Here is a 57,671-nt window from a genome sequence, read left to right on the forward strand (position 1 = left end):
CCACCAACTAGCTAATCCAACGCGGGTCCATCCTATACCACCGGAGTTTTTCACACCGGGCCATGCGGCCCTGTGCGCTTATGCGGTATTAGCAGTCATTTCTGACTGTTATCCCCCTGTATAAGGCAGGTTACCCACGCGTTACTCACCCGTCCGCCACTAGAAACCAGCTAAATCTGCCGAAGCTTCATTAAAAGGTTTCCCGTTCGACTTGCATGTGTTAAGCACGCCGCCAGCGTTCATCCTGAGCCAGGATCAAACTCTCTGATAAAATGTTTGATTCCGGTCAGACAACACTTGGCTATCTTCCCGTTTTACTGTTATAAAAAGTTCATTCTTTCGAATCTATTCATTAAGAATTTTCGAGAATCGTATGTGTTTCACTGTTTAGTTATCAAGGTTCTTTGTTTCTCACTGCCTTTCGACAGCTCGTTCACTTTATCATATTCATCAATGTATGTCAAGCACTTTTTTCAAGTTTTTTTGAGACATTTTCTTATGATCTGTCGCTCGTTCAAGCGACTTGTCTACTCTATCACATCATCAATTCCCTGTCAACAACTTTTTTCGTTTTTTCAAAACTTTTTAAATTGTGTGTTCAAAAGAATCAATTCTTTGTGACAGCTCAGTTAGAATATCACGTTCCAACCGGGCTGTCAACACTTTTTTCAAGTTTTTTCCAGAAACCTTCTCCAGTCTCGCCAAAACGTTGTCCCGGTCAGTTCTGCTCTTTCCTGTAAAGAATATAAGAATAAAGCACAGGCACTGTTATCGTCACTGTAATAATAACTCCCAGAGCTGCTGTTGATTTGAAATATCCATTGATGCACATTGCAATTCCTGCGACAATAAATACCCACGCTCCAAACCGATGTGTACGGTTCCAGTTGTCTGAATCATTCAGTGTCCACGGAAACCTCAGTCCAATACTGTGATTCTGTTTTACTTTAGGAAGATAGTTTCCAAGAACAATAAATACAATCCCAACCAGCACATTCATCTGCATTCCGATATCAAACTTTTTCCCAAAGACAGTTCCATAAATGCAGACAGCAACAGCAACAGAAATCACAGGAATGATCCACAGGATAATTCGGATCATCTTGTCACTGATATTCTTTTTCTTCGGATCAATTGCCGTAACCAGCAGGCAGAACCATTCCATCCCAAGAAGAAACGCCGGAAGCCCAAATACTGCAACCGGCCTGGAACTCCATCCATCCGGAGTATTACCTGCCCCGCTGAAATGTGTTGGTATCTCCTGCGGAAGCTGATTCCAGAAAAGGACTCCAAAAAGAATCGGGCTCAGTGTCACGATTCCGGTCAGAATCAGTGTCCATTTATACTTCTTTATCATACTCATCATTGTCGTTTCCCCCTTTCAGATCCTTCAGCCAGAGAAGGATCTCATCCACAACAGATGTATTAAGCTCATAGTAAACAAAGTTCTTTACTTTCGTCTCCCAGACCAGGTCCGCTTTCTTCAAAATATTCAGATGATAGGAGATCGTTGCCCCGGTCATATCAAAATGACCTCCAATCTCACCGGCCGACATCCTGCCATTTTTGAGAAGCTGTAAAATTTCTCTCCTGACCGGATCAGACAGTGCCTTGAACGTATCTGCAAAAGCCATCCTCTGCCCTCTTTCGAAAACTATTTAGAAATATTTCTAAATACAATATATGTCTTCTTCGCTCTTTTGTCAACAGGTATTTAGAATTTTATCTAAATACTTATCTGACAAAAACTTTTCCAGTCCCGGTTTCTCATTTTACAATGCAAAAAGACCACCAGAGTTTCCTCCGATGGTCTTTCACATTTTCATATATCCATTTATGCATACATATATTTCTGCAGTGCATGTATGATCTTAGGTTCAACGTTTTTACGCTATTTTCTGCTCAAATATCTGTCATTTCGCGGTATTCTTTTGGCGTGACACCATATCTGCTTTTGAACTGGCGGTTAAAATTTGAAAGATTGGTAAAACCGGCCTCCTGAGAGATACTCAGAATCTTATCATTCGATTTTTTCAGCGCTTCTGCTGCCACTGCCAGTCTCCGTTCATTTACATACGAAATAAAGCTCAGACCCGTCATTTTTTTGAACCACCGCATAAAGTGGCTGTCACTCCAGCCACAGAACTCTGCGATCTCTCTGACTGTAAGGTTTTCACTGATATTTTTTTCAATTTCCTGTAGAACCACCTTCAAACGTTCTCTGTCCGGCGAAGACACCTCTTTGACACATGGATATTTTCTTATAAGAAGAAAGAGCATTTGAAGAACCGCTGCTTTTACTCCCAGTTCATAGCCTTTTTCTCTGGATTCGCACAGATCTTCCATCTGGCTTAAACATTGTTTCAGTTCTTCGTAATCTTCTTCCTCTTTGTGCACACAGACAGGAGGAAGCAGTTTTCCCGCCGCAAGAGGCACGAGAAATTCTCCTGCACACAGATCCGCTGCTCCGGCTCCCAGGAAATCCATCTCAAAAATAATATTTTCATATTCCATCGAAAATCCTTTTGCCTTGCGAAGTGCATGGAGTGTTCCCGGAGGCACCACAAAAATATCACCCGGTTTTCCCAGAAACAACGTAGTTTCTATCTGAATTTCTCCAGCTCCTTTTTTGACATAGATCAGCTCCATATCTTTGTGCCAGTGAAGAGAAACTGACGGAAAATCCAACGGGATCGTACATGGATAGATATTAAAAGGAAACAGTCTGCTCCCATGCTGTTTCTTCTCCTGGTATTTCTGCGTGTTTTCTTTTTCCATAATGTATTTTTCTCCTCTGATGATAGGATAGTATCAGTATTTGCAAGATTTTTACAAGAAACGACAAACTATATGTGATATAAATATAACCATAACATGGTACAAGATGTTTTCTGACAACCACTAAAAGCTTCTAAAGCAATGTATCTATGAAAGGAGTGGCTCACATGAGTGAAACCATGACAAACAAACTTATCGAACTTTGCGGCAAAGATATCAGAACCGCTTCCAACGCGGAACTTTATCACGCACTTCTGAAACTGGTCGATGAAAAAAGCCAGGAACAGGTTCAGAACGTAACCGGAAGAAAGCTTTATTATATTTCAGCAGAATTCCTGATTGGAAAACTGCTGTCCAATAACCTTATCAATCTCGGCCTTTATGATGATGTAAAGGAAGCTCTTAAAGAAGCCGGTAAGTCTCTGGCTGATATTGAAGAGCAGGAGCCGGAACCAAGCCTTGGAAACGGCGGTCTCGGACGACTGGCCGCATGTTTTCTCGACAGCCTTGCTACCTTGAATCTGCCAGGAGACGGTGTGGGACTCCGTTATCACTGTGGTCTTTTCCGCCAGAATTTCAAAAATAACGTCCAGAACGAGACTCCTGATTTCTGGCTGACTGACAGCTGCGCTGCCAAAGCTACAGATACGGTCTTCCCAGTGTCTCTGGCGGGAAAAGAATATTCTGCAAGACTTTATAAACTTCCGGTCACAGGATATGAAGGCCGTACCAACACCCTGAACCTCTTTGACCTTGACAGTGTTGATGAATCTGTGATCGGTGATGGAATCTCCTTTGACAAAAAGGATATCGCCAGAAACCTGACCCTTTTCCTTTATCCGGATGATTCTGATGAGGACGGTCGTCTGCTCCGTATCTATCAGCAGTATTTCATGGTTTCTGCCGGCGCACAGCTTGTCCTTGAGGAATGTGCCGCAAGAGGCTGCAATTACCATAACCTTGCCGACTATGCTGCGATCCAGATCAATGATACACACCCAAGCATGGTGATCCCGGAACTGATCCGTCTCCTGATGCTCCATGACATTGATTTTGAGGAGGCTGTACAGATCGTTACCGACACCTGCGCTTACACAAACCACACGATCCTTGCAGAAGCCCTGGAAAAATGGCCGAGACATTATCTGGACACCGTTGTTCCACAGCTCATGCCGATCATCGAGAAACTGGACGCCCTGGCAAAAAGCCGCACGGAGGATGGCTCCCTTGCGATCATCGACCAGAATCAGGTCGTTCATATGGCACATATGGATATCCATTTCTCACATTCTACAAATGGTGTCGCAACCCTGCACACACAGATCCTCAAAGAAAGCGAACTGGCAGGATTCTACCATCTGTATCCTGAGAAATTCAACAATAAGACAAACGGCATCACCTTCCGCCGCTGGCTTCTGAAATGCAACCCATCTCTGACCAACGAGATCGAAAGCCTGATCGGAAACGGATTCAAAAAAGATGCTTCCGAGCTGAAAAAACTTCTTGCTTATACGAATGATCAGAATGTCCTCAGGAAACTTTCTGAGATCAAAAAGCAGAATAAGGAAGCACTTGCCGCATGGCTCCTTCACAAACAGGGTATAAAAGTCAACACAGATGCCATGTTCACCATCCAGTCCAAGCGGCTTCATGAGTACAAGCGCCAGCAGTTAAATCTTCTGTTCCTGATCCATCAGTATCTGGAGATCAAAGCCGGCCATATACCAAGCGTTCCGCTGGTCAGCATCTTCGGTGCCAAGGCAGCTCCTGCGTACATTATCGCCAAAGACATCATCCACGGACTGCTCACACTTTCTCAGGTGATCGAGAATGACCCGGAAGTTTCCAAATGGATGCAGCTCGTCTTTGTAGAAAACTACAACGTCTCTGCTGCTGAAATGATGATCCCTGCCTGCGATCTCTCTGAGCAGATCAGCCTTGCTTCCAAAGAGGCATCCGGAACAGGAAACATGAAATTCATGCTGAACGGTGCCCTGACTCTCGGAACCATGGACGGTGCAAACGTGGAGATCTCCGAAGCAGTCGGAAACGACAACATCTATATCTTTGGTCAGAGCAGCAAACAGGTCATCCACCGCTATGCAGTCGGTGATTACTGTGCAAAAGACTGGTACGAGGCAGACCCGAACCTTCGTCGTGCGATTGACTTCCTCACCAGCGAAAAAATGCTCTCCTTCGGCGATGAGGAACATTTGAAACGTCTCCAGAATGAACTGATCTGGAAAGACTGGTTCCAGACTCTTCCGGATTTCAACGCCTATGTGGTACGTAAACAGCAGGCAATGGCTGACTACGCCGCAGATCAGGAAAACTGGAGCCGCAGAACTCTGATCAATATCGCACAGGCCGGATTCTTCTCTTCTGACAGGACTATTAAAGAATATGATAATGATATCTGGCATCTTGGGAAATAAAAAAACACCAAAACTTAATCTTTAGCAAAAGCAGAGAGGAAATCCTGAAACTTCCTCTCTGCTTTTTTATTCTCCTGGATTAGACTTTCGGAGCTGTTCTGTCAGCTCTTCACCACCCTGTTCATACCATTCTTTTACAAACTCGTCAAAATAATCAACTGGCTGTACGCCCATGATGATCTGGATAAAACTGTCTTTTTCTAACTGCTGAAGTGATTTCGGGATCTCGCCGTCACTGTCATCCAGATACCGCTTCGCAGTCGTCCGGTAATTTCCCTCGATCAGCCGCCCGACTGCTGCAAGTCTGGACTCGTATGCCGCCCAGTCCTCTGCTGTCTCTGATCTTCCCTGGATAAATTTTTCTGCTGCATCATAGTAGGATTTCTCGATCGCACTTAAATCTGTTTCTTTTCGCATGCCACTCATCACGCTCTGGATATCCTTGGTGATCTGGAACGTCGCCTCATTATAATCAATGTTGATGACCAGCGGTCTTGCCGTCGGATCGACATTCAGGGCAAAATATGCATTCACCTCGTCTGCATCCTGCGCTCCATATCTGGTGTAGTCAAACAGCACACTGATGATCTTCATCACGATCTCCGGATGCTCATAACCCTTACGTACAACAACATATTTATTATCGCGGAAGCTATCATACACATTCTGCCAGTCTGCTTCCTGCAGATAATATGGCTGCCAGTCCGCTTCCGGGTCTGTCTCATAGACATCCATCAGAGGATTGTTCGGCGTCCACCAGAGTCCAAAAAAAGCTCCGCAGTTTCCATTTACCACCAGATCTCTGAGATTGTTCTGCGCACGAAGGGCAAAGTTCTGATCCAGTACACCACGTTCGTAGAGTTCATGCAGATAGCTGAGGGCGTTTTTTGTTTCTTCTGTCAGAGAGCCATAAACGATCTCTCCATTCTGGTTGATCCACCTCTGCGGGCTTGCATGGAATTTATCAAAAACAGGATCGACAGAATAACTGGAACTGGTACTTCCCACCAGATCAGTGTCACAGACAAGGCCGATCGGGTCTTCTCCGTCTTCTGTTCCCATCCGGTTTTCTGTAAATGCCTCCACGATATCAAATGCATCTTCCAGCGTTTTGGGTTCTTCTAGCCCCAGTTCTTCGATCCAGTCCTTGCGCAGCCACATCAGACGCGGTCCATGGTCTGTGACAGTCTCCGGGATCGCCATCAGTTTTCCGTTAAATCTCACAGAATCCAGAAGGTCGCTTCCGTAGCTCTCAAACATTTCTTTGATTCGTTTGGAAGTGCAATTTTCGTAAACCTCACTCAAATCTGCCACCAGATCATTATCGACCAGTTCTTTGAGTGTTTCTCTGTCCGACACCACCAGAACATCCGGGAGCGTCTGGTCTTTGACCAGGATATTTACAAATTCATCGTAACGGTCTTCTCTCTCCATGTAGACGTTTTTGTTCTGGATGTTCAGCATCTTTCGGAGATAACGGGTGTAGGCATTGTCTTCGTAAGTATTTCCATCCGGGAGGTTCGAATTGTTTGTACCGCTCATCTGTCCCAGAGTATAGGTCACAAGCTCCGGATATGCTCCATAAGGTGTCTGCGCGGCTGTTTCCCAGGTACCGGTGCGGACAGTTTCTTTTGCGGAAGCTGTGTTTTCTGTTTCTGTCGATGTTTCACTCTTATCTGTCTCTCTGGAGACACTGCTGCATCCGCTTAACATCATGCTTACGATACATCCCAGGATCACGGGCAGTTTCCATTTAGTCTTCATGTTTCTTGCCCTCCTTCGGGAATCTCATCACAACATTTGTTCCCTCACCGGGTGCGCTGAAGATCCGGATCCCGTATCCCTCCCCGTAGAGCAGTCGGATACGGTCATTGACATTCTTAAGCCCATACCCCTTCGCCTGATAAGCGACAAGTGTCTCTGCTTTTTCCTGTTCCATTCCCATTCCGTTGTCACGGACGGTAATCACGACATCATCTCCTACGCCTTTGAACGACAGGGAAATCTTTTTGTCTCCCTCTTCTTTTTCGTCAATGCCGTGTTCGATCGCGTTTTCTACAACTGGCTGGAGAAGAAGTTTCGGCATTTTTTCATTCTTGATCTCCGGGTCTGTCTCCCATTCTACGGTGAAGTTGTTGTCATGCATGGTAAGCTGGATCTCCAGATATGCCTCCATATTCCGGATACAGTTTTTGACCGTGACCATGTCCTCGCCTTTACTGAGTGCCGTCCTGTAAAACGTCGACAATGCAAGTGTAACCTTGCTGATATCCATCTGATTGCTCCGGATCGCCATCCAGTTCATCATGGAAAGGGTGTTATAGAGAAAATGCGGGTTGATCTGCGCCTGCAGTGCCTTCAGTTCGTATTCCTTCAATGCGATCTTGTTGACATAGACCTCATCGATCAGACGGTTGATCTCATCCATCATGCTGTGGAAACTGTTGATCAGGATTCCTACTTCATCCTCAGAATCACTGCTTACGGTAACTTCCCTGCTTCCGTGGTTTACCCGGTCCATATTTCTGGTAAGCTCTTCGATCTTACGTGTAAACAGTCGGGAAAAAGCCATCCCCAGAAACAGGATGATCAGACCACATGCCGCGATCAGGGGGATTTCTTCCAGAAGAAGCCTGCGGACAGAACCGGAGATCGCTTTCTGGCTTTTGTAGAGATAAAAAGTCCAGCTGTTTTCTTCGCTTTCTGCACTGGTATATGCACAGGTTTCACTGAGTTTCTTGATAGCGGTACCTGCTTTGTCTGTTTTCTGGATACCTGTTCCTTCCAGGCTGCTTCTGTTGTAAAGGACTGTGCCATTTTCATCCGCGATCATTCCTCCATTCTCATCCGTGAGGATATTGGTCAGCGGCTGAAAGATCTTGTCATAATCCAGCGAAATGCAGATTGCGGCATCCAGTTTCTGTCCACTATAGATCATACGGACAGCGGTAACTTCTTTGCGGTCTGCATCTACCATCCACTGAATCCGCACATCGTTCTTGAGTTCACTGCTCCACCACTCTTCCTGCATTTTGGCAAGCGGGACCAGGGTATACTCGTGTTCTACCTGAATGCTCTCGGCAAAAAGCTGAATGCGGTTGATCGCATCGTGATAGGATTTCGGCACGGACAGAAGAGGATCTGCGATCTCGGTGTATTTCTCATATGCCGTGTAATTATCGATGTTTTTTTCCTTGATGATCTCCTCAATATCCGGCGAATAAGTAAGATAATTCAAAAGACTGCTGTAAACGGCAGTCTGACTGTCAATACTCTCCTTCGTCTGGTCGATGATCGACTGCATATCCTCCAGATCACTGCTTCGAACCATCGTACTCTGTCTGCTGTGGGCATAAAGGGCAAGAACTGTCATCGGCACCAAGGCAGTCACGACCAGAAGAATCGTCAGCTTGTGCCGGTATTTCATGTTTTTGATCCATTTACGAAGTCTGTTCATCCTCTCCTGTTCCTTTCCGGTAAGATTCCGGGCTGCTTCCATAATATTCCCGGAAACTCCGGCAGAAATAGGAAACGTTGGCGAATCCTACTTTTTCACTGATCTGTGCTACCTTCATGTTGGTACTGCAGAGAAGTTCTTTGGCTTTTTTCATACGGAAGACACGGATGTAGCGATTGAGGTTCATGCCGGTCTCTTTTTTGAAGATAAAGCTTAAGTAGCCGGAAGACAGATATACTTTTTCCGCCAGCATTTCCAGATTCAGGTCTTCTTCATAATGCTGATAGATATAATTCTTGACGGCAGTCACTTCATTCCTTGAACTGTTCATGGAACGCTCCAGAAAAGCCTCGTACTCTTTGATATTGTCCTCTGTCACAGAAAGGATCTCCATAATATTCCTGCAGTTATAGAGGCGTTCGATCTCGTGTTCCAGTTTGTGCTCACCGGAAAACTGGTTTTCCTGAAAAAGCTCCTGGATCACGTTAGAAAATACAAATTTGATATACATCGCAGAATACTGGGTGTTATCATGGTATTTTTCCTTAAGGCATTCAAAATGTCTCCAGAGCTGTTCTATATCCTTGCGGGTGATATCCTCGGAAATCGCCTGCATAAGCTGAGAATCCTGCACTTCTCCGATTGCCATGCCAAGCACTTCATCCTCATTGGTAAACACATGCTTGTCCGGATGATAGAATTTCTCCTCCATCTGCTGTTCCAGCTGCTCCAGAACAGATGGAAGACTTTCACATCCGTCAAACTTCCTGCTCACGGCAAGATAAAACCGCTCCATGTACTCACGTTTCAGGAAATTATAGATATGATTTGCCACAAGCTGATAATCGCAGTACACATCCTGGAACAGAATGAGTGACTGTCTTGCATTCAGGTTCATGTAGAAAAACATCCTGTGGAGTTCTTTCTGCAGTTCCTGTTCCAGATTTTCTTCTGCTGTATCAAAAAGTGCCACATCTGACTCGATCAGGATCGCGCAGTGCCAGCTGTTCCACTTGTCCAGATCAATGAGTTCGCCGGCTTTTTGCAGGATCTCTTTTTTGCCGGAGTAGAGATAGCTCTGGAGAAAATACTGCTGAAGGAAGTTTTTCTCTTTGATCTCGCGGCTTTCTTTTTTTCTTCGTTTGCTGATCTCGCTCTCTGCGCGCTCCAACACTTTGTGGAAATCATCCGGATTTACCGGTTTGAGGATGTATTCGGTCACACCGTAGCGGATCGCCTCCTGCGCAAAGGTGAAGTCGCTGAAGCCGCTGAATATGATGATCTGGAGGTTGGGATTTTCTTCTTTGGCTTTCTTTGAAAGCTCCAGGCCGGTCATGTGCGGCATCTTGATATCTGTCAGAAGAAGCTGGATATCCTCGGAGCGCAGAACCTGTAGCGCCTGTTTGCCGTTGGCCGCTTCAAAGACAGTACGCTCTCCTTCCTCTCTGGAAAGCAGATATTTCAGCCCCTCTCGTTCGATTTTTTCGTCATCTACAATTAAAACGTTTGTCATGCATTCTCCTGTCTGTGTCTTATATTTATCTTTTTCATTATACCACAAAGTCCCCGGAAAGAATATTTCTTCCCGGAGACTGAATTTTCGTTATGTAATTATCAGCCTTTGACTGCGCCGGCTACAACACCTTCGATAATGTGTTTCTGGCATACCAGATAGACAACAATGATCGGAATGATATCGATCATGATACTTGCCATCATCGGTCCCATCTGCACATGTCCGAAGCTTCCGCGGAAATACTGGACTGCCATCGGAATGGTACGGTATTTCTTGATATCCAGTACCAGTGTCGGCAGAAGATAGTCATTCCATACCCACATCAGTTCCAGGATCGCGGTAGAGATAATTGTTGGTTTCAGGATCGGGATCAGAACCTTGAAGTATACCTGAAGAGGAGTACATCCATCGATCAGAGCCGCTTCCTCAATTTCAAGCGGGATACCCTTTACAAATCCTGTAAACATAAAGACCGCCAGACCTGCACCAAATCCAAGATAGATAATACAAATGTTGTATGGATTGTTCAGATGTAAGGTGTCGGCTGTTTTTGCCAGTGTGAACATAACCATCTGGAACGGTACTACCATACTGAATACACAGAGGTAATAGAAAACCTTGGATAATGTTCCGTTTACACGAACAATGTACCAGGCTGCCATAGAGCAGCACAGCATGATCAGAACAACGGACATCACTGAGATCACAAGACTGTACCAGAAGGATTTGAGGAAATCCATCTGTGTAACACTTGCCACAAAGTTTGCAACACCATTCCATGTCTCAGCTGTAGGAAGACTGAATACACCTGAAGTTGTAATCGCAACTTCTTTCTTTAAAGAGTTGACTAAGATCAGTACGATCGGATACATCCAGAGGATGCAGATCAGCGTCAAAATAATTGACGCAACCGGATTTTTTTTCTTATTTTCCATTACTGCTGCACCTCCTTAGATGATGTTGCACGAAGCTGTATCAGTGCGATCGCTACAACCAGCAGGAAGAATACAACTGCTTTTGCCTGGCCGATACCCTTCCACTGAGCGCCGCTTCTTGCATAAAATGTATCATAAATATTCAAAGCCAGTAACTGTGACTGTTTACCCGGATCTCCTCCTGTAAGAGAAAGGTTCTGGTCAAACATCTTGAATCCGTTTGTCAGAGTCAGGAAAGTACAGATTGTAACAGACGGCATGATCATCGGGATCTTGATCTTGAACAGGATCTGTCTGTTTGTCGCACCGTCGATCTGTGCTGCTTCGACCAGATCAGGAGAAACGTTGTTCAGACCTGCTATGTAGATGATCATCATATATCCGATCTGCTGCCACATCAGAAGAATCAGCATACCGATGAATCCGTTTCTTGCAGAAAGTGAAAGCAAAGGCTGTCCCCATTTGGAGAGCAGTCCGTTTAACAGCGTCTGCCAGATATATCCAAGTACGATACCACCGATCAGGTTCGGCATAAAGAATACGGTACGGAATGCATTGGTTCCTCTGTATCCCTTGGTGAGTACCAGTGCGATGGAAAATGCCAGCACATTGATCAGAATACTGGAAACAAAAGCAAACACAACAGTCAGCCAGAATGAATGACTGAAGGTGTTATCCAGTAAGATCTTGGAATAGTTCGAAAATCCGACAAAGGTTACATCATTTACGGTTGTAAATTTACAAAATGAAAGATAAATGCCCCAGATAAAAGGCCAAAGGAAACCGATAACAAATGCCGCAAAAGTCGGCAGTACAAAAATCGGCCACCATTTTTTGATCGTTCTTCCTACCATTATAATTCTCCTCTTTCCCTCTCATAGAACCCACAGGAGGAGGCAAGAACCTCGCCTCCTCTTGATGATTGATCACATATTATTTTGATTACTCGGAGAGAGCTTTCTCTGTAGCCCATCCGTCAACGAATGCACTTACAACATCATCCCATGAACCTGTGCCTGCTGCATATGCGGTAAGAGCTGTTCCAAGTCCGTTTTTCCACTCTTCAGACGGCATTGTTGTGAAGTTCCATGAAACAGGTGTTTTTCCAGCTTCTGTGTATTCAGCATCCTGTTTTACAAATACGTTTGTAGACTCCTGTGCTGTTTTGAAAGGAAGTGTGAATCCCATATCGTTTGCCATGGATTTTGTTCCTGTTTCAGATGTTACACACCAGTTCATGAAGTCCAGAGTTGCCTGAACGTCTTCATCAGATGCATTCTTGTTTACACACCAGTAGTTCTCTGTACCTGTTGCAAGTCCCTCGTTCTCATCATCTACACCAAAGTAGATCGGGATCATTGCAAGCTCGTCATCTCCGTATGTCTTGGACAGTTCTGCATATTCCCAGGTACCATTCTGATAGAATACTGCTTCGCCGTTTACAAATTCGTTTCTGGAGTCATCTGCTGTTTTTGCAGAGAGTTCAGCTCCGTCACAGGTAGAATCTGTGATGTACAGGTCAAACAGGTTCTTGTAGTTGTCAAGATATGTTCCTTTGATTGCCTCTGTATCATCGATTCCGTCTTCTTTGTACTCATAGTAGATCGGAAGGTTTGCAAGATGTGTTTTGAATCTCCAGTCAGAGGATCCGTCCATACCTGCAGATGTGAAAGCACCTTTGATTCCAAGCTCGTCCTTTCTTGCCTGAATATCATCTGCTACTTTCTTCAGATCATCGTAGCTCTTGATATCATCCAGAGAATATCCTGCTTTTTCAAGTAAGGTTTTGTTTGTGATCAGGCCATAGGATTCGATTACATATGCGATACCATCTACAGCATCTCCGTCTTTGAGCTCGTAAGTATCAGAGGTAAGTCCTTTTGTGATCTCTGCATCTGTCAGATCATAGCAGTAATCTTTCCAGTTCTTAAGTCCAACCGGTCCGTTTACCTGGAACAGTGTCGGAGCATCGCTCTTTGCCATTTCAGACTGAAGTGTTGTCTCATACTGTCCGGATGCTGCTGTTACAACTGTTACTTCTGTTCCTGTTTCTTCAGTGTAAGCTTTTGCCAGGTTCTGCCAAGCTTCATCTGCTTCTGGTTTGAAGTTCAGATAGTAAACCTTTCCACCGTCTGCTGCCATAACCGGTACGGACGGGATCATGGTTGCTGCTGTTAATGCTGCCATTGCCATTGCTGTGAGTTTTTTCATTTTCATAGTACTTGTCTCTCCTTTTTTTGTAGATTTTGTTCTCTTTCAACCTGTCTTTATTATAGATTTGTTAGTATTTTTATACTATGATAAAAAATCAAGAAATATGTTGTTTTTTCAAGATATAAAAATATAAAAAAATTGATGTACATTTTACAATTCATGCACATCAACTTCATCTTTTTGTTGAATTTCATTCAACACCCATCTTCCGTCTTCACGTATAAATGTCCAGTATTCATAAAACGACTCCGGAATCTTTTTTCCACGAACAACCTCTAATGTATCTGTATTGATATAATATCCAATCATTCTTCCATGAATCAGATAAACAATACTGGCATCTTCTTCACCTTCATCATCCCACACAGATACCGGAGTCACACTCAGGAGCTGAACTCGTTTCTGTATTGGCTTTTCATGTTTAACTTTCATCCATTCAAGTTTTGTAGTCCAACTTTGGGCAAGACTTTTACTCAGATACTTTTCTGCATAAGATGGATCCAGGAGCCTCCAGCATTCCTGAATAACAAAATATGCATTCTCCACATATTTTTGCATTTCTTTTGCATTCCAGTCTTCGCCCGGCTTTTCGAATTTCTTCATTTTTTGAAGACTTTTGTATTTTGCCTTTTGAATATAGCAATGAAATGCAATCGTTCCAGCCCCGGCAAAACATGCCATTGCCATCCAGCCAACTATCGTTTGCGACCATCCACCCGGACTCTCGTCATCCGTATAGTTTGATTCATTATTATAATGATATGTTCCACCGGAACTTCCCCCTGAACTTCCTCCTGAAGATCCGCCGCCGGCCCTCGCATAACATGTAATTGAAAAGCACAGACAGCAGATACATGCGAGCAGTATACAACAGATTCGTCTATGTCTCGTCATCTTTTTATTCGCTCTTATTTTTCTTTCGTTTACGGGAGATCAGGCCAAGAAGGTTCTCATCTTTGGTATCGGAAAGATCATCATCGGTTACGGTTGGCTTGGATACTACGTACGCTCCTCTGCCGGCCGGCGGATCATTCTCCTGCTCAGTCATCTCTTCTGTCGACTCGTCCAACGGAACCTCTTCTTCTCTCACCTGCACAACATCGAGGGATTCTTCCATCCCGGAAACTTCCCTGTCATAAGCATTGCTGTCGAAAGGTTCTTTATCAGAAGTTTCTTCCTCACTGTCAGATAAATCGTCTGCTGGCTCTGCCTTCCTGCGTGAGCTCCACGGTGCGTATTCCGGTACGACCGGTTCTTCTGGCTGTGCAGAACTTTCTGCATCATCAGATATGATCTCGCTGTCTGCATCGACTGCTTCTGCTTCCTGTTTGAGTTCTTTCAGACCGCGACGGAGGAGGATCAGGTAGATGAGGTCTACCACTCCGTTACAGAGGAAGATCCATCCTGCAAAGATTACCGTGTATTTTACCATTGTGAACGGATTGAGTACAAGGGAAACACCGAGCCCGATGAAGATCAGGCTTCCGATCAGAAGAATCTTCCAGAATCCGCTTCCGTTTTTCTTAAGTTTCAGGCTTCCTTTAAGGCTCCAGATGCTGTCTACGAGGATGAAAGTTCCAAGCAGGATCGGCAGGAGCTTGACCACGATCTGAGGATTCATGAAGAGGAAAATTCCGATAACCATCAGAACACCGCCGGAAAAAAGATCCAGAATCGTGGAATTCAGTTTCTCCAGAATATAGATCAGGATATGATAAAATCCTACAAGAATCAGCAGAATTCCAAATATAAATTTACAGATTACATTGATCGTGTTCACAGGCATAAACGCCAGGCACGCTCCAAGGGCGATATATATGATCGAGGTTACAATCTGCCCTTTCAAAAAGTTATTGATTTTTTCCCACATGAGACTTTCCATGCTCCTTTCATCCCGATAATAAGATTTCTACAGACAGTATACCGTTTTTTGAAAGACTCGTCTATAGACATCTCTGGATGAATGTCCATTTTATAATGGCAAACCTGCAGCGGACAGTCAGACAAAAACAGACCGGAGTCTGTGGAAGGCTCCGGTCTGAATGCTGCATATATTATTTTACGGTTACTTTGATCACATAGGATTTCTTTCCTGATCTTACTGTGATCTTTGCGGTTCCTTTCTTTTTGGCTGTGATAATGCCAGTGGAAGAAACTGCTGCAATGTTTTTATTTGATGTTGCATATGTTACTTTGTCTGTGGAGGTCAGCGGGCTGATCACTGGTTTCAGTGTTGTCTTCTGGCCTTTTTTGAGAGTCATGGAGGATTTCAGACCACTGATTTTTGTGGTTGTGACTTTGCCAGACTGAACTTTGACATTCAGGGTTGCTCTCTTTCCACTCTTTAAGGTTACGATAATTTTTGCACTTCCATTACGGTTCTGTGCTCTGATCAGACCGTTTCTGTCTACAGTCACGATCTTTGTGTTAGTGGAAGCCCAGGATTTGACAGAGTCTCCGTTTGCCATACTTACTCTGACCATTCTGGTTGCCTGTTTTCTCTGCAGAGTGATGGCGGTTGTATTCAGTTTAATGGTTGCCTTGAGTTTGCTTCCATGGTATCTGGTCTGTGTGTGTTTGCAGTATACGCAGTATCCGACCTGTTTCTCCGGCTGGAATACCGTTGCTTTTGAAACAGTCTTCCATACATATTTCGGTTTATGTTTCAGTTTCGGAATTGTTTCTGTCTTTGTCGCACCGCAGACTGTACAGGTATAAGTCTTCACACCTGTTGCTGTATAAGTTGCTTTCTTTGTCACTACACCTTTGTCATAGGTATGTTTATTTGTCTTTGCGATCTCTTCTGTCTTTGTTGTTCCGCAGACTGTACAGGTGTAAGTCTTTTCTCCTGCTTCTGCGCAGGTTGGCTCTTTTGTTACTTTTCCTTCATCGAAGACATGTTCTTTTGCTTCAAACTGGGCAAGTGGAGCAACAAAATATGTGTATGGTGTTTTTGTTACTGTGAGCTGGTAGTTTCCGGCTTTGTCTGCTTTGATGGAAGCTACCCCATCTGCGTCTGTTACAAATTCTGCTGTCTCATTTGTATCAAGATTTTTCAGTTCCACAGTACAGCCTGCTTCTGCAGACGCACCTGCTGACATCATATTTCTTCCATAGAGTACTGCCTGGAATTCTTTTCCGGCACAGATTTCGGTCGGAACATCCTTAAAGTACATGAACTCGTCGCTCCAGCTTGTTGTGTCTGCAAGCAGATAAATGCTGAATTCATCACCTGAATGCAGTACGGTTGTATTTGCGACAGTTCCCATACCTGTTTCATCTACCGGATATTCGTTATTTACATAATAGCCGACATTTCCTGTTGTATCTTCAAAAACGGTATTGATCCATCCGTTTGTTCCCACGTTGAGATATCTGGACGAATCTGCATCAAATGCTTCTCCATACATTGCTTTGTGCAGTGTATATAACGCATCTACTACAGTTACCTGATTCTTCATTGCTTCTGGTTTTTCGTATCCATAAGCAGCTGCGTCTTTTGCTGTGACAGTAAGATCCCGAAGGCTTGCTGGCTGGTTTGCCATATTGACTCTGATCTTAACCTCGGCAACGGCTGTATTTTGTGCATCTTTTGCTGTATCAACAGCTTTCTGAAGTGCCTGTGTAGCATCACTCAGTTCCTCTTCTGTTACATTTTCTTTGTTCAGAACTGCTGTTGCTGTGTCAATAGCTTCCTTAAGTGTGGCCTTTGTTCCTTCCGGATACTGACCTGCTTCGGTTCCCTCTGTCATTCCATCCAGAAGTGTCTGTGCCTCACTGATCAGTTTCTGAAGACCTTCTGCTGCGGATTTGGTACCTTTGATGGTAACGGTTACAGAAACCGGCTGTTTGTAAAGTTTCTGAAGGACTGCATTATCCGGATGTTTTGCAGCAGCTTCTCTGTAAAGTTCACTGCTGAGTACAGAAGAAATCGTAATCTGTGTGTCGGTTTCTCTTCTTGTTACAACAAGGTTCTCATGGCCTACTACGGCATTGTTGGAAGATTTGAATTTGTTGTATCCTGCACCTTCCATTTCCCATGGATCTGTAAACTGATCGTCCGGAATAATACCCTTGCCGGTCTTGTCATCAAAATTATAGATCCATTTCGGATTTCCGTCTTCTCCAAGAATCATTTCCTGGAATGGATGTAGATTTCCTGTGATGGAATCTTTGTCTGCATACTGTCCGTCATTGATTCCGTCAAAATAATGAGCCTTTGCCAGTTCCATCAGATTTAACTGATCCTGAACTTCTGCCTCTGTGATTGCTTTGACTGTAACCGGAATCTTCTTGATCGCAGTTACTCCATCGCGGGTAAAGGTCAAGATCAGATTTGCATTAATATCATCATTTGAAGCAAAACGATCTACAGCAGCTCTGTAACCATTGACTGTAATGGCAGCATTATCTGATGTTACTTTAATTTCATTCCTGTCGAATACATATTCGCCAGCTTCATCTTTAATCCTTGTATATATTGGAAGTTGAAGATCTGAGGTACAGTTTTTAAGATCCACTGCCCCTTTTGTGTTAAAATCAGTAATCCTGTCTTCTGTATAATATTTGTCAAGAATTGCCTGAAGTTCTTTTTCGGTAGGTTTGGATATGCCGGTTCCTTTGACGGTTACTTTGAACTCTTTTGTCAGAGTTGCAAAATCAGATACTTTTTCTACATATCCGTTCAACAGTCTGTCATTTGCATTAAAGGTAGCTGTCAGGGTCACTTCTTTATCTTCCTGCTGCGGAGTAACCACACCTTCTTTTGCATCAATCAGAGAACCCCAGCCGGTGTCTTTGAAGCTGATTACGCTTTCATCAGAGGATGTCCATGTAATCTTGGACCATGCAGTGTTTACACTGCTGCTCATGCACTGTGGAAGTGTCAGATTTGAAGTTACTTCTGCCGCATCTGTATTGGAACCTTTGATCTTGTCCCAGGTAAGATTCTCCTGATCTGCTGCCATCTGTGTATTAAAGTAGTCACGATCCCAGCCGATGGTTGCTCTGCTTTCAGCTGTTTCTGCCTTTGCACCATTCTTCTCGAATACAAAAACAAGGTTTATATTTTTGGAATTGACTGCTGTAAATGAATTCGGTGCCTGTGCATAGTAATGAATAGTTCCATCTGTTGCAACGGTGTCTGGGTCATCACTGGATTTGACAGAAACCGTCACACCTGTTGTATCCATGCCAAGTGCCTCGATTTTGGTCTTAACAAGATCACAGATATTCTTGCAGGATGCAAAATCCGGACGGAGTGTTCCCACTTCTTTGTCAAACTTCTCTTTGATGGCATTTACGGTTTCTACATCTGCCGGGTCAATGCTTGATACCATTTTGACATCAATGGATACATTCTCGTCATCACCGGATGGTGTATAAGTAGCTGTTACATCTTTGTAGTCCGAAGCTTTGACAGTATAGGTGTAGGTCACGCCTTTTTTCATGGTGTAGCTTCCATCTTCGTTTGCTTTCAGCTCTGTTGTTTCTGTTTCGTCCTCATCCCACGGATCTTCCTCTTCATAGGTTACCTTGATGGATGCATTCTCGATGGCTTTGCCGTCATTGTCTACCGGATTGAATTTTACATTATAATCTGTAATATTTTTTTCCAGCTGAATATCAATGGTCTGGTCCCCGGACGGTGTGAAGGAGCTGCTTGCAGTTTTGTAATTTGGCGCTTCTACGGTATAGTTGTAGGAAGTTCCATCTATGAGATTGTAGCTTCCGTCTGCTTCCGGATTTACCGTACTATAGTATCCTTTTTTGACACTCACTTTGGCACCATTGACCGGATTGCCGGATTTGTCGGTCACATTGAATCTGATGTTTCTTGTAACGATTTTCTTCAGTGTAACGGTTTTTACTGTATTTACCTCTGTTGGATTGAAGGTAAAATAGCTTTCTGTGTAGTCGTTGTATCCGTCTTTCTTGACAGTCAGGCTGTATCCTGCACCCTTTTCCATGTCATAGGAGCCGTCAGCTTTCGGAGCAACTGCATTCCAGTTTTTCTCCAGTGTTACGATTGCATCCGGAATCAGATTACCTTCCTCATCGACTACATTTATACGCATAGTATAGTTCGGTTCTGCTGCTTCTATGATAATGGTAAATTCCTGGGTTGCAAGAGCGGCTGAAGCTGCCTGTGTTTCATCGTTGATCACATCAGCGGATGTATCAGCGGAAAACAGTCGCAGCGTTGCTTGGAAGCTCTGTGCTCCCTGCTCTGCTGTTGGCCGGTTAATACGCAGACTTCCAAGATTGGCAGGTTTTTTTGTTCCGATATTCACCCATGGACAGTCACTGTTAATATACCATCCCACTCTGTAATTTGAAGAAGAGCTCTCTGTTTTAAAACGCAGGCTACTAATTTTACTACCACTAGTCGGTATTTTAAGTCCCACTGAATAAGAAAGACCATCCTGGCTTTTAACAACACCGGCGCCACCACTTGTGATAATCTTATTATTATCTACATAATTGTTTTTAAGATACTCATCTGCTGCAACTTTCGCATCATCAACGGCATCTCCCACTGCCTCTGCGCCATCGCTGAATAAAGCATCCTCCGCATCTGCTGAGAAGTCCGCATTCTCCTCATTAACAGTTACTGCTTCCTCAGAAGGTTCTTCTGCCTGGAAGTCCTCTGTCTGCGCTTCTGCACTGCCAGTATCCTCTTCAACAGAAATATCTGCACTGTCCTCCTGTGCTTCTGCTGTTTCTGCTTCTCCATCAGAGAATTCGATATCGGCAGCAAAGGTATTCGCCGGTACCGCTGTTACTGTCATCATCGCTGCCATGGAGATGGCCGACAATCTCTTTAAAAGTTCTTTTTTCTTCACTTTGCTCCTCCTTTTGTGAATTATTTTTGGCAACAAAAAACAGAGTCTCATAATATAGATGAGTCTCTGTCCTATACAACGCGCTGGTAATGCCGACTTAAAATATTTCCGCTTCAATATCTCACACAGCAAAAACAGTTCCGGAATCGCACCGGATTTCCACAAACTGACCGTCTCCGGTCAGACCACGCCTGGTTATGTCGTTGAGCCTATTATAGCATTTCTGTCTGAAAGCGTCAATTTTTTCTATATTAATTCTTGCTTTTTTCGAAAAAAGGGCGATACTTTCATGCGTTTTCGTTTTATTTATTACGTTTTTCTGTATCTGACCGGGGGAGTTTTGGCGAATCAGGTACAATATCGAAAGGTTCTGTCGGTCAGGATCCTTGCGAAGATGAGTCCCAGGGGGAGAGCCGCTATGATCAGAATCGCGGCGGCGAACCAGGAAGCGGCTGTGGCAAGTGACATTATCCCAAGATTATAAAAGCCTCTGTAGAGATACAGCCCCGGTACCATGATAACAATCGAGGGAACCGTCAGGGAGATTCGCGGATAACCCACTTTGTTTTTTATCATGGATGCCAGAAGGCCGGCTGTCAGCGCACCGATGAATGCGGCAGCGGCAGGCGGCATTCCTGCCAGATCTGCAAGTTCCAGACGGAGCGTATTGGCAGCCGCTCCGATCACTCCTGCTGATGCTGCCAGCCGGACCGGACTGTTGAACATGATCGAGAAACCGAACACTCCACAGAAACTGGTTACAAGCCTGCATAAGATCCACATCTCTGCCGGCAGGGAGAATTTAATAAAATCAACCGGCTTCAGATGCAGAAGCAGTGCCATGATCCATGCGGACATTGCTGCAACCAGAATAATGATCAGCGCATACATCAGTCTCTCGGTTCCAGAGCGCATATCCAGCTTGGCAAGGTCAATTCCGCTTGTGATAAACGGAAATCCCGGAATAATAAACAGCATGGCACAAATGTATCCCGCCTCATGCTGAATGGAAATACTGAACAATATCTCACCGATCTTCAGAAATCCGGCATAGACCAGACAGGCCATAGAGACAGAAGAAACGATGCAGAGAAACAGAGTAAAATGATGCTTTGTCAGTTTGCATCTCAGGAAATTCCCGATCCCGGCTCCTGCAAAAGCGCAGAACATCTCAATCGGACCGCCACCCAGCAGGAACGTAAATCCACAGCATGCAAGCGCCGCCGCAAATCCAAGTGTGACCGGTGAATACAGTCCGTGTATTCTTTCGATATCATCCAGAAGAGAATGCAGTTTCTCTCCAGACATGTCTTTTCCCTCGATTTCAAATTCCCGGATAAAATGCTCCAGCCGGTTCAGCTTGGAAGTGTTTACTCCGGTATTGGTAAGACACAGTGACTGTGTAAAGCCGTTTTCGCCGTCAAAACAGGTGTACTCGATCGACATCAGGCCGATATCTGCCGTACAGGTGATCCCCATGGTTTCTGCCAGCGTATTCATGGAGCTTCTGACTCTCCATGCGCCGGTTCCGCATGACAGAAGCATGATTCCCACACGGCCGATGATGGATGCTTTTTCTGTAAGACTCGCCTCTGTTACCGGAACATCTGCCCCGTTTTCATCTGTGTATTCATGCCAGGCGATATCCATATGATTTTTTCTGATGATCTGCTGCATCGTTTTCACTTCCCCGCCTGTCTGTTTATTTCAACCAGAATGTGTTCCCGGCATCCCAATCCGATACCGTTTGCAATCTCGATATTTTTTTCCATTTTTCTCTCAAAATGATGAAACGGGAGAAAAATTCCCAACGTGGCTGTATTTTTTTCTCTGCCTTCCTCATCTCTGACTCCATAGTACATCAGAGCACGCGGCAGTTCCTCCTGAAGACGCATCAGGAAATCCCACACAACTGCATAGATTCTGTCCTCGTTGATGTCCAGCTTTACGGACTCCGGAAAACGGAACATCAGGAGAATTCCTGTGTGTTTTGAAATCTTTTCGGTTACGATTTCACCACTGTCTGTATAACTGTGATTTTCCCGGAATCCATCTGCCATATACATCTGATAATCCGGTATTTCATCCTGCTCTTCATAAAGTTTGTGGAACATTTTGTATTTTTTCTCGTAAAGATGATTTTTGAATTCATTCAGAAGATTTCCTTTATCATCTGTGAGAAGAACCGGATTCTCCACACCTTTGTCATTGAACCGTATCGGAATCAGAAAGGAATTCCTCAGAAGGTCAAAAACGCTGTTGTTACAGACTGCCATGAGAAAAGCGGAAAGATCCTTATTCTCATAGGCATTGAACAAAGCCGCCGCAAAAACCGTTCCCGGAATGTCTGTCCCGGCACCTTCGCTTTCTTCTGCGGATGGTATCGCCTCAAAGAAGGTGTTTTTTAACCGCTCGCAGGCATTTGGGTTTGTAAGAATTCTGTCAAAAATCTGCTCTGCTTTTTCTTCTCTTGGAAATATGGTACTCATAATACCGCCCCTTTCGAGCATTATTATAGAACCGCAGAAATCAAATGTAAATTTCATCTCTTCTATATTTAATATAACCTTCTGGGCAGATCAAAACACATCCTATTGCGATCGCCTTTATGATTTTGAACTGATCCATTCCTGTATTACAGCTTCGTCAGTCTGAAGTGCTTCTGCAATCTTCTCCAGTGGAAATTTCATTTTATTCAACGCCATAGCTGTTTCTTTTGCTTTTTGCAATTCCCCCTCTTTCAATCCGGCTTCGTATTCTGCCTTTCGCAGTTTTCGTTCTTCCTCTTCTTTGTCGTATTCGAATATACTCATTGCGATCACCTCCGATTTGTTTTTTCGAAGGAATTCTGCAAGGATTCCGTTCTGGATACAGTCGTTGACTGCCTGTTCTACGGCTGTGTCCAGGTCGGTGCTTCCTGCGTATTCCCGCACTTTTGCTACATATTGGGCATATTCTCTCAGGATCTGGCACTGCTCCAGTAACTGGCTGTTGTGGCCTTCGTTGATATTCAGGGTAATCACCTTTAATTCCAGGTTCGGCTCACCGGTCAGGTTTTCGTAGGATTCTGACAGGTAACTGACCCAGCTGTCTTCTTCTCTTTCGGTTCCGTTGTAGAATACAAGGAAGTTCGGTGCCGGGATCTTCTGGATGCTGGATGAATACAGGGATCTGTGGTCTACGAGCTTCTGGTATTCCCCTGCTATGTAAAAGAGATCCCTCAGCGGCATATTTGGGTTGTAGGTTGACTGGTGTTCATACAGAAACAGTCCCGTGTCCACAATAAATGCCAGATCATTCTTCATTCCCATATAGACTGCATTTTCCAGCGTCACGATCTCCAGTGCGTCCGGGTCTTCGTAGCTGCTTCCGTTTACTGCATTGTAAAGGGAAAGCAGATTTTTGCGATCAGAGAACAGCATTCGGAAAAGTTTCAGAACGTGATGTACTGTCTTTCTTTTCACTTCGAACCCCTGCTTTTTTTGTTTTGACTGGAATTTAAAAGCATGGATTTCTGAAATGATTTTAGAAAAAAATAATTAGACGGCAAAAATGCCCTGAACTTCTAAGAAATATGCTTTGTTTTATACTAGCATTCTTTCTCTTTTGGTTCAAGGCATTTTGAGGTTATTTTATAATTTTAAGTATCTGTTTATTTGCCGGTCACAATTTTATTTAACAGTTACTTTGATCACATAAGATTTCTTTCCGGATCTTACTGTGATCCTTGCGGTTCCTTTCTTTCTGGCGGTGATCACACCTCTGGAAGAAACGACTGCCACGTTTTTGTTTGAAGAACTATAGGTGATCTTCTCCTGGGAAGTGAGTGGTGTCAGAACCGGTTTCAGGGTCAGTTTCGCTCCTCGTTTCATGGTCTGGGAAGAGCGAAGACCGGTGATCTTTTCGGTTCTGACTATGGACTTCTGCACTGTGACATTGATGTACGCTTTTTTTCCGCTTCTCAGTGTCACTGTGATTCTGGTTCTGCCTGCACGTTTTCCGGTAATCCTGCCTCTGGAATCTACCGTTGCAATATTCCGGTTGGAGGAAGTCCAGGAACGGATGGAATCTCCTCTCGCAAGCCCGCTGACTTTTACCAGGGCTGTCGTCTGTTTTACCCGTAATTTAATATTCGTAGTATTGAGACGGATCGTCGGGGTCAGCTTCCTTCCGACGGTTCTGGTCTGAACAGTTCCCTTTGTTCCTTTTCGCTGCTGTTTCTCCGGTGCAAATACCGTTGCTTTTGATACGGTTTTCCATGCCCCGAATTTCTCCGGCACAGGGGTCGGCTTTGGTGTCGCCGTTGGTGTGGGAGTTACCGTCGGTGTCGGTGTCGGTGTGGAAATCGTCTCTTTTCTCTGAATGGTCAGAGTGTATTCTGTTTTCTTTCCTGTCTTTGCTGTGACAACGATTTTTACCTGCGCTTCTTCTATCGAAGCATCACTGTCAAAGTAAGCATCAAGCCGGACTGCAGAACCACTTCCTGTCACCTTTCCTTTGTATATCACCTTACTGATGCCTTTTCCTGCTTCTATGGTCACTTCTGCAGACGGATCTGCCGGTTCTGCATAGATGCGCAGGAAAGAACTGCCCAGATAGGTGACGCGGTAGCTGGTTTTGTCTGCGCTGAATGCCGGTGTCAGTGCCAGCCATTTCGTACTGTCGGAATAAGTGTTGCTGGTGCTGGCGGTCAGGTTCGCAAGGTTTGTATTTCCCTGGTCTTTTGTCAGATGGAGCGTATAGGTTCTGCTCTTTCCTGCCAGAGTTGCCACGACCGTAACTTCCGCGCTTCCGGAGCTTACATCTGCGGTATATGTATTTCCGGCAGCTTTTCCATTGACCGTCAGGGTGCATCCTTCCGGGGTTTTGAAATTCAGTGTTACTTTTGAAGCATTTTCTGCGGTTCTTATGGTGTACTCTGTTACAGAACGCTGGAAAGCTTTGTCCCAGGTTACTTTTCCATTGTCTGCCTGTGCAGTCACACTGTCCAGATATGCACCGTTTGTCTCGACTGCCATCAGGTAGTTGGAGTCATTTTTGTAGTACAATGTTCCGTCTCTGTCAGCGCAGATCGTGCTGATGCAGTACTGCTGCTGATCACTTCCCGGACGGAACAGTTCTTCTGCTTTTCCGGAGGTCTGTCCCGGCTCGTCTGCCAGCATATAGAGTCCGCCCGGTCTGGCATTGTAGGTAAAATACAGGTAAACACGTCCGTCTGCCTGTCCGTCCCCGTTGAAATCCTGATTCTCGTATGCAGTAGAAAGAAGCGGCGCTGCCTGCGGATATCCCGGAATCGAAACTTCATATGCCAGGGAAAGTCCTGCAGCGGATTCATTCAAAACATCGAAATGATGTCCCGCATCGGCGTCAAACCGGTGGCTTTCCTGTCCGCAGACGCCGACATAGATTCTTCCTTTGTATACTACCGGGGCTGCTGTTGCCATGCCACCGAGGTTGTAACTGTCTGCTCTGCCAAAGGTTCCGTCCGCATTCATCGCCACACGGTAAAGGTAGCCGCCTTTTGTCGTAAAATAGACGTATCCGTTGTTATAAACTACGGTGGAACGGATGTCTCCGTTAAGTCCTGTCAGTTTATCCAGAAGGAGACCTGTATGGGTGTTGACAGAATAGAGGATCGCCGTGCTGGTATAGTTTTTTTCTCCGGAACCATCATCGGAACCAAATACGAGATAATCGCCGGACGCATAGGAGCCTGCCCAGTAAAAACCGCCTTTGTGGTTGTATTTCCAGGTGCAGTACTTGGTCTCATTGCCTTTTGACGGATCCTCGTCGGTCACGGAAAGGCAGAAATAAGAGCCTGCCGTGGTCTCGGAATTCCAGGTTCCTGTGTAGATATATCCATCTTTGTATGTGATCGGAGAGAGGGTCTGTCCACCTAGCGATTCACTGATCCAGACGGATCTGAGAGTGGAAGCACTGACTGCCTGGATCTGGCCGCCACCGATCTGGGCGAACAGCATTCCCTCTTCATAGGTAAGCGGATTCAGCGCATAGATCATATTTCCGTTGAGCGGTTCACTGGTTGCTACAATATCTCCTGTATTTTTGTCGAGTTTGTAGATAAACTGTCCGGATGCCACATACAGATAGCCTCCCAGAATCAGCGGTGGTGTGACAGATGCCTCCTGGCCGACACCAATGCGCATCGCCCATTTCTGCACGGTCGAAGATGCATCGGTCGGTGTGGATGTGCCTGTAATTCCGTTATTGCTCTCGCTGTTCCGGAAATTAGTCCAGTCATTGTCGGTAATCTCCGGCTGGGTGGCATCCTGTTTCTTAAGTTCTACAGTGATCTCAGCCTGTTCTCCTGCCTTAAAGGTATTTCTCCGGGAAATATAGCCATAACAGGAAACATTCCAGGTATACTCCTGGCCTTCGATCAGGGAAGCAAATGTGCTGGCAGAATCCTGTGACGGTTCCATGCGTTCTCCGTTTTTGTCGTAAACGCTGATGACTGCATCCTGCGGTGTCACCTGAAATGTCACAGAATCGCTGAGCTGTTTCTGAACGGTGACTTTGTAGCTTCCTGTAGAGGTATAGGTTTTTCCCTGACAGTCCGGATCCGCATAGGTTCCATCCTCTTTCATCTCAAAGGCGATCTCCGTCGAATCTTCGGTCAGAGGAATCTCGATCGGATCTCCAGATGAAATGCTCTTTCCGTTTATGGTGAGACCATACCAGTTTTCCCCGAAAGGTACTGCCTTGATCTTCACCTTGTCCGTTCCGGTCACAGACACTTCGTAATCTCTTGTCACTCCGGAGGTGTCAAAATCTGTGATCAGGTTTTTTGCCATGTCGGTATCGGTCGGCAGGTAGCATCTGATCGAAGAAAGGTCCAGTCTTCGAAGCACTACGAGTTTATAAGTTACGCTGTCGCTTTCGGTTCCTGCCTTGATGGTGTAGATGGCTCTTTTTCCATTGCCGGAAGCAAAAATATCCGAAAATGAATATCTCTGTCCGTCTGTGTATGCAGTGGCGGACATCTCTTTTGTTTCCTGTTTTCCTGACAGATTCCATGCGGAGAGTGTCACAGTGGATCCTTCCGGTGCGTCTTTCGCAAGATTGGCACTGATCCAGAGCGCGGAAGAGTTATAGTTGGAACCATATTCTACGGTGTAGACTCTGCCGCCGAATTCTTCGTCCATTTCTTCTCTTCTGTCGAGTTTCAGAGCGTCTTTTACCCCGTTTCCGGTATAGACGTTTAAATCTGTCAGATATTCTTTCTGGTCTTCGGTCTCATCTGTAATCTGTACTTCCGGCACTTCGCTGTCATCGGAAATCAGATCATCGGAGCTGAAGTCATCGGAAGGTGCATCCGGATCCGGGGTTTCCGCAGGATCCTGACCGTCCTGTGAACTGAAATCATCCGGCTGTTCCAGATCAACCTCTGCCGGAGCTTCCGGTTCAGACGGTGTTTCCGGCTCTGTCTGGTCTTCTTCCTGCGTTTCTTCTACGAAGATTTCCGAAGAAAAGTCAGCTTCTGCACTGAAATCTGCTCCATAGACCGGCGCGCTTCCTGCCAGAAGTGATGCACACAGAAGACCTGTCAGCCATTTTTTCATGATCGGCTTCATAAAATAAATTCCCTCCTTATCTTTGTTTCTGTCATATCATCGGATCACTCAGTTTTTGTTTCTTGTAATGTCGTCTGGCTCCGGCAAAGAATCCGAGATACAGAATTCCTGCCAGTGCGAACACCAGAAGTGTCCTTGTCAGAAGACGCATGTGCTTCCAGGTGTGGGAGATTTTTCCCACGGTGCCGGTGGCGCTTCCTGCCTGTTTCCCGCCGGCCGATGAACTGTCTCCCGTGCCGCCTTTCCCGCCACCCTTTGGCGCAGAAGCTGCGGCTGCTTTTTGGACCGTTTTGTCTGTTTTTGCGGTTTTGCTCTGTTTGTCTGAACTTCCGGTGTTTTTTGTGCTGTTGTTTTTGGATGCTGGTTTCTCATGGACAGTCAGTTTCTTTTTGCCGCTCTGCTCTGTGTCCTCTCCGTCCTTCTGCGTTTTGGATCCGGAAGACTTTTCTTTTGCCTGAACTGTTTTGAGTTTGTCCAGCGAGCCCTCTCCATTGTTCTGGCCTCCCGGAAGAACCGCTTCGGATTTGTTGCCGCCGTATCCCGGTCTCTGTGCGACATTTGTATCGTTACCGTTATTCTGCTGGGTCTGCCCCTTTTTCTTAATATCCGGGATCCAGATCACCAGACGGTCACTTACGTTTCCTGCTGTGTCTTTGACTACGATCACCAGGTCTTTCTGACCCTGGGTAAGTCCGGTCAGTGTGACGGTATTGGTTCCGGCGGAAACTTCCTCGCCTGCCCCGGTGGTATCAGGTGTCGGAATCCTGGCTCCGGCCTCCCCTGCCTGATAGTAACACATTCCTCTTTCGCTGGTCTTGTATACCACAGAGGCCTTATCTTCGGAAATCCTGCTGGCGCTGACTTTTTTGAGCACCGGAGCTGTTTTGTCCGTCAGGCTCAGGGTAAGATAATAATCTCTGGATGTCCCGTTCTGTGCAGTCACATGAATGCGGACCTTTGCTTCTTTTTCCTGGGAAGCAAAATAAATCTTCCAGTATGGATGTTTTTCTTTGTCCTGTGTACCTTTGATGGTCTCATCTTTCTGCACGGTCGAGGCTTTGATCCCGCTGAGCGCATAGACCTTTACTGTGGCACCGGATGCGGATTCCAGCCAGAGGTTCAGGCTCTGCCGTTCTCCATCGTAGGTGGCGCTGTATCGGTCATGGTCTTTTTTTAATGCCGGATCCAGCTTCATGATTCCTTTGCCGTAGGTGTCTGAGCTGGAAACATACAGATGCTTAAGCTCTGCATCATTACCGGTCAGGGAGATTCTGTACTGTGTTGTCTTTGTATCTGCTGTTATGGTTTCTGTTTTTGTCTCATAGCCGTCTTTTGAAACGGTGATCGTGTACTTCTCGCCTTTGTAAAGCGCATAGATTCCACGGGAGCCTTTGATCTCCTGTCCCAGTTCATTGCGGACGGCAACGGTGGCATCTGCCGGTTCTGTATGAACTGCCGCATGTACCTTTCTGGCTGCTGCCAAAGAAAGTTTCACCGCTTCTGTCATTCTGTTGCCGTTCTGATCCTGTACAAGCAGATAAATTTCGCAGGCAGCATCTGCCGGAACGTTTACGGACTGCTGATTGTCTCCGGTCTCAACCGGACGGGCAGTGCTTTCAAAATCAAATACCGGCTGCTGGCCTTCACGGACTGCCGAAATACAGACCTTGCCTTCCCCGTCTGCCTGATACAGAAGAACCACCTGATTGTCCGCTGTCCGGATAGCTCTGACCCCGGTAAGATGCAGCGCACATTCTTCCTGTGGCGGTGTCTCTGTCGGAGACGGAGCCTCGGTCGGGGACGGAGCCTCAGTCGGCTCCGGACTTTCGGTCGGCTGTGGTACTTCGGTCGGGAGCGGGCTTTCGGTTGGCTGCGGTGCTTCCGTTGGCTGTGGCTCTTCTGTCGGTTCGGGTTCCGGTGTTTCCAGAGGTTCCTGAGTCGGTACCACTTCTTCTGTATTTTCCTGATTTATATCATCGGAAAGTTCAGAAAATTCCGCGACCTGGCTGCCGGAAGTTTCCTCCGCCGCACCTGCCTCACAGACCGGCACTGTTCCTGCCAGAAGCACTGCCGAAAGTGTTCCCATTACAAATCTTTTGTTCATTTACCAGTCCCCCCATGTCTCGCCATTTGTTCCGGCTCCTACGTCTGCACCTGAGTACAGAGAGAAACGGATCCGGATCTCATCTCCGTCTGCCGGAAAATATGCCGACATTCCGACATTCATATATTCTCCGTTGACAAAATACAGCCATCCGGAATCCATTGTAAAGTCAAACTCACCGAGCCAGTTGGCATCGTGTCCTGACAGCTGACAGTTGACCGCTTCAAGATGCGCCATCAGATCATCCGGGATCGCCGCGCCTGCTGTGATCCCGCCACGTCCGATCGCCTTGAGGTAAAAGCCTCCTGTCACATCTCCGTCATTTCTCCAGTCCAGTCCACTGTTCTGTAACAGTCTCAGTACCACGGAAGAAAGCTGTTCTCCCTGATAAAAGTCAACAGAAGTCGAGGGAAGGATTGTTCCAAGTCCTACGCTTCCGGCCTCAATGCTGATGCTGACGGAGCCTGCCGGTTCTGCACCGCCTTCCTCGCCTTTGTAGATGGTAAACGTCGGCAGTGTGGTACTCCAGCCTTCTGTATCGGTTGCCTTGATATCTATGGTATTCGCATCTTCTTCCAGATCCAGACGGTACGCGAGCACGCCCTGAGAAGGCTCGCCGCTGACTGAAAGTCTCTGTCCGTTGCCATAAACTTCAAGAGAAGTAGAGCCAAGGCTGTTTCCATACCAGTCTTTCGCCTGTACATAAAAGGTACGATAAGCGGCGTTGACGGTCTCTCCGTCTGTCAGATCTGTCGCGATCGTCGGATAACGGTCTTCGTCCTCGTCCTCTGACGGCGGCTGCGGAGTCGGGGTGACCGGTACTTCCGCACCTTCCTGGTTCCGGTTGTCATCTCTCTCCGGTTCGCCCTCGTCGGATTCATCGGAATCCTCCTGGTCACCGTCATACTGAATCGTATTTTCCTCTACATCGCTCTGTATGCCGTCATCTCCCGAAGAGGTTTCCGGTGTCTCCGTTACATCTGGTTCCTGCTGGCTCTGTTCATTCTGGTTCTGTTCGCTCTCTCCGTCTGTCAGGTCTGCTTCCTCAGTCTCCCCGGCTTCTTCCGTCTCGGAATCTTCCTGCTGTTCTTCTTCATCGAGAAGCTGTGCCTGTTCTCCCTGGGCTTCGTCCCCGTTCTGTGAATTTTCCTGCTGCCCGGCATAGGCATAACCGGTTCCCAGATAGCCTTTGAAGGAGCTTCCGGCACTGATCCCCTGTATCGGATTTTCCTGTATTTCTCTGTGATAGTTTCCAAGTCCGGCAAAAAGAACTCCTGCGAAGATCAAAAGGCAGGCAAGTCCCCAGAGTGCCGGGATGATCCTGGAAAATCTTTTTTTATTTTTTTTACTGTTTCTTTTCATGCTTACCCTTTAATACAGCCTTTCGATATACTTCATGATCCATTTCTCATACCAGCCTGTCGCTGCCTTAAGTTCTTTCTGCATGGTTCTGATGCAGGCTGCGGTTTCCCGGCGTTCTTCTCCTGATACCGGATGCGGACTGAATGCCGCCCGCTGTCCGATCACGGATATCTTTTGATACGTCTCTCTTGTCTTCTGTGAATAAAGTTTCGGTCCATGGCGGTAGAGAAGTTCTGCATATCCTGCCATGGCACGGACTGCACTTCGGTCGTCTCCGCTCTGGAATCTGCGCTTCCGGATCTGTCCTGCCCGGAATCTCAGGATCCAGACTGTCAGAATAAAGATCAGACAGAATATGTCAAATACCGACAGAAGCAGGATCAGGAATTTCTCGATCCCGAACAGTGCCAGTCTGAGACTCCAGTGCGTCTGGATATTTTCTTCCATCGGCGGTTCTTCCTCTGTTTCAGGGATTGCTGCCGCCTTTGCGCCCTGAGCTTCCAGACCTGTCTTTAAGTCTGCTTCTTTCATGACGTTGTAATATTCCGGTGTCATTTCGACCGGAACCCAGCCAAGTCCGTCAATGTAGATCTCTGTCCATGCGTGACCGTTTTTGCCCGGAATCTCTATGGTATCCCCGGATTTTTTGTCTCTGACATCTTCCGGTGTGACAAGATATCCTTCTACATAGCGGGACGGGATTCCATAGTAGCGGAACATCAGTGCCGCCGCAGATGCATAATGAACACTGTGTCCGATCTTTGTGTCTGTCAGAAAATGTTCCACAAAGTCTCCATCCTTCGTATCCGGATCTGAAGCCGTACTGTAGGTCATGTTTTTTTCGAGGTATGCGCGGATCCTTGTAATCGCGGTATAGTAATCGGTATGTCCCTGCTCACGGTTTCCTCCGTCTCCCAGTTCTGTCCGGAAAAGAGTTTCCAGAGAAGCCGGGAGGTCTTTATCCTGACTGTATACAAAGGTATTATAGTAGCTTTCCGCATCCCGGTAATCGGTTCCCTCGCCTGATGCAAGGGTCTGGTAAACTCTCGCGCCCAGCGCCGTGAAATTTCCGACCAGGTTTCTGTCGGTCCGGAGTGTATAGGCTCTCTGTCCAAACAGTCCTTTTGCTCCCAGAGTGCTGTCGGTAAGCGGGGTTTCCCCGTCATATCCCTCCGGGATCTCTGCCAGTTCATAAGGTGTATAGAGGTATCTGCTGTCTGCCTTCTGATTCTCAACCGTCAGTGCAGATATCTTCCCTGAAAGCGTATCATCTCCGACCAGATTTCCGCCCTGCGCCAGCTGTGTTTCTGCATAAAATCCACCCTGATGCAGCCAGTAAAAAAGATTTTTCTGTTTATAGGCATCCCCGGTGGAAATACTTTTCCATTCGGAGCCGTTATAGGTGCTTCCCACAAATCCGCGCAGATACAGAGAATCCGGATTTTCCATCGTCACGCGCAGTGCGGTATCGTCCGAAGCCGTCCAGGCTGCACATTCTTTGAGCCTGCCGTTCGGGAGTGAATTGATCTCACCTTTCTTATAGCGCAGATTCTCTATGCCGGTGTGAACTTCTTCTTTTGCCTTTGCCACGATCTCCATGGAAGAATAGTCTGCTTCCGGAAGTATCTGTGCAGCCAGAAGTCCTGCCACAAGCATCACGCCCAGTGCCAGAATGCCGCCCTCCCAGAAAGCCCGGGAGCTTTGCGCTCTCCCATCTGACTTCGTGGAATGTGTCAGCATAAAGTTCAGTTTCAGAAGAAGTCCCAGATAAAAAAGGAAACAGACCTTATGATCCGGTACGCCCTCTGTAAAAAGAAGGAGCGCCGGGTACAGAGCCGCACAGAGCAGGGTAAGGATACACCATCTGTACTTCAGAATGATGAGTCCCAGAACCGCCGCCATTATTCCGGGGACGATCAGAAACATTATCCGGGAACTGTTTCCCGAGGTAATTGCTGTCGTGTCATACCGGTTCAGGTAGATTCCCGCTCTGCTGCCAAGGATATCTGCCGCGTCATTCCAGTAGAGTGCAGCTCCGTCCAGGATATTTCTGCGGAACAGCAGAAGCAGGAGCACAGCGGCCAGTGTGCTTCTGCACCGGACTGCCAGTCCCGTTTTGGGAATTCTGGCTGTGACAAGTGCCAGCAGAGTGACCACAAAAACGCTTAAAAGAACCGGCACTCTGTACACCTGCTCCGAAAAAAGCTCCAGGAACAGGATCAGCCCAAAGCCTTCCACAAGCCAGATCAGCGCAGTCTGCAGAAGGATACCTGACAGTTGTTTTCTGTATTCTCTTTTTGGGTGCTGTCCGGATTCTGTGATCCATATCTCCATGTTATGTGTTCTCCTCCGTTGTCCGGGCTGCCGGTTCCGCAGCCTATGACTGTTACCTGTCCTTTTTGTCTCAGGGTCTCCGCTTCTCTGTCATCCGGATCCCCGGTTATGTAAATATAGTTTGCAAAGTTCTGTGTGCCGGAGTTCTCAAGATAGCCCTGTACAGCCATTCGTTTTTGTCCGCTGCTGCGAAGAAAAAGATACAGGACGTTTTCGTAATCCTCCCGTATCCGGACTTTCTGTATCCGGAACCTTCCTGTCTGATGGTCGTAGATTCCTGCCTGGCAGGGAATCTTCTTATCTATAAAGTCCAGAAGAACTGAGGCAAAAACTTCTGCCACAGTCTCTGCCCTTCCCGGGTCTTTGTGTTCCTGCCAGCTTTCGGCCAGGATCAGAACGGTATCATCGACCGGGTAGCTTTTTTCCCGGATCATAATGTCATCCAGCTTGCCCGTAAGCTTCCAGTGGATCTGACGGATGGAATCTCCCGGCTGATATTCGCGGATATCGTAGGTCTCGCCCGGATCATCTCCCGGACGGCTGCCGGAATAGCGAAAACTTTCCATATCAAAGCCCTCTCTGGTAAGGAAAGAAAAATCCTGCCTGTGTTCCCCCGGCATCACTACGGTACAGCCGCTCACTTCTGCCACACGTTTCACAGCCGCCACACCAAAGAAATCTCTGCATTTCCACTGTGAAAATCCAAACTCAATACAGCCGCACCAGTTACTCTTCGCCTGAAATCCCACAGTTCCGGTTTCTCTGGTCCCGAGGGAAAACGGAAGCGGGATCTCTCCCTTCTCTCCGGTAAACTGATTCTGCCAGTGCAGTGTACAGCTTCCGGATACCGGCCATATGGAATTGTTCTGCATCTTAAGGTTTCCATTAAAACATTCTGTCCTCTGGGCCGCTCTTGGAAGTTTCAGTTTCCATTCCATCTTTTTTCCGCAGAACAGAGCTGTGACTGCTGAAAAGACAAGAAGAATGCCCGAGATCATAAGAAGTACGGCAAAGATCCAGGAACCGGTATATACGGTAGCTCCTGCCATCAGAACGATCCACAGAAACCACATGATCCTGCTTTTCATCATCCTTCTACCTTCGGCTGCGGTACTTCTGCAAGAATCTCATCAAGGATCTCACGGGCGGATTTTTCCTGATATCTTGCCCTTGAATCCAGGACCATACGGTGAGCTGCCACATCTTTGAATACCGTCTGTACGTCCTTCGGTATTACATAGTCTCTTGCGCTCATGTAGGCTGCCGCTTTTGCCATACGGCACAATGCCAGCGTTCCACGGGGACTTAAGCCGAGGACGATCATTTCATGTTCTCTGGTCGCTTCCGCGAGTTTTGCTATATAATCCAGGACTTCGTCTGCCACATACACATCCTGCACTTCGCTCTGAAGTTTCAGGACTTCCTCTCTGGTGATGACAGTCCGCGCAAGTTCCAGCGGATTGACTTTCTGACGGTCGCGGAGAAGCTCTACCAGGCTCTGGTGATCCGGGTATCCCATGCTGAGACTGACCATAAAACGGTCAAGCTGGGATTCCGGTAACATCTGAGTACCGGAAGAACCAACCGGGTTCTCTGTCGCAAGAACCACAAACGGCTGCGGCACTTCATGGGTCTCTCCGTCCACGGTCACTCTTCCCTCTTCCATTACTTCCAGAAGTGCAGCCTGCGTCTTGCTGGAAGTACGGTTGATCTCATCTGCAAGAAGAAGGTTGCACATTACCGCACCCGGACGGTACATGAACTGGCCGGTCTGTTTCTCATACATGGTAAATCCGGTGACATCAGACGGAACAACATCCGGTGTAAACTGGATACGGTTAAATTCCATTCCCATTAGGCGGCTCAGGGCAAGCGCTGTCGTTGTCTTTCCGACACCCGGCACGTCTTCCAGAAGAATGTGGCCTCTGGCCAGCACTGCCATGATGATCTTGTCTGTAACTGCTTTTTTTCCTTTGATGATCGTCTCGAGTTCCTTCTGGAGCTGTGTTATTTTTTCCGGCAATGTCTTTTCCTCCGTTTATCTGTGATCTGTCATGTTGTAGAAACTGTTTTCTTTGTTCTGGCAGCGCTCATATGCCACCATCGCACAGAATGCCTGGTCCGTCGCCATCGGATCGCTGTCTCCGTCCTCTGTGTGGGAGAAGCTTCCGTCTTTCTGGTAATAGGTCATAAGAGTATCGTAGAGTCCCTTTCCGTCTTTCTGGAAACGCTCATCTTCATTGCAATCAATGCCATAGGTACTCAGGGCAATGATCGTCTGGGAAACGGACTCGGAGCTCTTGTCTCCATAGGCGGTATAGCCTCCGTCTGCATCCTGTGCATCTGCCAGGAACTCTACGCCCCTGTCTATGGTGTCTTTTACGTTTTCTTCTTCCTGATATGGTTCCAGACACTGCAGCGTCATGGCCGTCAGATCCACATCTCCCTCTGTGGCATTGTCATCCAGAGAAAAACCGCCATCGGATTTTTCCTGTTCCAGAATATAGTCGAGATATTTCTTCTGAACCTCACCGTCTTTATTCGCCTGCGGATCCTGTGCATTCAGGGCAAGGAGGGCAAAAACAGCTCCGTTCAGTCCCTGAGAGACAACGGTCTCATAATCTTCCAGCGGCTTCTGGATATCATAGCCGCCGATCTCTGACGGATCTTCCCCGATCGCACAAAGTGCCAGTACTGCACGGGAATATTCTGTATATTTGTTTTCGCTTAAGATACCGTCCTGCTCTTTCAGTTTCTTTTCCAGATTTGCACGGTATTTCTCGAAGTAATTGTCCTCTGCCTTTTCACCGGAACGCGCCAGTGCGATCACTGTCCACTCACCGCCCAGGGAATCTGATGCGGGAGACGTCACTGTCTTCTGTTCATATTCTGCGGTTTTTGCAAGTGCCTTCTCCAGATCCGGTGTACTGCTGCCACCGCATCCTGTCATCATTCCTGCTGTTGTCAGCAGTACCAGAAATGTAAGTCCTCTTTGTTTTAATTTGTTCATACTCTGCCCTCTCGTATTCTGTGCCAGCAGAGAAGAACATCCTCTCTGCGTGAACATTCGATCGTCCAGCTTCTCTCTTTGGTAAGTGGAAGCAGGTTCTGTAGTTTCTGCCAGGGAATGGTACCCTTTCCAAGCCCCAGATGTGCATCCCGGTCACCGCAGTTATCATGGACATGAACATGCGTGACGTAAGGTGCAAGTTCTTCTGCCCAGGTGAGAACCGGAATTTCTGAATAACAGTGCGCATGCCCGATATCCAGACACAGATGGAAGTCCGGATGATCTACTTTCCTGTATACATCCAGAAGAAGTTCCCAGTCCTCGTCCAGAACGTTCTCCATCACGATTTCCAGTCCTTCTCTGTGTTCCAGAAACTCGCAGAAAAACCGGCTTACCTGATCTGCCCATCCTTCCCTGAAATAAACGCAGGGGATCATTCCGGAATGGTAAATGATCTTTCTGGCTCCAAGTTCCTTCCCCGCCTGATAGCACTGTGCAAACCGGGTCATCGTTACTTCACGGATCAGGCTGTCAAACGCAGCCGGGTTCAGATCCAGGAAAGGCCCGTGAAGTGTCAGCGGCGGATTCCCAAATGTATTTAATTTTTTCCTGTATATCTGTATCGTCTCTTCCAGATGATCCAGATTGTCGGAGATGGAAAAATCAATGCTCTCCACTCCCATTCCTGTTTCCCGGATCAGTTCTTTCATTTCCTCATCCGGAAGCAGATGACTGATATTGATCACTTTCTGCCTCTTTTCAGGGCTCCACCAGCCCGTATTTTTTCTTGATGCGTTCCAGTTTCTCAAGCATCGGACGGCTTAAGAACCACAGAAAAATCACTGTTGAGATGGCATGTACCAGATCGACCGGTGCTCCTGAAATATAAAAAGCCAGAAGACTTGCCCAGGTAACCTGTCCATATGACATCAACGCACTTGCCGGATTCATGATTCCACCATAAATCAGAAACACGCTCAAAAATCCATAAATACAGAGATCCCGCTTCCGTGCTTTGAGAATTCCTTTCTGAAAAAGGATTCCCGCAAGAAAACCGATCATGCCAAATGCAAACATCTGCCACGGAGTCCACGGTCCCTGTCCCATGAACATGTTGGAAAGCATCATGATCAGACACCCGACCAGAAAACCTGCTTCCCCTCCAAAGGAAATACCGCTCAAGATCACGATCGCCGCAACCGGTTTAAAACTCGGCACCATAAAAAATGCCGCTCTTCCTGCCACTCCGATCGCCGCCAGGACTGCGATCACCATGATCTCACGCGCCTTCGGCTTTCTTCCCTCAAACATCATAAAAAAGGGAAGCATCGCCGCAACGATCACGATCAGACTGCAGACCAGATATTTTCGTCCGTGGAAAACCCTGACTGACAGATACAGAAGTAACGGTACGACCAGGAGCATCACACCCAGCGCAAACCATGTCCGCCTGCTGACTCTGCCTTCCTTCGTCATCTGCCGGATGATCAGTCCGTCTGTGGGAAGTCTGTATTCTTCTGGTTCCTCTGGCTGCTCTTCCTTCGTATCTGCTGCATGCTCCGGATGCCGGTCCTCCCAGAATTCTTCCATAAATGTATCTAATTGCTGTTCCGTAAGCATGTGATCACATCCTTTCCGGTGACAGCATCCGGAAAGAGCTGCCTTGCCATACGGTTTGCCGCCGTTGTGTAGAAGTTATTTCCTGCAAAAAACTCCCTTGTATTCTGGCTTGTCACAACATTTCCCTCAAAGAACAGACCCACGCGGTCTGCATACTCTGCGACAAATTCCACATCATGGGAGATCATAAAGATCGTCAGTCCATGCTGTTTCAGTTTATTCAGAATTCTGCCGATTTCTTCCTTGTATTCTGCGTCCATGCCCTTGGTGGGTTCATCCATCAGGAGGATCCTCGGACGCAGGAGAAGTACTTTGGCAAGAGCAAGTCTCTGCTGTTCTCCGCCGCTTAAATCATAGGGATGTCGGTCCAGAAGCCCTTCAAGCCGTGTCAGGCTTACTATTCCCTCGATGGCTTTTTCCTTCTTCATGTGAACCTGATATTCCGGAGAAAGCTTCTCTTTCTTTCCACCAATGACGGAATAAAGATCTTCCAGTACTGTTTTTTTGAGAAAAATACTCTGTGGATTCTGTGGCATCACACCAAGACAGCCACAGTATAATTCTCTGTCCTTATAGGTACGGATATCACGGCCCTCCAGACGGATCCTGCCACGGTAAGGCTGGCGCACCCGGCTTAAGAGTGACAATGTCGTACTCTTGCCGGTTCCGTTGCCGCCCACCAGTGCATAAAATTCGCCTTTTCCTACCTGAAGTGACAGATCCCGCACAACGTCCGGGCTGTCCTTCTCATACCGGAACCAGACATCCTTCATTTCTATTGCCGGTTCTCTGCCGGAAGATGGCTGCTGTTCTTTCTGCTGTGCTGTCTTCTCGGCCAGGAACCGGTCGTTTGCTTTTTGCTGAAGTTCCCTTGAAATTCCTTTTGTATGAAAGTATTCCGCCAGCCACTGCCGTCCCTCGCTGACGGTCAGGGGACAGGCCGCACTGCTGTCGGTCTCTCCGTAGATCTGCATGGGAACCGGCATGGACAAAAACATCCCGTGCTTCTGCTCCCGCAGTTTCTGACCGATCTCTGACGGTCTTCCCTCCAGAAAAACGGTTCCCTTATCCAGTACAAACACTTTGTCCGCATAAGGAATGATATCCTGCAGACGGTGTTCTGTAATGATCACAGTTGTTCCGATGTCGCGGTTGATCTTTTTGACCGTTTCCAGAAAGTCTGATGCCGCGATCGGGTCAAGCTGAGAAGTCGGCTCATCCAGAATCAGAAGCGACGGATGCATTGCCATGATCGCCGCCAGGTTCAGAAGCTGCTTCTGTCCTCCGGAGAGTTCCTCCACACCCTTGTAGAACCACTGATGAATTCCAAAATAGCTCGCCATCTCCGCAACCCGGAGCCGGATTGTTTCGTTGTCATATCCAAGGCTCTCCAGCCCAAAAGCCAGTTCATGCCAGACTTTGTCTGTTACGATCTGATTATCCGGATTCTGCATGACAAAACCGATCTCCTGACTCTGCGTCCTGTGATCGACTTCTGCAAGTTTCTCTCCCTTGAACAGAACGGTTCCGCTCGAAACTCCATGAGGCATAAGTACGCTCTTGAAATGACGGAGCAGAGTGCTTTTGCCACAGCCGCTCCTTCCACAGATCACATTCAGGGTTCCCTCCTGAATCTCCATATTTACCTGATCGAGCACCTTACTGGAACAATCCGGGTGTGCAAAACAAAAGTCATGTATCTCTACTATATTCATAAGATTTTTCCTTCCTGTTCCAGTTCTTCATAAATCTGACGGTAAGTCATTCCGATATCGGTTCCTGTTTTTTTCCTGCTCTGTTTCAGTTTCCGGCTCTCGTAGAGTTCCAGCATCACCGGAAGGAAACAGAAAATCCCGAAACAGAGATAAGTTGCTCCGGCAAGCCATGGCGTAACGCTTACCGGTGCTGTACTGCCCTGCACGGTAAAGCCGGCCAGTACGATCCTCGGATCATATACCGCATAGGCAGCTCCACTGGCACAGCCTGCTGTAAATACAGCAAAAAGGCCTGCCATGAGGGTTCCAAGGCAACAGTCTCTCTTTGTAAAGCGATAGACGGAAAACGCCGTTCTTCCCCGCAGTCCATAGCCACGGCTTCGCATGGAATCCGAAGTCTCGATCGCATTTTCCAGCGACCAGGTCACAAGGATCGAAAGCATCTGAAGGCCATATTTTATCCTGTCCAGAAGTCTTCTCTCTGAAACATCTCGCCCCATTGCCTTCTGTCCGTTCCGGATAACTCCAAGCTGATTCAAAAAACGCGGCACAAACCGAAGTGCCATCGAAAGCACGAGTGAAAGTGCCGGTATGATCCGTCCGAAAAGGTAAACAAATTTGTCCGTTGTCATGACCTGATTGTAACAGCTGAACCACTGGATCACGACAAACATGACGGCACCAAGCACAACGCCGTATACCAGAGCCTCCAGTGTGATCCAGTTTCCGCTGCTCTCAACATAATAAAGCATTGTTACACCATAATGGTTGAACATCGGATTCAGAAGTGCCACGACCAGAAGCCCCGGCAGGGTCAGAAGCAGACTCTGCCTGAGTGTCCTGCGCCAGCCATTCAGCAGCGCGGCATAAAAGACAGCCCCGGCATAAGATATGCCCAGGAATACCGGATGCTGATTAAACATGGTAAATAAAAGCACCACTCCGAAATAAAAAAAGTTCAGCAGGGGGTGGTACCGGGAAAAACTGTCACTTTCCATCTTCTGCATACTGATCTCCTACATCGGAGCCAAGATTGCAGGTGTATCTCCATTCAATCTTATCTCCGTCCTCAAGCCTGTAGCTGGAACAGCCATAATTCGGATACTTGCCGTTTACGCTGTACATCCAGCCGGAGTTTTTGCCACAGTCAAACTCATAAAGCTGGTTGATTCCCTCAACATAATAGCTCTTGTACAGTGGTGTATAACGGGATGCCATATGGATTCCCTGCTCTCCGCAGATCTGCTTCAGAACATCAAAAACAGTTTCGCCGCCCTTAAATGATACCTGCGTTTCCTTAAGGATCCATCCGTCCTGCGGAACAAATTCCTTCTTGGTCTCCTTAAGATCCTCCATATGGTCAAGAATCGTGGAACATTCTATCGAGATCGTGCAGTTTCCGCCTTTTGATGAAGCGCCGCCTCCACAGCCCGATAACAGAAAGCTGCACAGAAACAGCACCATACAGACTGCTGCTGTAACTCTGGTTCTACTTTTTACAAAGAACATCTTATTATCCTTCCATTTCTTTCCGTTCCTATCCATCAAGTTCCTCTGAAAGTTCTGCATATTCTGTAGTAAAGCCGAATTCCTGTGCATATTCGTCTACTTTGCTGCCCTTTTGGCAGACGATCGTGCAGCTTCTGTTGATGATCCATGGTCCGATCTCATCCGGATCATGCAGGATCTCGATCCGCTCCAGTCTGCTGCAGCCGTGGAACGCCCACCGGCCGATCTCTCTGACACTCTCCGGGACATATACCGTTCTTAAATTCTTGCAGCGGAAAAAGGCACTGTCTCCGATCACACGAAGGTTCGAAGGAAGTGTCAGCTCCTCTATTCCGCAGAAATAAAATGCTTCTTCTCCGATCTCCCGGACAGAATCCGGCAGTGCAATGCTGTGAAGTTCCTTGCAGCGGTAAAAAGCTCTCTTCTCAATCTGCTGTGTATGTGGCGGAAGACAGACTTCCTCCAGATTCAGGCAGGAATCAAAAATCCCCTCCGGGATCACCCTGCATCTGCTCCCGGAAGAAAATTCCACTCTTTTCAGTTTGCTGCACTCCCGGTAACACTGTGCACCGATCTTCTCAAGACTGTCCGGCAGTACTGCTGCCCTCAGACGCCGGTTCCCTGCGAATGCTCTTTTTTTGATCTCTATCAGTGTATCCGGAAATCTGACCTGTTTCTGAAACTGGCATCCCTCAAATGCCTGCTTGCCGATCACGCGACAGGCAGCGGGAAGCGATACACTGTGTACCTTGCCATTATTAAGGAAGCATTTGTCCCCTATGTATCTGTACTGATCCGGAATCTCCCCCGGTGCGCCTACTCTCCTGTTTCGCTCATTCTGTATCGTGTATACCCGTGCATCATACCTCAGCTGATTCCAGCCTTTTTCCGCATTTTGTCTTTCCATGGTTTCTCCGCTCTTTCCTTTTCTCTTTAAGACAACAAAAACAGAGCCCCATAATTGCCATGATGGGTCTCTGTCCTCTGCACAACGCGTTCTATATGCTGACTCTGTATGCGGATGCACACTTACAGCAGTTTCTTATAAACTGTTCCGGATTCCCGCCGGATTACATTAAATTGACTTTTCTGGTCAAACCACGCCTGGTTATTCTTTTTCAGAAAAGTATAACAGTTTTACACATTTCTGTCAATGTTCATATCTTTTTCGACAATTTTCTTGTATTTTTTTCTACCATTTTGCGCGGCACCATGATCTGGTGTCCGCAGCCCATGCATTTCAGCCGGAAATCTGCTCCTACACGAAGGATCTCCCACTCCTTGCTTCCACATGGATGACCTTTCTTGAGGGTTACAACATCCCCCACTTCATAAACAAGTTCCATGCCCTGTCTGCTCCCTTATCTTACTTTAATCTGAGAAAATACCTGACCGATCGGCTCCTTGATCAGAAGATCTGCATTGCGGTCACGCGGAGTCGATGATTTGTTGATGACCACCAGTGCATCTCCCCGGAAATAATCAATCAGACCTGCCGCAGGATAGACGGCAAGAGAGGTTCCTCCTATGATCAGAACCTGCGCCTCGGAGATCGCACGGACAGAATCCTGTATCGTCTGATTATCCAGTCCTTCTTCATAAAGAACCACATCCGGCTTAATCATTCCGCCGCATTCGCATCTCGGAACTCCCTCACTGTGCTTCACATAATCAAAATCATAAAATTTCCCGCATCTCATACAGTGATTGCGGTATACGCTTCCATGAAGCTCCAGTACACGGCGGCTGCCCGCCATCTGATGAAGATTGTCGATGTTCTGGGTTATCACTGCTTTGAGCTTCCCTGCCTCTTCCAGTTCTGCAAGTTTGAGATGTGCCGCATTCGGCTTCGCAGTATCACAGAGCATCTTGTCACGGTAAAACTTGTAAAATTCCTCCGGATGACTCATAAAGAACGTATGGCTCAGAATGGTTTCCGGCGGATAATCATATTTCTGGTGATATAATCCGTCCTGAGAACGGAAGTCCGGAATGCCACTCTCCGTGGAAACTCCCGCACCGCCAAAAAACACAATGTTGTCATGCTGGTCGATCAGCTCCTGCAATTTCATGATTTTTTCATCCATGTAAAATCCCCCTTTGCTCTTTTGATTTCTGTCTGCCGCAGGCTGCTCTCTAATGGGCATCCTCAGAAATGTCCCTCTTTCCCTGTACTACGAACCTTGTGGATTCGTTTCCTGTGCAGGTAGACAATGTTACGATCTTGTCTTTGATCGTCAGCTCGCCCGGATCTGTCTGGATTTCTGAATAACCCTTGATCGTTTCCAGATAGCTCTGAAATTCATCGCCCGGTCCCTTGAATAAAGTGTAGGTATCACTGTTGACCTCTGTCGTGTAGGCAGAAATAATCTCATAACGATAATTCTTATCCGGTGTCAGGATCCAGAAATATTTACTCTTATTATAAGTCTCCTGATCCTCTGCAAATTTCTTGAGGTGGCCGAACATGGAACCATTCTTCATATTGTGTCCGTAAACCAGAGTATTGCAGTCGCTGAAATCAGGACTGTTTTCATAATCCACAAAAATAGTTCCTGCAAAATTATAGTTCTTCTCGTATGTCTGGTGCAGGTATGTTTCATTATCCTTGCCCTGCACGATCGGATAGCTGATACCATCCAGTGCTTCTATATAAATCCAGCCTACTACATCTGAGTTCACGCTCTTAAGTGCTGCAAAATCCACGTCGATCGGGGCCTTTGGCTGTGCATTCGGTCCTGCCACTTCCTGTGAATCCGGTGCACGGTCTGTCACTGCCATCTGTTCAATGTGGTTATATTCATCTGTTCCTTTCTTGTATTCTGTGTAAATATGAAAAAGATTCACGGCTGCATAACAGAAAACTGCTATCGCCACAATAAGAACCAGGGTCAAAAGGATATCTCCTTTTTTCTTCTGCTTGGACTGATTCTCTGTGTTTTTCCCACTCATAATACACTCCTTTCGTCCAGACTTATTTCCTGCATTTTATCAGATTTAACTGTCTGTTCTGTAAAATCTTAGCACAGGACACATTTTACGTCAATGGAACCGGATGTGAATTTATAGTTATTTCATACTTATAAGAATGAGTATCTTGTAGAGAAGAAGTCAGGATGCTATAATTCATTGTATAATTTTTTACAAAGGAGACACCAAAAATGCAGATTACATTTCCTGCTTTTTATAAAGAATTTTCCTGTATCGCAGGAGCCTGTCCGGACACCTGCTGTGCGGGATGGCAGATCATGATCGATGACAGGAGTCTTAAGAAATACCGCCACTTTAAGGGTGCTTTCCGCAACCGGCTCTATAATGATATTGACTGGAAGGAACAGGCTTTTCGCCAGTATGACCATCGATGTGCTTTCTTAAATGAAGAAAATCTCTGCGATATCTACAGCGAAGCTGGCCCTGATATGCTCTGCGATACCTGCCGGAAATATCCCCGCCACATCGAAGAATTCGAGGGACTGCGCGAATATTCCCTCTCTTTATCCTGCCCGGAGGCCGCAAGGATCTTTCTCTCCCGGAAGGAAAAAACTACTTTTGTCACAATAGAAAAAGAAACTCCTGAAGAGACGTATGATGATTTTGACTATCTGCTTTTTACTGCGTTGATGGATACCAGGGACTACCTCATTTCCATCGTTCAGGACAGAAACCTCCCCATGGAACTGCGCCGCCACAAACTGCTTGCCTGTACACATGATTTCCAGCTGGCTCTTGACAAAAATGAGCTGTACCAGTGGGAAGATATCCGCGCACGCCACCAGAGCTCCGGCGTTGGAGATACTTTTCTTGCAAAGATCCAGAAGTGGACAACTTCCAGGACAGATCCTGTCACTTACCGTAAACAGGTCTGGAAAGCTGTCATTCCCGAGATGGAAGTCCTGCGCAAAAGATGGCGGAAATATCTCCACGAAACCTTACTCCCGCTCTACACGGCATGTGACTCCGAAGAAAAATTTACCAGCTGCTGTCAGGAATTTCTCGCAGCCTGCCCGGACTGGACGATCCAGGAAGAACAGCTTCTCGTTTATTGGATCTACACTTACTTCTGCGGAGCCGTCTACGATGACCAGATCTTCGCCAAAATAAAAATGGCAGTCGTCTGCACAGCCATGATCCACGACCTCGCCGTGGGTACTTACCTCGCAAATGACCACCATTTCACCTTTGATGACCTCGTATCCATCTGCTACCGCTTTTCACGAGAGCTCGAACACTCTGATCTCAATCTGAATGAAATGGAACGGCTGATGGATGAGGATGAGATTTTTGCGTTCAGGAACCTTTTGCTGATCTGAAACGCCATGCCCCTGAATCTTCATTTGTCAATTTCTCCCCCGTATGCTACAATGAATTCATTATTAACCTAATCGGAGGTATACAAATGTCAAAGAAAAATCTTATCGTCGGACAGTCCGGCGGACCTACTGCCGTGATCAACAGCAGCCTTTATGGAGTTGTTTCTGAGGGACTTGCCCATTCTGATGAAATCGGACATGTTTACGGCATGGTCAATGGGATCGAAGGATTCCTGTCTGGTCGTGTGCTTGATTTTGAGGAAGCTCTTCCGGGCGAGAAGCTTACGTATCTTACTCACACGCCTGGCGCATATCTTGGTTCCTGCCGTTACAAACTGCCGGAATCTCTCGAAGATCCGGTCTATCCGGAGCTTTTCCGCAAGTTTGAAGAGATGAACATCGGCTGGTTTTTCTATATCGGTGGAAATGATTCCATGGATACTGTCAGCAAGCTTTCCCGCTATGCAGCCAAAATTGGAAGCTCCATCCGTGTGATCGGCGAGCCAAAGACGATCGATAATGACCTGATCCATACCGATCATACACCGGGATTCGGAAGTGCTGCCAAATACGTTGCATCTACTGTCCGTGAGATCACTCTTGATGCCAATGTCTATGAGAAAAAATCCGTGACGATCATCGAGATTATGGGACGTCATGCGGGATGGCTGACTGCTGCCAGTGCCCTTGCACGTAAATATGATGGCGACAACCCGTTATTTATCTATCTTCCGGAGACAGATTTTGACCAGGAAGCTTTTCTGAAAGATCTGGAAAAAGCATTCGAGACAAACTGCAACCTTATCGTCTGTGTTTCTGAGGGAATCCACGACGCTGAGGGAACTTTTATCTGCGAATACGACAGCTCTGTAGGAACCGACACTTTCGGTCACAAGATGCTTGCAGGATGCGGCAAATATCTTGAAAATCTTGTCCGTAGCCGTCTCGGTGTCAAAGCCCGTTCTGTAGAACTGAACGTCAGCCAGCGATGCAGTGCAGCCATGATCTCTGCCACCGACCAGCAGGAAGCTGTTGCTGCAGGTAAGTTTGGCGTGCAGGCTGCCCTTAACGGTGAGACTGGAAAGATGGTTTCCTTCATCCGCGAGGCCGATGCTGATGGTAATTACCAGATGGTCTGTGGACTTGAGGATGTCAATGAGATCTGTAACCAGGAAAAGGTCGTTCCGGCAGAATGGATCACACCTGACGGTCACGATGTCACCGAAGATTTTGTCCGCTATGCCCGACCGCTGATCCAGGGAAATGTAAATGTTCCTCTTGGTGAGGACGGACTTCCGGCATTTGTATACCGTAAATAATTTTTTCCATAAATAAAAAAGATCCCTTTCCCATCACTGCGGCCGCCAGAAGCGGTTCCAGATAAGAAAGGGATCTTTTTATGTATTCAGTTTTTACTGCTGATCAAACTCTTCGTGATCCTGTTTGATCTTTTCTTTTACTTCTTTTTTGAGTTTTTCTTCTTCCTTGCGCTCTACGCGGCTCTTTGGAAGAATGACGTTCAGCACTACTGCGATCAGTGTTGCCAGAACTACAGGGGATTTACCAAAAATCGTAGTTACCCAGTCCGGCAAGCTTGCAAGTGCTGCGGATGCCTGAGAAACACCGACACCGATCGCTGCTGCAAGGCCTACGATGGAAGAGTTTCTGTAATCCATCTCTGCGGAAGCTACAAGTTTCATACCTGTCATTGCGATGGAAGCAAATACGGATACGGTCGCACCACCGAGAACACACTGTGGGATCGTTGTCAGAAGTGCGGAGAATTTCGGCACGATACCTGCAACGCCGAGGATGACTGCTGCAAGGCCAAGGACGCAACGGTTGATAACCTTGGTGGTTGTAACGATACCTACGTTCTGGCTGTAGGTTGCTGTCGGAAGTCCGCCGAACAGTGCGCCGATCACGTTGCTGATACCATATGCCATGATACCGTTCTGGAGTTCACGATCCTCCGGCACACGGTCCATTGCTCCGATGGTCGTTGCGGAATAGTCTCCGATTGCCTGTACGGAGTTGATCGCGAACAGAAGTCCGATGGCAACGCAGGCTGAGATCTCAAAGTGGATGCCAAAATGCATGAACTGCGGGAGCTGGAACATCTTCGCCTGACCTACACTTGAGAGATTCACCATGCCAAACGGAATGGATACGATATAACCAACGATGATACCAATCAGAATGGAAGCCAGTTTCAGGATTCCTTTGCCGAAATGGTTCAGTGCAGTTACAACTGCCAGTGTGATGAATGCTACCAGCCAGTTCTGCCAGGAACCGTAATCCGGATTGCTTGTGCCGCCCGCCATGTAGTTGATCGCTGTCGGGTACAGGGACAGACCAATGGTAAATACAACGGTACCTGTGATCAGCGGCGGGAAGAAAACTCTGATCTTCTTGACCAGAATACCCATGATAAATGCTACCACACCACCGACGATCTGCGCGCCCAGGATCGTCGAGATCCCATAGCCTTCTGCGATCGCCTGCATACTTGGAACGTAGGCAAAGCTGACACCCATGATCATCGGGAGTCCGGATCCCAGGGTAAAGCCGCCTTTCTTGCCAAGCGGAAATAACTGGATCAGGGTCGACAGTGCTGAGATGACCAGTGATGCCTGGATCAGAATAACTCGATCCTTGTCGCTTAAGCCGCCTCCTCCTACTGCTCCGGCTACGATGATTGCCGGGGTAACACATCCCACGATCATGGCAACTACATGCTGCAGGGCCAGCGGAATGGCTTCCTGGAATTTTGGAACGCCATTCAGTTCAAAAATACTTCCTCGTTTCATTGTTTCCTCCTGTTTCCGTTCCGCCGCCTCTCCCCTGTTTGTAATTGTCTGCCCTCTTGTGCGCCGGAATCATTTGTTTTTGAGATCATTCGTCCTAACCGCTCCGAATAATCGTCATTGTGCATATATTATAGCAAATTATTATCAAAAAAACAATTAGATTCACTAAATTTTTTTGTATATTCAACAAGATTTTACGTCAAAAGTTCAAACGTATGATACAGATCCACACGTCCATACCCCCAGTTCGGATTTGGGTACTGTATTATATCGTCACGGACTGCGCCGCGGCTTAGGTAGTTTTTGACGCTGTTGCCGGTGAAGTAGGGTTCGTTGCCGCGGATCAGGGCCCATTCGAACAGTAGGGCGGCGATCCCGGCGGTCTGGGCGGCTGCAAGGCTGGTTCCTGTTGCCTGTTCGAAGGTCCGGCCGGCTCCGATCGAAGCAGTCAGGATTCCGACGCCCGGGGCTGCGAAGTCTGGTTTTACGACATTTTCAGTGTTGTAGCCGCGGCTTGCCTGGACATAAAGACTGTTGTCGCGGTACTGGTATGCGGTTACTGTCATTCCGTCACGGGCATCTCCGGGGGAAGTGATCGTAAATTCCGGGGAGGATTTCAGGAAATAAGTCTCATCGGAGATCAGTCCCCTCGCCGGAAGCCAGATATGAAATCCGCCATTGGCCGGCATCCGTTCCTCCACCAGAAGTTTCCAGATCCCCGGTGCCGGATGCAGAAAACGGAAAAAAGCCAGTGTTTTTCCCGTCCTTCGCTCGATCGGTATGTAGTTGACCAGGATCCTCGTTTCCACAAATACAAACGAAAGTTCCTGGGTTCTATATTTGAGGGCGGTGCTCACCGGAAGTCTCTCACCTGTCGGTGACTGGATCACGATATTATAAAAATTAGGAGAGTCACCCCAGAATTCCATCGAAAATCCTCTGGTACTCTCCTGCTCTCCTACTTTGAGTTCTACCGTATCTGTTTTTTCCTGCCGATCCGCCCCACTTAAATAATGATGTCTGGCTGTTCCTTCATTTCCCGCCGCGATCGAAATGGAGTTCTGGCTGAAACTTGCCGTGCTGTTGATAAACTCACTCAAAGGTCCGTCTCCGCGGTGCGCCCCCATATTCGTCCCAAGCCCTATGCAGATAGAAAGCGGCATCTGATTTTCTACCGCGCACTGTAACACATAAGCAATCGCCAGCATGATATCATCTTCCTGAAAAACCTCCGCTTCCCGTGGAAAAAGGTAAAAATCCCGCAGATATTTTTTGGCAGGCTTAAGCTTGACGATCACCAGCTCTGCTTCCGGTGCCGCCCCGGAAAAATTTTCTTCCGGGATCCGATTTCCTGCTGCTGTCGCAGCGAGCCTGGTTCCGTGTCCGTTTCTGTCGATTAAGGGCACAATCTCCAGCGGATTTTCGGCAGCAAGTGCCTCGTTGATCTGCACTCTGGTAAATTCTCTTCCATATGGGATCCGGCCGGAACGCCCTCCCGGAAGGGACTGGTCCCAGATACTCAGAATCTTGCTCTGGTCACCATTACGAAAAGCCGGATGCTGATAGTCGATCCCTGAATCAATGACCGCCACCAGTGTTCCGGCTCCTTTTAATCTGAGGTATGGATGATCGTGAAGCTTGAGTACGCCAGATGCGCTCAACGCTCCAAGATCCATATAAGTGTAACATTTGGGAATAGAAGAATAAGAATAACTGTTGAATTCCAGTGCCGGAACATCCTGCTCCGGGACATAGAGGATCCCGAACAGGTCATTCACGATCTGAAACGTATCATCAGACTCATAATCAAAATCTCCATGAAGATTCTGATTATATCGGACGATAAAGTTCTGATACTGCTGATCCTGTGCCGGCACGATAATGCCTTCCTGTATGCGCATAGTCATCGGTCTCCTGCACATATTTCTGTACAGGCTATGCAGACATCAACCTCTTTATTCCTGTTATTTCCATATCTACGTTTTCCTCAAATCTGAATCCAATTTCCATCTGTAAGTCCAGTCTGCTCAGGCATTGCTTTTCTTGCTTCGGAGGATCAATATGATAATTCCCGCCGCCCCGGTAAACAGACTGATAAACTGAGAAGTCGACAGCACGCCCACGCTTCCACGGATCAGATCCCCGCGGAAAAATTCCAGGATAAACCTTCCGATACTGTAAAAGATCAGATAGCACGCCGCCACCTGTCCGTCCTTCTTTTTACGGCTGGCAATAAACAAAAGCAGCGCAAAATGTGCAAAATCAAGCACGCTGGAATAAATCTCTGTCGGGATCAGCGGCACATTGTTTGGTGCAAACTCTGACTCATGAAAGGTGATCGCAAAGATACTGTCCGTTTCTTTTCCATAACAGCAGCCTGCAAGCAGACAGCCGATCCGTCCAAATCCCTGTGCCAGCGCAACAGACGGCATCACGAGGTCAAAATATTTCCAGAAATTGACTTTTTTATTCTTGCAGTAGATCCAGCCTGCGAGGATTCCTCCAAGAATCCCGCCATAGACTACAAATCCATCCGACAATGTGTCCAGAATAAATCCCGGATCTGCCATGATGGATTTCCATTCTGTGATCCAGTACAGAAGTTTCGCACAGAGCAGACCGCCCAGAAGCCCCCAGAGGGCAAGGGCGAATACATGGTCACTGCTGAGTCGGAGCTTTTTTGCCCGGAGTTCTGTCACTACCCAGGCTGCGATCACGCCAAGTGCGATCATTGCACCATATCCGTAGACCGTCAAAGGTCCGATCGTCAGGAGTTCATTTTTCATAAATCTATCGCTCCTTTCTCCATAGTTCCAGAAGTTTCCGGTTCGCCAGATCGTTCAGATGATCACCCTCACAGGCATCCGGATCACATTCTCCGCAAACATCCATTCCCAGAATGTCCTGTTTTTCCAAAAGGATCTTTACAAACTCGCACAATTCTTCCAGTGTCATCTCTCCCTGGCTCCAGGTCGTTGAGGCCTCCTCCGGACAGAGTACATCCTTATCAACCGAGAGATACGTCGGAAGTTCTGCTGTCAGCTCCTCAAAAAACGAAACTTTCTCCTCCAGCGTCATCTCTCCCAGCTTCTCCCTCGACAAAAAACGTACTTTTTCCCGAAGGACCGGTTCTGTCTGGTCAAAAGCCTCCTGATCCGGTCCGACCAGGAGCACTTCTTTAAGCAGTGGAAGTTCCTCAAGGGACGCCGCCACCCATCCTCCACAGGAAAGCAATCCTCCAAATGTCGGCGGCTGCATATCGGTATGGTTGTCAAAAACGACCAGTCTGAATGGTGTGTTCAGTTTCTCAAGCCAGATACGGCTCATATAGTGATAATTGCCGGAATCAATGAAATGGATCCCATCTGCATCAAATTCCTCCAGCTTTTGCCGCAAAGTCTCCATTGCATCTCCATCGCAGTAGCAGTTGCTTCCCGGAAGCTCCTGTACCTCCACCCAGGAAATATTTCTCTGTATTTCTCCGGTCTGCCAGAACTGCTGCTGTTTGTAGATTCCTGAAAAATTCATAATGATGATATCTTCTTTTTTTGTCATAGAGCTATCTTACCACGAAGAGAAATATCCCGCAACCTCTGCGTGACAGGAACCCTGCTGAACAGCTTTTCAGAACACAAAAGACCTGGAAAAGATTCCGAAAAATCCTCTCCAGGTCTCTCTCTTTACAAATTACTCAAGCTGAATAAATCTCAGGCTTTGTTAACAGAACCAAACAGTTCCATTTTTTCTTTAACAGTAGCCTTGATTGCTTCGAATCCAGGAGCAAGAAGTTTACGTGGGTCATATCCTTTGCCCTGCTCATCCTTGCCTTCTTCGATGTATTTACGTGTAGCTGCAGCAAATGCAAGCTGGCACTCTGTATTTACGTTGATCTTGGATACTCCAAGGTCGATAGCTTTCTTGATCATATCAGCCGGGATACCTGTACCACCGTGAAGTACGAGCGGCATATCTCCTGTCAGCTGCTGGATAGCGTCCAGAGTCTCAAAGCTCAGGCCTTTCCAGTTTGCCGGATATTTACCATGGATATTACCGATACCTGCTGCAAGGAAGTCGATACCAAGATCAGCGATCATCTTGCATTCCTTAGGATCTGCACATTCACCCATACCTACAACACCGTCTTCTTCACCGCCGATGGAACCAACTTCTGCTTCCAGGGACATTCCGTGATCTGCAACGATCTTAACCAGTTCTTTTGTTTTTGCTACGTTCTCTTCGATCGGATAATGGGAACCGTCAAACATGATAGATGTAAATCCGGCTTCAACACATTTCAGGCATCCTTCATAGCTGCCGTGATCAAGATGAAGTGCAACCGGAACAGTGATGTTCAGTTCTTCCAGCATTCCTTTCACCATACCAACAACTGTCTTGTAGCCTGTCATATACTTTCCTGCGCCTTCGGATACACCGAGGATAACCGGAGAGTTGAGTTCCTGTGCTGTAAGCAGGATTGCTTTTGTCCACTCAAGGTTGTTAATGTTGAACTGACCAACTGCATAGTGACCAGCTTTTGCTTTTTTCAACATTTCTGAAGCGTTTACTAACATGATAAATTCCTCCTAATCTTATCGGAAGTTGGTCTTACCACTTCCAATTTATATGTCTAGTTTAACAGATTCCATCCATTTCGTCCAGTCTATTTGGACAAATTCCTGAGTTAATCTGGTAAATTTCTGACAATCTCCGTAAACCGGTTCAGGAACCGGTGCTCCTGTGGTAGTCTCTGGTGAGGTTTTCGAGCATTTTGTCTACGTTTTCGGAGTCCGCCGGAATCTCCGGTTTCTTCCCGAATTCTGTAAGTTTTGCCTTGATTTCTTTAAGAATCTCCTTTTCGACGCCAAGTCTTCTTACCAGATTCTGGTACTCTTCCGGTGTTTTTGTAACGCCAAACGCCAGAAGATACGCGATCAGTGACTCTCTGCTTCTGCTGCCTTCATAGGCTTTCTGGAAACATTCGACCGCTTTTTCCATCTGGAAGAGATAACTGTAGGCACAGCCCAGATTGTGGCAGACACTTTCTGTAAATCCCTCTCTTACTGTCTCCAGGTCATCTTCCTTCAGAAGTTTCTGATAAACCTGGATCGCATGGACGTACATGCCGCTTTCAACCAGGGCATCACCTTTGCACTTTTCTCTCAGAAGTGGGGATTCCTCCGAAAGTTTCTGAATCTGCATGTTCAGATTTTTCATTTCCTCATAAGTGAGGTAATTGATCTCCTTGAATACCGGATACAGAAATTCCTCTATACTGAAATTCCGCACAAACAGAGTCCGAAGCTTCGCTGCCAGTTTCGGAAGATCCAGTTCTTCCTGAAACCATACGCACAGACGCTCATTCAGGATCGTCTCATCGACCAGGTACAGATTGTGATAAAAATAATAACAGAGTTCTTCCAGGGAATAAACATTCGTGCTGATATTCTCGATATAATACGGAATCTCTGCTTTTTTTGTCTGGCATAAAATATATCCGCTCATGTCATTCCCTCCTTACCATTTTGTGATCTCTGTCCATACTTTGCCGCTTGACGGGAACATTTCTCCAAATCCAAGATCTGTCACTGTGATCTCACACTCTTTCTGTGAAATATACTGAAGTTTCACATGCAGGCGGGTGGTCTTGTTCGGACGTTTCGGAAGACCCGGAAGGCGCATGCCGATCCGCCTCTTTTCGGTTTCACCCATTGCTGTGGCATTAAATACCAGTTCTTCCGTGCCATCCAGGATCAGCTCGCATTCTGCGCTGCATTCATACCAGTTGCGCCCTGCCTCGATCAGCGGATAGCTGGCCTGTGCCCCCATGACACGCATATCCATTCCGACATCTGTCATGACGAGAGAATTTCCCAGATAGCGGTAATCTTTAAGTTTATGCGTGATAAAGCGTTCTGCACCGGCCGCACAGGCACCCCTGGCAAAAAGATTGTTTCCGTAGAAAACCTTTCTTTTCTGATAGCAGAGAAGTTTTACGGATTTCTGTGCCCATTCCTGGTCAAAACCGCTGCCATCGATCTGAATACTTGAATATAATTCGCTTCCAAGAGTATTCTTGATAAAAGTATAAAAATCCGCGTCTCTCTGTTCATCATCTGTATCATTGAGATCTGTCTCCACCGCTTCTTCCAGCTTTACCAGAACCGGCTTCGCTCCGGAATTCATGACCAGCTTGCGGAAAGTTACATGATTTTTGTCAAAATTGTACCAGCCCACGCTCCGGTTCCAGGTTTCTGCTTTCTGTGCCATGATATAATAATAGAAGCTTTCTTCATGATCCATAATGATGAAACTGCTTCGTGGAATCTCCAGCAGTTCTCCTGCCTTCTGAAGGTTTTCGACCTGTATGTCGTCCAGCGATTCCATGGTGACTGTAAGACAGCGGATGTTTCTGTTAATATCTGCCACACCCGTCAGTTTCAGCATACCTTCCAGAAAATATGCCAGAATCTCCCATGGCTGTTTTTCTTCTCCTGCTACCTGAACGGTCTTGCGGCTTCTGGAGATCCCGCAAAGATCTTCTACCAGAAAACCGCCCTTTTCTCTTGCAAAATATTCTGCTTCAATGCCGATGCAGTAATCCTTCTGTTCGACTCTCCTGCACAGACAGGTCGGCACTTCATACTGGCTGCTGCCTACTTTTACCGGAAGGGAACGCGGCTCTTCTGCTTTTCGGTCATAGTAGCAAAGCTGAGAATATTCATTTCTCAGATCGATCCCGATAATTAAATCTCTTGTTTCGTTCATTTTGCATTTTCCCTATCTATTGTAAACATCTCTTTTACATATTGTTCCTGGCGGAGATAACTCTTGAGTTCCTCTTTGACTTCTTTCTTCTTGTCCAGTCTTCTGTCAGAAAGCATCTGGTTGAGAAGCTGGTACTTGCTTCCGGAAGTTCCCTCGATCTTTTTCATGTTGAGTACACGCTCTGCCGTTGTTCTGGTACTGCGCTCTCTGTCGATCTGGAAATAATAATGAAGATTTTCACCATAAAACAGAGTAAAGGTTCTTCCGAAAATTCCCTCATAGATTTCTCTTAAAGGTTCGCATTTGTATTCCAGTTCTGTTCCAAGTCCCGTATCCAGCGCATAAAACAGGGTGACTCTAGCTCCCGGATGTGCATGGCATTCTACGAATGTCTTGTCATCCAGCTGATATGGGCTCAAAAGTTCCGGAGAAAGCCTGCGGAAAAATCCAAATACAAGATTCCGCTTCGCACATTCTTCCAGAATCTTCTGCTCCATTCCGATGTATTCCGGCTTCGGATTTTTTTCTCTGGAAATTTCCTGCAGAAGTGCCAGACGGCATATCAGGTTCAGCGGCCAGTTATTTGCATATGCGTATTCCAGTCTGCTCCGTACAAACGGGCTCATGGTATATTCTTTCACAAAAACGCCATAGGATACCTGCGTCAGATAAGCTCCGATCAGATTTTCCTTTCCGGACTGGTTCACATAGGATTCCAGCACAGCTTCGCCTTCCTTGCGGTAATCTGACGTAAAGATCAGAAACTCCAGAATTCTTTCTTCCAGATCATAAGTGTCCATCTCAAATCCACGCGCACTTTTCCAGATAGAGATCAGCTCTCCGACCGGTCCAAAGCGGTACAGCATCAGATAGTGAAGAATAACTTCATCGTATTTGCCTTCGCGGTATACTTCTGACGCGAGTGCCAGAAGCTCATCGTCCTCTGCCATGTCACTCTTGAGGATCATCCTGCTGGTAAGTTTGAGCAGACTGCTGAGCTCGATGCCTTCATAGCCATATTCCTCTACAAGGCTCATCGCCTGGCGGAACATTCTTCGGGAGATCAGCACTTCCAGAAGGACTTTACGGTCTGCCTCCATATATCTGCGGTAATCCAGTTTGTACAAATAACGGTCCATATCCTCTCCGTCCACATGTGCCGCATAAAAATCCAGGATCTGCTTCCTGAGAGAATTTCTGTATTCCTCTGTGCATGCTTCTGTCTCTGCGAGTTTCTGGAAATATTCAAGATTATCTGCGTTCAGTTCATGTCTCTCGCAGTAGTGCAGGAGCGCACCGGTATCTTCCGCTCCACGTTTCAGGATTCCATCGAGTGCATCGCATTCATCCAGAAGTTTTTTGAGATTGTAGTGTACCGTAGATGCATAACAACGCTGTTTTTCATCACGGAACAGAAGAACTGCATCTTCCGTATAAATTCTCGGATAGGCAACGCCCTTCACACAGGGGTAGATCTCCTGCTCTGCCAGCTGACTGTGGCAGACGATCACCTCGCGCACCTTTGGATCATCGCAGTAAAGACGGCTGGTAAACAGTTTTTCTGCGATTTTTTCCGCATCTTCTCTACCCATTGGTTCCAGAAGGAATTCCTGATACAGAACTGCATAATTCTCATCGATCTGGCCATCCTCCACCTTGCGTTTTGCAAAACGTTTCATGGTGTCTTTGTAGCTTTCGTAGGTCTGAGGGTCTCTGTCCTTATAAGTGATCACGCTGGCATAGACATACGCCTTGCGTGCATCTCCCAGAGAATTGTCATTATAGGCAAAATACATCAGAAGCTGCTTTGGAAGCTGTCTCCGATAGGAAATGTCCATTGTTTCCATATAATATTCGTAAAGTCTTGTGATGCGCAGGCCTCTCTGAACAGCAAGAGAAAACCAGCGGAAATACTGCGGTTTGCGCGGATCTCCCTTCATCACATATTTGCAGATCGCTTCCAGTACATCATCGGACGGAAATCTGTCATATCCTGCGGCCAGCGCCTTATAAAGACAGCCGTAGAATTTTTTCTCATAGCCGGACAGGTATGCCAGGCGCATCACCAGTTCCTCGGTAAGGAAGCCTCTCCTGCCGGCATAGTGGAATACCTGCATCCAGAACGGAGAAAGTCTGTGCAGGTTGGAAATATCCCTGCTGATCCAGTTCCATGCTTCCAGGTAAAGAATCGGGCTGGTACATCCCTTCTCATACAGTTCCTCCATCATAAAAAGTGCCATGGAAGGAGAATTCTGATAAGTCGGATCCATCTGCAGAAGAATCCAGAGAAGCTGGAAACTGTCAGACTTCTGCCGGAAAAAGTTCTGAATCTTCTGGAGCGCCTGCCCCTTGTCTCT

Annotated in this window: 42 protein-coding genes and 1 rRNA gene (1 of these 43 running past the window's edge); 3 read left to right on the forward strand and 40 right to left on the reverse strand. The window is 46.9% G+C overall.

Annotation, left to right across the window (positions count from 1 at the left end; all coding sequences use genetic code 11):
- The 4 genes from DWX28_RS01900 to DWX28_RS01915 all read right to left on the reverse strand — a co-directional run.
- Positions 1-271, reverse strand: a 16S ribosomal RNA gene (locus tag DWX28_RS01900); the annotation flags it as partial.
- A 447-nt stretch (positions 272-718) separates the two neighbouring features.
- Entirely contained in the window at positions 719-1,366 is a 648-nt protein-coding gene (locus DWX28_RS01905) for an SdpI family protein (RefSeq protein WP_118251501.1), read from the reverse strand.
- Positions 1,341-1,634 (reverse strand): autorepressor SdpR family transcription factor, encoded by a 294-nt coding sequence (locus DWX28_RS01910; protein WP_022214133.1) that lies wholly within the window; start codon positions 1,632-1,634, stop codon positions 1,341-1,343. The genes DWX28_RS01905 and DWX28_RS01910 overlap by 26 nt, the downstream gene beginning before the upstream one ends.
- Positions 1,635-1,902: 268 nt before the next feature.
- Positions 1,903-2,778, reverse strand: coding sequence for an AraC family transcriptional regulator (locus DWX28_RS01915; protein ID WP_022214134.1), 876 nt, complete (start codon positions 2,776-2,778; stop codon positions 1,903-1,905).
- A 167-nt stretch (positions 2,779-2,945) separates the two neighbouring features.
- On the opposite strand from DWX28_RS01915, the gene DWX28_RS01920 reads away from it, so the two are divergent.
- Positions 2,946-5,213: a glycogen/starch/alpha-glucan phosphorylase gene (locus DWX28_RS01920; RefSeq protein ID WP_022214135.1), complete on the forward strand. Its 2,268-nt coding sequence runs from the start codon at positions 2,946-2,948 to the stop codon at positions 5,211-5,213.
- A gap of 66 nt (positions 5,214-5,279) precedes the next feature.
- Here DWX28_RS01920 and DWX28_RS01925 read toward each other — a convergent pair whose 3' ends face one another.
- From DWX28_RS01925 to srtB, 28 genes are all read right to left on the reverse strand, one after another.
- Positions 5,280-6,977, reverse strand: coding sequence for an extracellular solute-binding protein (locus tag DWX28_RS01925; protein ID WP_022214136.1), 1,698 nt, complete (start codon positions 6,975-6,977; stop codon positions 5,280-5,282).
- On the reverse strand, positions 6,967-8,712 hold the full coding sequence (locus DWX28_RS01930; RefSeq protein WP_227221937.1) for a cache domain-containing sensor histidine kinase: 1,746 nt from the start codon (positions 8,710-8,712) through the stop codon (positions 6,967-6,969). Before DWX28_RS01930 ends, DWX28_RS01925 begins: the two co-directional genes overlap by 11 nt.
- Positions 8,654-10,183 (reverse strand): response regulator transcription factor, encoded by a 1,530-nt coding sequence (locus DWX28_RS01935; protein ID WP_118251502.1) that lies wholly within the window; start codon positions 10,181-10,183, stop codon positions 8,654-8,656. Before DWX28_RS01935 ends, DWX28_RS01930 begins: the two co-directional genes overlap by 59 nt.
- A 101-nt stretch (positions 10,184-10,284) precedes the next feature.
- The gene (locus DWX28_RS01940; RefSeq protein ID WP_118251503.1) at positions 10,285-11,121 is read right to left on the reverse strand and encodes a carbohydrate ABC transporter permease; all 837 of its coding nucleotides are present in this window, start codon (positions 11,119-11,121) and stop codon (positions 10,285-10,287) included.
- On the reverse strand, positions 11,121-11,975 hold the full coding sequence (locus DWX28_RS01945) for a carbohydrate ABC transporter permease (protein ID WP_022214140.1): 855 nt from the start codon (positions 11,973-11,975) through the stop codon (positions 11,121-11,123). The genes DWX28_RS01940 and DWX28_RS01945 overlap by 1 nt, the downstream gene beginning before the upstream one ends.
- Positions 11,976-12,063: 88 nt before the next feature.
- Complete coding sequence (locus DWX28_RS01950; protein WP_118251504.1) at positions 12,064-13,338, reverse strand: ABC transporter substrate-binding protein; 1,275 nt, start codon at positions 13,336-13,338, stop codon at positions 12,064-12,066.
- Between the two features lie 147 nt (positions 13,339-13,485).
- Positions 13,486-14,229: a TIM44-like domain-containing protein gene (locus DWX28_RS01955; RefSeq protein WP_147342071.1), complete on the reverse strand. Its 744-nt coding sequence runs from the start codon at positions 14,227-14,229 to the stop codon at positions 13,486-13,488.
- Between the two features lie 4 nt (positions 14,230-14,233).
- A complete protein-coding gene (locus DWX28_RS01960) occupies positions 14,234-15,217 on the reverse strand; it encodes an HdeD family acid-resistance protein (RefSeq protein ID WP_243002295.1) in 984 nt (327 codons plus the stop codon).
- 172 nt (positions 15,218-15,389) lie between these two features.
- The gene (locus DWX28_RS01965; RefSeq protein WP_158565268.1) at positions 15,390-20,180 is read right to left on the reverse strand and encodes a carboxypeptidase regulatory-like domain-containing protein; all 4,791 of its coding nucleotides are present in this window, start codon (positions 20,178-20,180) and stop codon (positions 15,390-15,392) included.
- A 348-nt stretch (positions 20,181-20,528) separates the two neighbouring features.
- Entirely contained in the window at positions 20,529-21,857 is a 1,329-nt protein-coding gene (locus DWX28_RS01970; protein ID WP_118251508.1) for a threonine/serine ThrE exporter family protein, read from the reverse strand.
- A 5-nt stretch (positions 21,858-21,862) separates the two neighbouring features.
- On the reverse strand, positions 21,863-22,669 hold the full coding sequence (locus DWX28_RS01975) for a DUF4866 domain-containing protein (RefSeq protein ID WP_118251509.1): 807 nt from the start codon (positions 22,667-22,669) through the stop codon (positions 21,863-21,865).
- Between the two features lie 117 nt (positions 22,670-22,786).
- Entirely contained in the window at positions 22,787-23,644 is an 858-nt protein-coding gene (locus DWX28_RS01980) for a hypothetical protein (protein WP_118251510.1), read from the reverse strand.
- 207 nt (positions 23,645-23,851) lie between these two features.
- Positions 23,852-27,775, reverse strand: coding sequence for an Ig-like domain-containing protein (locus tag DWX28_RS01985; RefSeq protein ID WP_118251511.1), 3,924 nt, complete (start codon positions 27,773-27,775; stop codon positions 23,852-23,854).
- A gap of 31 nt (positions 27,776-27,806) precedes the next feature.
- Positions 27,807-29,879: a hypothetical protein gene (locus tag DWX28_RS01990; protein ID WP_118251512.1), complete on the reverse strand. Its 2,073-nt coding sequence runs from the start codon at positions 29,877-29,879 to the stop codon at positions 27,807-27,809.
- The gene (locus tag DWX28_RS01995) at positions 29,880-31,241 is read right to left on the reverse strand and encodes a DUF4430 domain-containing protein (RefSeq protein ID WP_118251513.1); all 1,362 of its coding nucleotides are present in this window, start codon (positions 31,239-31,241) and stop codon (positions 29,880-29,882) included.
- 9 nt (positions 31,242-31,250) lie between these two features.
- A complete protein-coding gene (locus tag DWX28_RS02000; protein ID WP_118251514.1) occupies positions 31,251-33,575 on the reverse strand; it encodes a DUF3488 and transglutaminase-like domain-containing protein in 2,325 nt (774 codons plus the stop codon).
- On the reverse strand, positions 33,488-34,666 hold the full coding sequence (locus DWX28_RS02005; protein WP_118251515.1) for a DUF58 domain-containing protein: 1,179 nt from the start codon (positions 34,664-34,666) through the stop codon (positions 33,488-33,490). The genes DWX28_RS02000 and DWX28_RS02005 overlap by 88 nt, the downstream gene beginning before the upstream one ends.
- On the reverse strand, positions 34,663-35,598 hold the full coding sequence (locus tag DWX28_RS02010) for an AAA family ATPase (protein WP_022214657.1): 936 nt from the start codon (positions 35,596-35,598) through the stop codon (positions 34,663-34,665). The genes DWX28_RS02005 and DWX28_RS02010 overlap by 4 nt, the downstream gene beginning before the upstream one ends.
- Before the next feature lie 15 nt (positions 35,599-35,613).
- Positions 35,614-36,585 (reverse strand): prenyltransferase/squalene oxidase repeat-containing protein, encoded by a 972-nt coding sequence (locus tag DWX28_RS02015; RefSeq protein ID WP_118251516.1) that lies wholly within the window; start codon positions 36,583-36,585, stop codon positions 35,614-35,616.
- Positions 36,582-37,331, reverse strand: a complete 750-nt coding sequence (locus DWX28_RS02020; protein WP_118251517.1) for a sugar phosphate isomerase/epimerase family protein — start codon at positions 37,329-37,331, stop codon at positions 36,582-36,584. The genes DWX28_RS02015 and DWX28_RS02020 overlap by 4 nt, the downstream gene beginning before the upstream one ends.
- A gap of 13 nt (positions 37,332-37,344) precedes the next feature.
- A complete protein-coding gene (locus DWX28_RS02025; RefSeq protein ID WP_022214654.1) occupies positions 37,345-38,205 on the reverse strand; it encodes an ECF transporter S component in 861 nt (286 codons plus the stop codon).
- On the reverse strand, positions 38,184-39,920 hold the full coding sequence (locus DWX28_RS02030; RefSeq protein WP_118251518.1) for an ABC transporter ATP-binding protein: 1,737 nt from the start codon (positions 39,918-39,920) through the stop codon (positions 38,184-38,186). The genes DWX28_RS02025 and DWX28_RS02030 overlap by 22 nt, the downstream gene beginning before the upstream one ends.
- Positions 39,917-40,927: an energy-coupling factor transporter transmembrane component T gene (locus tag DWX28_RS02035; RefSeq protein WP_118251519.1), complete on the reverse strand. Its 1,011-nt coding sequence runs from the start codon at positions 40,925-40,927 to the stop codon at positions 39,917-39,919. The genes DWX28_RS02030 and DWX28_RS02035 overlap by 4 nt, the downstream gene beginning before the upstream one ends.
- A complete protein-coding gene (locus DWX28_RS02040) occupies positions 40,908-41,465 on the reverse strand; it encodes a DUF4430 domain-containing protein (protein ID WP_118698141.1) in 558 nt (185 codons plus the stop codon). The genes DWX28_RS02035 and DWX28_RS02040 overlap by 20 nt, the downstream gene beginning before the upstream one ends.
- Positions 41,458-42,336: a leucine-rich repeat domain-containing protein gene (locus tag DWX28_RS02045; protein WP_022214650.1), complete on the reverse strand. Its 879-nt coding sequence runs from the start codon at positions 42,334-42,336 to the stop codon at positions 41,458-41,460. Before DWX28_RS02045 ends, DWX28_RS02040 begins: the two co-directional genes overlap by 8 nt.
- 250 nt (positions 42,337-42,586) lie before the next feature.
- Positions 42,587-42,775 carry a DUF951 domain-containing protein gene (locus DWX28_RS02050; RefSeq protein ID WP_022214649.1) on the reverse strand — a complete coding sequence of 63 codons (189 nt, stop codon included), beginning with the start codon at positions 42,773-42,775 and terminating at the stop codon, positions 42,587-42,589.
- 15 nt (positions 42,776-42,790) lie between these two features.
- Complete coding sequence (locus tag DWX28_RS02055) at positions 42,791-43,516, reverse strand: NAD-dependent protein deacylase (RefSeq protein ID WP_118251521.1); 726 nt, start codon at positions 43,514-43,516, stop codon at positions 42,791-42,793.
- A 49-nt stretch (positions 43,517-43,565) separates the two neighbouring features.
- On the reverse strand, positions 43,566-44,381 hold the full coding sequence (srtB, locus tag DWX28_RS02060; RefSeq protein WP_118251522.1) for a class B sortase: 816 nt from the start codon (positions 44,379-44,381) through the stop codon (positions 43,566-43,568).
- A gap of 209 nt (positions 44,382-44,590) precedes the next feature.
- Here srtB and fliB point away from each other — a divergent pair, with 209 nt between their 5' ends.
- Both fliB and DWX28_RS02070 read left to right on the forward strand, forming a co-directional pair.
- Positions 44,591-45,739, forward strand: coding sequence for a flagellin lysine-N-methylase (gene fliB, locus DWX28_RS02065; protein WP_118251523.1), 1,149 nt, complete (start codon positions 44,591-44,593; stop codon positions 45,737-45,739).
- A gap of 86 nt (positions 45,740-45,825) precedes the next feature.
- Complete coding sequence (locus DWX28_RS02070; protein WP_118251525.1) at positions 45,826-47,058, forward strand: 6-phosphofructokinase; 1,233 nt, start codon at positions 45,826-45,828, stop codon at positions 47,056-47,058.
- 93 nt (positions 47,059-47,151) lie between these two features.
- Here the strand turns inward: DWX28_RS02070 and DWX28_RS02075 are convergent, their stop codons facing one another.
- From DWX28_RS02075 to DWX28_RS19775, 8 genes are all read right to left on the reverse strand, one after another.
- Positions 47,152-48,549 carry a uracil-xanthine permease family protein gene (locus tag DWX28_RS02075; protein WP_118251527.1) on the reverse strand — a complete coding sequence of 466 codons (1,398 nt, stop codon included), beginning with the start codon at positions 48,547-48,549 and terminating at the stop codon, positions 47,152-47,154.
- Positions 48,550-48,743: 194 nt separating this feature from the next.
- Positions 48,744-50,450: a S8 family peptidase gene (locus DWX28_RS02080; protein WP_243002297.1), complete on the reverse strand. Its 1,707-nt coding sequence runs from the start codon at positions 50,448-50,450 to the stop codon at positions 48,744-48,746.
- Positions 50,451-50,576: 126 nt separating this feature from the next.
- The gene (locus DWX28_RS02085; RefSeq protein WP_118251530.1) at positions 50,577-51,335 is read right to left on the reverse strand and encodes a prolipoprotein diacylglyceryl transferase; all 759 of its coding nucleotides are present in this window, start codon (positions 51,333-51,335) and stop codon (positions 50,577-50,579) included.
- A 4-nt stretch (positions 51,336-51,339) separates the two neighbouring features.
- On the reverse strand, positions 51,340-52,104 hold the full coding sequence (locus DWX28_RS02090; RefSeq protein WP_118251532.1) for an arginase family protein: 765 nt from the start codon (positions 52,102-52,104) through the stop codon (positions 51,340-51,342).
- A gap of 152 nt (positions 52,105-52,256) precedes the next feature.
- Positions 52,257-53,120: a class II fructose-1,6-bisphosphate aldolase gene (gene fba / locus DWX28_RS02095; protein WP_022213508.1), complete on the reverse strand. Its 864-nt coding sequence runs from the start codon at positions 53,118-53,120 to the stop codon at positions 52,257-52,259.
- Positions 53,121-53,268: 148 nt separating this feature from the next.
- Positions 53,269-54,051: a tetratricopeptide repeat protein gene (locus DWX28_RS02100; protein ID WP_118251536.1), complete on the reverse strand. Its 783-nt coding sequence runs from the start codon at positions 54,049-54,051 to the stop codon at positions 53,269-53,271.
- Positions 54,052-54,063: 12 nt separating this feature from the next.
- Positions 54,064-55,314, reverse strand: coding sequence for a DUF5716 family protein (locus DWX28_RS02105; RefSeq protein WP_022213510.1), 1,251 nt, complete (start codon positions 55,312-55,314; stop codon positions 54,064-54,066).
- Positions 55,311-57,671, reverse strand: partial view of a DUF5717 family protein gene (locus DWX28_RS19775; protein WP_227221920.1) — the 3' portion only. The gene runs 1,185 nt beyond the window's last position; 2,361 of the gene's 3,546 nt are visible here — the last part of the coding sequence; its start codon lies beyond the right edge, outside the window; its stop codon occupies positions 55,311-55,313. Before DWX28_RS19775 ends, DWX28_RS02105 begins: the two co-directional genes overlap by 4 nt.

Origin of the sequence: Blautia sp. AF19-10LB (assembly GCF_003461245.1) — a bacterium.
Lineage (GTDB): Bacteria > Bacillota > Clostridia > Lachnospirales > Lachnospiraceae > Blautia_A > Blautia_A intestinihominis.

What these genes read in the sequence shown, in the direction of transcription:
- DWX28_RS02090 (WP_118251532.1), bottom strand. Translation starts at nt 52,104, where the DNA reads ATGACAAAAAAAGAAGATATCATCATTATGAATTTTTCAGGAATCTAC.
- DWX28_RS01955 (WP_147342071.1), bottom strand. Translation starts at nt 14,229, where the DNA reads ATGACGAGACATAGACGAATCTGTTGTATACTGCTCGCATGTATCTGC.
- DWX28_RS01945 (WP_022214140.1), bottom strand. Translation starts at nt 11,975, where the DNA reads ATGGTAGGAAGAACGATCAAAAAATGGTGGCCGATTTTTGTACTGCCG.
- DWX28_RS01985 (WP_118251511.1), bottom strand. Translation starts at nt 27,775, where the DNA reads ATGAAGCCGATCATGAAAAAATGGCTGACAGGTCTTCTGTGTGCATCA.
- DWX28_RS01905 (WP_118251501.1), bottom strand. Translation starts at nt 1,366, where the DNA reads ATGATGAGTATGATAAAGAAGTATAAATGGACACTGATTCTGACCGGA.
- DWX28_RS01970 (WP_118251508.1), bottom strand. Translation starts at nt 21,857, where the DNA reads ATGCAGCAGATCATCAGAAAAAATCATATGGATATCGCCTGGCATGAA.
- DWX28_RS02045 (WP_022214650.1), bottom strand. Translation starts at nt 42,336, where the DNA reads ATGGAAAGACAAAATGCGGAAAAAGGCTGGAATCAGCTGAGGTATGAT.
- DWX28_RS01995 (WP_118251513.1), bottom strand. Translation starts at nt 31,241, where the DNA reads ATGAAAAGAAACAGTAAAAAAAATAAAAAAAGATTTTCCAGGATCATC.
- DWX28_RS01960 (WP_243002295.1), bottom strand. Translation starts at nt 15,217, where the DNA reads ATGGAAAGTCTCATGTGGGAAAAAATCAATAACTTTTTGAAAGGGCAG.
- DWX28_RS02080 (WP_243002297.1), bottom strand. Translation starts at nt 50,450, where the DNA reads ATGCGCATACAGGAAGGCATTATCGTGCCGGCACAGGATCAGCAGTAT.
- DWX28_RS02105 (WP_022213510.1), bottom strand. Translation starts at nt 55,314, where the DNA reads ATGAACGAAACAAGAGATTTAATTATCGGGATCGATCTGAGAAATGAA.
- DWX28_RS01915 (WP_022214134.1), bottom strand. Translation starts at nt 2,778, where the DNA reads ATGGAAAAAGAAAACACGCAGAAATACCAGGAGAAGAAACAGCATGGG.
- DWX28_RS02070 (WP_118251525.1), top strand. Translation starts at nt 45,826, where the DNA reads ATGTCAAAGAAAAATCTTATCGTCGGACAGTCCGGCGGACCTACTGCC.
- DWX28_RS02025 (WP_022214654.1), bottom strand. Translation starts at nt 38,205, where the DNA reads ATGCTTACGGAACAGCAATTAGATACATTTATGGAAGAATTCTGGGAG.
- DWX28_RS02100 (WP_118251536.1), bottom strand. Translation starts at nt 54,051, where the DNA reads ATGAGCGGATATATTTTATGCCAGACAAAAAAAGCAGAGATTCCGTAT.
- DWX28_RS01930 (WP_227221937.1), bottom strand. Translation starts at nt 8,712, where the DNA reads ATGGAAGCAGCCCGGAATCTTACCGGAAAGGAACAGGAGAGGATGAAC.
- DWX28_RS01975 (WP_118251509.1), bottom strand. Translation starts at nt 22,669, where the DNA reads ATGAGTACCATATTTCCAAGAGAAGAAAAAGCAGAGCAGATTTTTGAC.
- srtB (WP_118251522.1), bottom strand. Translation starts at nt 44,381, where the DNA reads ATGAGTGGGAAAAACACAGAGAATCAGTCCAAGCAGAAGAAAAAAGGA.
- DWX28_RS01940 (WP_118251503.1), bottom strand. Translation starts at nt 11,121, where the DNA reads ATGGAAAATAAGAAAAAAAATCCGGTTGCGTCAATTATTTTGACGCTG.
- DWX28_RS01935 (WP_118251502.1), bottom strand. Translation starts at nt 10,183, where the DNA reads ATGACAAACGTTTTAATTGTAGATGACGAAAAAATCGAACGAGAGGGG.
- DWX28_RS02055 (WP_118251521.1), bottom strand. Translation starts at nt 43,516, where the DNA reads ATGGATGAAAAAATCATGAAATTGCAGGAGCTGATCGACCAGCATGAC.
- DWX28_RS01925 (WP_022214136.1), bottom strand. Translation starts at nt 6,977, where the DNA reads ATGAAGACTAAATGGAAACTGCCCGTGATCCTGGGATGTATCGTAAGC.
- DWX28_RS02085 (WP_118251530.1), bottom strand. Translation starts at nt 51,335, where the DNA reads ATGAAAAATGAACTCCTGACGATCGGACCTTTGACGGTCTACGGATAT.
- DWX28_RS02050 (WP_022214649.1), bottom strand. Translation starts at nt 42,775, where the DNA reads ATGGAACTTGTTTATGAAGTGGGGGATGTTGTAACCCTCAAGAAAGGT.
- fba (WP_022213508.1), bottom strand. Translation starts at nt 53,120, where the DNA reads ATGTTAGTAAACGCTTCAGAAATGTTGAAAAAAGCAAAAGCTGGTCAC.
- DWX28_RS01950 (WP_118251504.1), bottom strand. Translation starts at nt 13,338, where the DNA reads ATGAAAATGAAAAAACTCACAGCAATGGCAATGGCAGCATTAACAGCA.
- DWX28_RS01910 (WP_022214133.1), bottom strand. Translation starts at nt 1,634, where the DNA reads ATGGCTTTTGCAGATACGTTCAAGGCACTGTCTGATCCGGTCAGGAGA.
- DWX28_RS02035 (WP_118251519.1), bottom strand. Translation starts at nt 40,927, where the DNA reads ATGCAGAAGATGGAAAGTGACAGTTTTTCCCGGTACCACCCCCTGCTG.
- DWX28_RS02000 (WP_118251514.1), bottom strand. Translation starts at nt 33,575, where the DNA reads ATGGAGATATGGATCACAGAATCCGGACAGCACCCAAAAAGAGAATAC.
- DWX28_RS02005 (WP_118251515.1), bottom strand. Translation starts at nt 34,666, where the DNA reads ATGATGAAAAGCAGGATCATGTGGTTTCTGTGGATCGTTCTGATGGCA.
- DWX28_RS02030 (WP_118251518.1), bottom strand. Translation starts at nt 39,920, where the DNA reads ATGAATATAGTAGAGATACATGACTTTTGTTTTGCACACCCGGATTGT.
- DWX28_RS02075 (WP_118251527.1), bottom strand. Translation starts at nt 48,549, where the DNA reads ATGAAACGAGGAAGTATTTTTGAACTGAATGGCGTTCCAAAATTCCAG.
- DWX28_RS01990 (WP_118251512.1), bottom strand. Translation starts at nt 29,879, where the DNA reads ATGAACAAAAGATTTGTAATGGGAACACTTTCGGCAGTGCTTCTGGCA.
- DWX28_RS01920 (WP_022214135.1), top strand. Translation starts at nt 2,946, where the DNA reads ATGAGTGAAACCATGACAAACAAACTTATCGAACTTTGCGGCAAAGAT.
- fliB (WP_118251523.1), top strand. Translation starts at nt 44,591, where the DNA reads ATGCAGATTACATTTCCTGCTTTTTATAAAGAATTTTCCTGTATCGCA.
- DWX28_RS02040 (WP_118698141.1), bottom strand. Translation starts at nt 41,465, where the DNA reads ATGGATAGGAACGGAAAGAAATGGAAGGATAATAAGATGTTCTTTGTA.
- DWX28_RS02015 (WP_118251516.1), bottom strand. Translation starts at nt 36,585, where the DNA reads ATGAACAAATTAAAACAAAGAGGACTTACATTTCTGGTACTGCTGACA.